Genomic DNA, 41,311 nt, shown 5'->3' on the forward strand with positions numbered 1-41,311 from the left:
ACACGTTCCAAAGAACGGTCAGAGATCCGGCGAGTCACACCCCACCGTGCGCATGAGAACCAACCTGCCAGCTGATAGCCAGACCAGCTAGTGACCATTACAGAGATCCGGTGACCCGGTCTCGAGATCGGCTCGCGAGGTCACTTCGACAGGCTCAGTACATCGCTCGACAAGCTCGACCAACGAACGTCTACTGCAACGCCGACGTCAGCCGCGCGAGACTGTCACCGATCTTCCCGGCGACCGAGCGCTGCTCCCAGGCAACGGGGTCAAGTTGCCTGCTGTTGGCCCGGTAGCTGTCCTCGACCACACGCATCCGGTCGACGAAGTCGCGACCGTGCACGAGCACCGAGACCTCCATGTTGAGGCTGAACGAGCGGATGTCCATATTGCTGGACCCGACGACCGCGACGTCATCGTCGACGGTGAAATGCTTCGAGTGCAGCACGGTCGGGGCTCGGTAGAGGTAGATCTTCACCCCGGCATCGAGCAAGGCCTGATAGTAGGAGCGCTGCGCGTGGTACACCAACGCCTGGTCGCCGATCTCCGAGACGAACAGTTCGACGTCCACCCCGCGGTTCGCCGCGGTCACGATCGCGAGAAGCGTCGATTCCTCGGGCACGAAGTAGGGGCTGGTGATGCTGACCCGGGTTTTCGCATTGTGGATCATCATCGCGTAGAGCTTGAGGTTGTTGTCGTTGTCGAAGCTGGGGCCGCTCGGCAACACCTGCGCGTCGAGCAGTGCGGGATTGTCGCCCAGCACGACCGGGCTGGTGTCGAGCGGCAGGAGCACGCCCGATTCGCTGTACCAGTCGGTGACGAAGACGGCGTCGAGCTCCCGCACGACCGGCCCTTCGACCCGCACCATCAGCTCATGCCAGTGCAGCCCGCGGGCGATGTTCTTCTTCTTCAGATAGGTCGAGTCGATGAGGTTCTGCGAGCCGGTGAACCCGGCTCGGCCGTCGACGACGACGAGCTTGCGGTGATTGCGCAGGTCGGGTCGTTGCCACTGCCCGCGGAGCGGTCGCAACGGAAGCATCGCGTACCACTCGATTCCGGCATCCGCCAGAAACTTCTGGGTCTCTTTTCGGTTGGGATACATCAAGCCGGACAGGTGGTCGGAGAGCACCCGCACGGTGACGCCGCGGGCTGCGGCCCGGGCGAGGGCGTCGAAGAAACCGGCGGTGGAAGCGTCGCGCACGAGCACATAGAACTCGACGTGCACGAAACGGGTCGCGCCGTCGATCTCGCGACTCATCGCGTCGAAGGAGCCCTGGTAGTCGTCGATGAGCTCTGCGGTGTTGCCGCCGAGCATCGGGAGCGCGCCGAGCTTCTGATTCAGGCGCACCGCGGAGCGCAGCCAGTCGGGCCAGTCGTCGCCGTGGCTGACCAGTTCGAGCCCGCGGGTGCGGGCCATCATCAGCTCGTTCACCTCACGCTGTTTATCGCGGCGGTGTTTGGGCAGCTTGTTCAGCCCGATCAGCAGGAAGACGGCTGCGCCGACGAAGGGAATGAAGACGATGGCGAGGATCCAGGCGATGGCGGTCGACGGCCGTCGGTTCGCTGAGATGAAGACTGCCGCGACGAAGATGATGACAACGTGCAGCGCGAGCAGGAGGTAAGTGACGAGATCGAAAGTGTCGTTCATGCGTTAGAACGGCCAGATGAATGGCACGAGAAACACGGCGACGAGCAGGAACAGGGCCATCAGCGGCAGTCCCAGTTTCCAGTAGTCGCCGAAACGATAGCCGCCCGGCCCCATCACCATGGTGTTCGCCGGGGTGGCCACCGGGGTGAGGAAGGATGCGGCGCCTGCCACAGCAACGGCCATCAGCAGCGGCATCAGCGAGATCCCGGTCTCCACCGAGATGGCGACCGCGATCGGCGCCACGATGAGGGCGGTGGCCATGTTGCTGATCAGCTGGCCGAGCACCAGGGTCACTCCGGCGATGCCGAGAATGAGGAGATACGGGCTCGACTCACCGACCAGGTCGACCAACCCGTTGGCGAGGAGGTCGGCCAAACCGCTCGACTGGATGGCCGTAGAGAGCGGGATCATGCCGCCGACGAGCAGCAGGGTGGTCCAGGAGATCGAACGGTGCGCCTGCTGCACGCTCAGCACCCGCAGCAGCACCATCGCGCAGGCGGCGAGCAGCGCGGCAACGGCGGGCGGCACGAGCCCGGTTGCGAGAAGAATGACCATTCCGGCGAGCACGACGAGGGCCGACTTGGCGCGAGGGCCCATCGGAACCGCCTGTCGACGCACGGTCTGAGGCGCGTCGATCACCACGACGTTGGGGTCTGTCGTGTTCACGTCGAGGGCATCCCAGGGGCCGCGGAGAAGCAGAACATCACCCTCGGCGAGCTCTGTTTCGCCGAGGTCTTCGCCTGAACGCTGGATGGCGACGATCACCAGGTCACCGCTCGCGGTGACCATGCCGGGAAACGCCCGGTCGCCGACGAACTCGGAACGCGGAGGGATGACGACCTCGGTCAGACCGTAGCGCTTGCTGATGAGGTCCTCGGGCGGAAGCGAGTACTGGTGGGCGAGCACGCGAGCGTGATCGCTCAGGTCGCGGGGCATGAAGTCGGCGCTGCGCTTCGGAAGCAGTTTCGGGCCGAGGAACACAACGATGAGCATCGTGCCGAGAACGAGCGGAATGCCGACCAGCCCGAACTCGAAGAAGCCGATCGGCCGCGCACCGGCGTTGACGGCGAGTTCTGAGACGAGCACGTTGACCGGGGTGCCCGTCATCACCAACAGGGATCCGGCATGGGCTCCGAACGCAAGGGGCATCAGCAGTTGTGACGGCGACTGCGAGGTGCGGATCGCCATCACGACGACCATCGGCAGCAGTGCGGCGACGGCGCCGTTGACGCTGATCAAGGCGGCGACGATCGCGACGAGGATCATGATGAAGGTGATGATGCGGCGTCGGCTGGTGCCGGCCTTATCGATGAGTTGGGAGCCGGCCCAGGTCGTCACGCCCGTGGCGTCCAGGCCCTCACTGACGACGAAGAGTGCGGCGATGAAGACGACGACCGGGTCGCCGAATCCGGCAAGCGCCTGTTCGAAGGACAAGACGCCGGTGGCGTAGAGCACCAGTGCGACGCCGATGGCGACCACGCCGACGGGGAGCTTGTTCCACACGAAAACGACCACCGCCACCAGAAGCACAGTCAGGGTAATCACGATGTCGTTCACAGCCCCTGAGGCTACACGCTCCCAGAGTCTTGCCCGGCGCCTGGGCCCGTGTCGAGCGGATCAGGAGATACTGCCTTCGTTGGTCGAGCTTGTCGAGACCCGGTGAGCCGACCTCGCGACCGGATCACGTGATCTCGACAGGCTCGATCACCGGTCGCTCGATCACCGGTTCGTTTCGACGCCGATCAACTGCGCGACTCGGTACTCGACGAGTTCGCCCATCACCAGACCGGTCGAGGTGCGTTTGACGCCGTCGATGGCCAGGATGCGTCCGGCAATGCGATAGAGGTCGTCGGCGTCGCGCGCGACCACGTGAACGAGCAGGTCGGCCACCCCGGAGAGGCCGTGCACCTGCAGCACCTCTGGCACGTCGGCGAGGGTGGATGCGACGGTGCCGAGCTTCCGTTGCTTCACCGTGGTGACGATGAAGGCGCGCAACGGATAGCCGAGGAAGGCCGGGTCGATCCGCCGCTCGAAGGAGCGCAGCGCCTTCTCGGCGGAGTACCGGGCCAGGCGGGCACGCACGGTGTTGCGGGCGAGCCCGGTCGACTCGGAGATCGCGAGGTTCGTGGCATCGGGATTCGCGACGAGCGCTTTGAGCAGGGCCGCATCGATCGAGTCGGCGGTACGCGAAGTCTCCATTGTGCTCACCATTCTCGGGTCCCTCATGGCCCCATCTGACCATTATGCGCAGTTTGGTGCGCGTGTATTGCGCAACCCGGCCGCTGCTGTTCAGATATCTGCAAGCACTGCATAAATTGCCGACCGATTTAGAAACCCTGTCGCGGCAGCGTGCCGAGCGTCCTTCTTCACAAGAGAGGCATCGCAGAGCTGCGGAACACGACCAGTCGTTCCCGCGCTGCGGCACGCATCCCCTCTCGCGCGAAGGACACTCATGTTTGATTCACTCTCGGTAACCCCGTCCGCCGCGGACGCCCTGGCCTCCCACGTCGCGCAGTCGACCGCCACCCCGGCATCCGCCGACCTCGTCGTGACGCTTCGCGAGATCGAACAGCGCGTGCTCTGGCTCGCCACCTCGATCGTGCACCACGCCAACCGGGTGCGCCCGAACAGCTCGGGAGTGAAGGTCGGCGGCCACCAGGCGTCGAGCGCGTCGCTGGCGACGATCATGACCTCGCTCTGGTTCGAGCAGTTGCGTGCCGATGATCGCGTCTCGGTCAAGCCGCACGCCTCCCCCGTGCTGCATGCGATCAACTACCTGCTCGGCACGCTCGACGAGAAATACCTCACGACCCTGCGCGAGTTCGGCGGGCTGCAGAGCTACCCGAGCCGATCGAAGGATCCCGACCCGGCCGACTACTCGACGGGTTCCGTCGGCATCGGGGCCACCGCTCCGCTCTGGGGCGCGATGTCGCGTCGCTACACCGAGACGCTGACCGGGGTGCCGAGCCGGGGGCGTCAGTATTCGCTGCTCGGCGATGCGGAGCTCGACGAGGGCGCCATCTGGGAGGCCGTGCTCGACTCGGCCGTGCAGGACCTCGGCGAGGTCGTCTGGATTGTCGACCTCAACCGCCAGTCGCTCGACCGCGTCGTGCCGAATATCGCCGCCGGCAAGATCGAGAAGCTTTTCGACGCGGCGGGCTGGCAGGTCATCACCGTGCGGTTCGGTCGATTGCTCGAAAGCTTGATGAACCGGGCGGGCGGCGACGCCCTGCGCCGCCGGATCGTCGACATGCAGAACCCCGAATACCAGCGCCTGCTGCGCTGTAACGCCGACGAGCTGCGCTTGCGCCTCCCCGGGGTCGGCGACGACGGCCAGTTGATCGCAGCCCTTATTGCCGAGGTCGACGACGCCACGCTGCTCGCCGCCATCCGCAACCTCGGCGGCCACGATCTCGACGCCCTCCGCGCCGCGTACGCCGAGATCGACGACACCCGGCCGACGGTCATCTTGGCCTACACGGTGAAGGGCCACGGCCTGCCCATCGAAGGCCACCCGCAGAACCACTCGTCGCTCCTGACAATCGAGCAGTACGAGCAGCTCGCCGCGTCGATGGGCGAGCGGGCAGATGCCCCCTGGTCGCGGTTCGACATCGGCACGAACGCCGGCCAGGTGTGCAGTGCTGCCGCGGCTCGTCTCACCCGCGCGGCCGTTCCGGTGGCGACCCCGCCCGCTGTTCCGAGCGACCTCGGCCACACCCCGACCGGCACCGGAACCACACAGGCTGCGCTCGGCCGCGCACTGCTCGACCTCACCCGGGTGGCACCGGATGCCGCGCGTCGCGTCGTCACGGTCAGCCCCGATGTCAGCTCGAGCACCAACCTCGCCGGCTGGATCAACAAGGTCGGCGTCTGGTCGACCGAGGAGCGCCACGACTGGTTCGACGACGACGCCGAGACGATCATGCACTGGCGGCAGCGGCCATCCGGTCAGCACATCGAGCTCGGCATCGCCGAGGTCAACCTCGTCGGCCTGATCAGTGAACTCGGTTCGACCTGGAGTCGCTGGGGCGAAACCCTGTTCCCGATCGGCACGATCTACGACCCCTTCGTCGAACGCGCGCTGGAACCCTGGTCGTTCGGCATGTACGCGGGCGGGCAGTCGATCCTGGTCGGCACGCCGTCGGGCGTCACCCTCGCCTCAGAGGGCGGAGCGCACCAGTCGATCAAGACCCCGTCAATCGGTCTCGAGCAGCCGGAGTGCATCAGCTACGAGCCGGCGTTCGTCGTTGACACGGAATGGGCCCTGCTCGCTTCGATGGGTCAGCTCGGCCGCCCGGGCGGCAAGTCGGCCTACCTCCGCTTGTCCACCCGTCCGGTGGACCAGAAACTGGCGCAGATTCCCGCCGATCCGGCCGCGCGCGAACGACGCCGTCGGCAGGTCGTCGCCGGGGCCTACGTGCTGCGTGCCATCGAATCGCCGGAACTGTCGATCGTGACGATGGGTGCGATGGTGCCGGAGGCGCTGGCTGCGGCCGAACGTCTGACCGGCCAGGGAGTGCGCGTCGAGGTGATCTGTGTCACGAGCCCCGGCCTGCTGTTCGAGGCCGTGCAGGCTCGGCAGGGTCAAGGGGATGCGCCGTCATGGATTCTCGACCAGGTCTTCCCCAGTGAGCGCGCCGTGCCCATGGTGACGGTGCTCGACGGGCATCCGCACACACTGTCGTTCCTCAGCGGCATCAACCGGGTGGCCAGCCGCAACCTCGGCGTCTCCCGTTTCGGCCAGGCGGGCGATCTGGAGTCGGTCTACCGCTACCACGGCATCGACGCCGACGCCATCGTGCGGGCGGCGCTCGACGTGCGGTCTTAGCCACACAGGTCCTTCATCGTCGAACTGTGAGTTTGACCCACCTCAACTCACAGTTCGGCGAGGTACGACGGGGCATGATCACCGCGTGCGCGAGCTGACGCTCTGCGAATGCGTGATGAAGTGGTGCCCCCGCTGGGGTTCGAACCCAGACTGTGACGATTTTAAGTCGTCTGCCTCTGCCAATTGGGCTACGGGGGCGCGCCCAAGAGTCTCGGACGCTTCAAGCGTAGATGCGGATGCTGCAGCGGGCTGCAGCATCCGCGGGGTGTTACTTCGCGGCGACGGCCTCTGCAGTCTTCGCCGAGTCGGCAGCAGCCTTCGACGCAGGAGCCTTCGACGCGGCAGCCTTCGGAGCAGCCTTCGGAGCAGCCTTCTTCGCGGCAGCCTTCGGCTCAGCGGCAGTGGTCTCCGTGCCCGTGACGGCCGTCTTGCGCGGCGCACGCGGTGCACGCGGCGCCTTCGCCGGAGCAGCAATCTCAGCGGCCGGAGCCGGCGCCGGAGCCGGAGCGGCTACAGCCGGCGGCTTCGGGCGTGAGGCGAACTCTTCGAAGACAGCGCGCGGGGTCTCCAGCGCGGCGATCGACACGATGTCGCGACCGAGGAACAGGTCGCCAATCCAGTCGCCGACAACGCGGAACTTGCGCTCCCAGCTCGGCATGGCGAGGCCGTGGTAGCCACGGTGTGCAACCCAGGCGAAGAAGCCCTTGATGGCGAAGTTTCCCGACTGGAACACACCGGTGCCCACGCCGAGGCCGGCGACGGCGCCCATGTTCTTGTGGAAGTAATCCTTCGGACCCTCGCCACGCAGCACGGCGACGATGTTCTTCGCGAGCAGCTTGCCCTGGCGCACAGCGTGCTGAGCGTTCGGTACGCAGTTGCCGCCCACTCCGCCACCGCTGAGGTCGGGAACAGCCGTGATGTCGCCGGCGCCCCAGGCGTCGACGACGATGTCGTCTTCGGTGCCCACGCGCAGGTCGGCGCGAACACGGAGACGTCCGCGCTCTTCGATCGGAAGGTCGGTGTTGCGCACGATCGTCGGGTTCGCCATGACGCCGGCGGTCCAGACGATCAGGTCGGTGTCGAAGGTCTCACCGGTCGACAGCTCGATCTTGCCGTCGACAGCGCTCGTGAGCTGCGTGTCGAGGTGGATCGTCGCGCCGCGCTGGTCGAGGTTCTTGATGACCCACTTACTGGTCTCGAGCGACACCTCGGGCATAATGCGACCCATGGCCTCGATGAGGTGGAAGTGAGTCTCTTCGAAGGTGATCTGCGGGTAGTTCTTCAGCAGGCTGCTGGCGAACGAACGCAGCTCGGCGAAGACCTCGATGCCGGCGAAGCCGCCGCCGACGACCACGAAGGTGAGCAGACGGGTGCGCTCGGGGCCGGCCGGAAGCTGGGAGGCCTTGTCGAAGTTGGTCAGAACGCGGTCGCGGATGGCGACGGCTTCTTCAATCGTCTTGAGGCCGATGGCCTGGTCGGCGACACCCGGGATCGGGAACGTGCGCGACACGGCACCGGCGGTGACAACGACGATGTCGTATTTGAACTCGTACGGCTCACCGGTCGGCGGCGTGATCGTTGCCGTCTTCTCGGCGTGGTTCACATTCGTGACCTTGGCCGTGATGATGTTGGTCTTCTTGAGGTGGCGACGGTGTGCGACGACAGCGTGGCGAGCCTCGATCGAGGCTGCAGCAACCTCGGGAAGGAACGGCTGGTAGGTCATGTACGGAAGTGGGTCAACAACGGTGACCTCTGCTTCTCCGGACCGCAACCACTTCTCAAGCTTCCAGGCGGTGTAGAAACCGGCGTAGCCACCACCGACGATGAGAATTTTGGGCACGATGAAAAGGCCTCCTACATGATTACGGATACGCGAGATTCTACGACTTGCGCCGAATTCGCTTGAAATACCGTGCGACCCCAATGGCGAACAGCATCACTAGGATACCAAACCCTGCAAGCACGGCGAGCGGCACCGTCACATAGGTCAGTGTGAGTGGATTCGGCAGCCAGGCAGCCGACAGATCGGGGCCGGGCGGCACCGGGTCGGCGATGGCCGGAATCGGCGTTTCGAGGCTCGGGTCCGGCTCCGGCTCGGCCACCGAATTGACTCTGCGGTGCAGATGAATCCAGGCCTTGAGCAGTTCGGTCGGCGTTTCCGACGTGGAATCCGGCACCTTCGCGGTCACCGCCGCGGCAGCGTTGATCAGGCCGTTTCCGTAGATCGGGCTCGGCACTTCGTGCCCGTTCGCGTTGGCGGTCGCGATCACCCGGTCCATCACGCCGGCCGCATCCAGCTTCGGATAGGCCGCCCGCACAAGGGCGACGAGTCCGGTGACGATGGGCGCAGCCGCACTCGTGCCGTCCCACTGAACATGGCCGCCACCCGGCACCACTCCGACCAGCTTCTCACTCGGAGCGGCGACGGAGATCGTGATGCCCTGCGACGAGGCGTCAAAACTTGCCTTCTTGGTGCGGTCGACACCGGCCACCGTGAGTACGCCCGGAATTGTCGCGGGGGCGCCGACTTCCGTCGTGCCACTCCCCCGGTTTCCGGCCGCGGCGACGACGACCACATCGTGTTCAAAGGCGTAGAGAAATGCGTCGTCCCAGCTTTCCGGCCAGTCGAGCGTGTTGCGGGTGAGCGACATGTTGATCACGCTGGCGCCGTTGTCGACAGCCCAGCGGATGGCCTCGGCGATTTGGTCGTCGTTGCTCACGGGTGAGGAGGTGGCCCCGAACGCGACGGACACGGCCAAAATCGAGGCCTCAGGGGCCACACCGATCACGCCGGCACCGGGCCCGGTGCCGCGTCCGGCGAGGAGCGACGACACCAGGGTGCCGTGCTCACTTCCTTCACCGACGGGAGTCTGACCATTGGACGAGCCGATGCCGGAGACATCCGTGCCACCGACGACCACCCCGGCGAGCTCGGGCACGCTGGCATCGACACCGGTGTCGATGACGGCGATGGTGACGCCCTTGCCCTTGGTGGTCTTCCACGCCTGGGTGAAGCCGTAGTCGTTCAGCCAGTACTGCAGGTCGCGCACCTGGTCGGCGTGGGCGGGGTGCGCGTCGACGACGACGCTGCCCATGGCCAGCACAGAAGCCAGTCCCAGGGTCAGCGCCGCGCCGAGTCGGCGCCCCGGCCGTCTCATGCGGTCGTGGTGTCCGTGGCGGAGGCGTTCGATGCGTCGTCGCCGGCGCTGTAGTCAATGCAGACACAGACGGCGGGGCTCCAGGCGGCCCGGGCGAGCGCGAGGTCGCCGATCGGGTTGACACCGGGGCCGGCGGCCAAGGCGTGCCCGGCCAGCGCGTGCAGGCACTTCACCCGCTCCGGCATGCCACCCGAGGAGATTCCGGCGATTTCCGGCACGTCACCGAGCAGGGCGCGGTCGGCGAGAAAGCTCTCGTGGGCGCGAGCGTACGCCGCACGCACCTCTTCGTCGTCGGCGAGAAGCTGGTTGTACTCGTTCATCACCTGGTTCGCTTCGAGAAACGAGATCGCTGCGGTGGCACCGGGGTGGCAGAGGTAGTAGGTGGTCGGGAACGGCGTGCCGTCGGCGAGACGGGGCGCGGTGGCGACGACGGTCGGAGCTCCGCAGACGCAACGCGCGGCAATGCCGACGACGTCGCGGGCCTGGCGGCCGAGCTGCGCGGAAACGGTGTCGATGTCCTGCGCGGTGAAGGGCTCGAAGGGGGGACGGCTCATTTGGGTGAAGGTTCCTCTGGGGCGAGACCGGCGGTCATGACTGAGGCGAAAACCGACGCCAGCCAGTCGACATCCGTGTCTTGTATTTCGGCGCTGACCGGAGCGATACCGGGGGTACCGGCTGCGGGCAGCGGAAGGTCGTTGATCACCAGAAAATTGATATCTCCTGGCAGCACATAGGACAACCGGTCGCGTGCCTGGGTGGTGACGAAGGTGCGGTCATTCCAGCGCTCGCGCTCGGTCTTCAGCTGGTCGACCGCCGCCTTCTGTTCGGCGACGGCGGCGCTCAGCCGGTCAATTTCTTGACGCTGCTCAGCGTAGATGCGCAGACTGGGTGCCAGCACAACGACGGCCAGGATCAGGATGGCCATCATGACCAGCGAGAATCCCGACGAACGGATGCCGCGGAGCCAACCGCCCGCCGGCGTCACCGGGTCATCGAGCGCGACGGATTTCTTGTCAGTGCCTCTGCGGGCCATGACACTTCCTTCCGTTGGTTCGCGTGGTGTGCGCACTGTCAGATTCGCTGAGCCGAGCTGACGCTGGTACCGATAAAAAAACGGGGCTTTCGAAGCGCGGATGCGATCCGCGCTTCGAAAGCCCCGACAGAACTAGGCCTTGAAACGCGGGAAAGCGGAGCGGCCTGCGTAGACCGCTGCCTCACCCAGCTCTTCTTCGATCCTCAGCAACTGATTGTACTTAGCGACACGCTCGCTGCGGGCAGGCGCACCGGTCTTGATCTGACCGGCGTCCGTGGCGACGGCGAGGTCGGCGATGGTGGTGTCTTCGGTCTCACCGGAGCGGTGCGACAGGATGGCCGTGTAGCCGGCGCGCTGCGCGAGAGCGACAGCATCCAGCGTCTCGGTCAGGGTGCCGATCTGGTTGACCTTGATCAGGATGGAGTTGCCGGCCTTGAGCTCGAGGCCCTTGGCCAGGCGCACGGGGTTGGTCACGAACAGGTCGTCGCCGACGATCTGCACCTTGTCGCCGATTTCGGCGGTGAGGTGAACGTAGCCGTCCCAGTCCTCTTCTTCCAGCGGGTCTTCGATCGAGACCAGCGGGTATGCGTCGACCAGTTCGCCGTAGTACGCGACGAGCTCCTGCGCGGTGAGCGCCTTGCCTTCGAAGTGGTACGCGCCATCCTTGTAGAACTCGGTGGCGGCACAGTCCAGGGCCAGAGCGATGTCCTTGCCGGGTACGTAGCCGGCGATCTGAATGGCTTCGACGATGAGGTCGAGTGCCGCACGGTTGCTCGGCAGGTTCGGAGCGAATCCGCCCTCGTCGCCGAGGCCGGTGGAGAGGCCCTTCGACTGCAGCAGGCCCTTGAGGGCGTGGTAGGTCTCGACGCCCCAACGGAGCGCTTCGCTGTAGGTCTCTGCACCGAGCGGAACGATCATGAACTCCTGGATGTCCACATCGTTGTCGGCGTGCGAGCCACCGTTGATGATGTTCATCAGCGGAACCGGCAGGGTGTGTGCGTTCGGGCCACCGAGGTAGCGGAACAGCGGCAGGCCGCTGGACTTGGCCGAGGCCTTGGCGACGGCCAGGCTGACGCCGAGGATGGCGTTGGCGCCGACGCGCTCCTTGTTGGTCGTGCCGTCGGTTTCCATCAGAACGGCGTCGACGATGCGCTGGTCGGTCGAGTCGAGGTCTTCGACGGCCGGGCCGAGCTCGTCGAGAACGGCGTCGACGGCCTTGAGCACGCCCTTGCCGAGGTAACGCGACTTGTCGCCATCGCGCAGTTCGTACGCTTCGAAGGCACCGGTTGACGCACCGGAGGGAACGGCGGCGCGGCTGACCGTGCCATCTTCAAGCAAAACCTCGACCTCAACAGTCGGATTGCCTCGGGAGTCAAGAATTTCGCGAGCTACTACAGCCTCAATGAGAGCCACAACTATCTCCTGTGTTTGGTGCGGATAATTTGGAGAAAACGACGGTGTATTCCGCGTTCAGTCTAGAAGACCCGGGCGGGCCTCACGAAAGCTAACTGCCGAGCGGCTTGAATTCCAGCGACCGAGCGATGCCGGCCGCGTCGAACCCGTCGCCGGCTGCTTCAACGGATGCGTCGCTCGCGGCAGCCGCGGCGGGCAGGAACGCGAAGCTTCCGAACCCGTCGGTCTCCGCGCGGGCCAGCAGCGCCTTGATGTTCTTGGTGCGCTGCGTCAGCCGCACCCTCTTGCCCTGGCCCACGAGCGCGAGCTTGACGGCCACGAGCTGTGCCGGATCGGCGTCGGCGTCGTGCAGCAGAACGACCGAGTTTTCGGCCGCAGCGGCATCCGCTTCAAGCAGGTCGACGATGCGCTCGAATCCGATCGAAAAGCCGCAGGCGGGAACGTCGGTGCCGAGGAATCGACCGATCATGCCGTCGTAGCGTCCGCCGCCGCCGAGCGAGTAGCTCAGGTCGGGGTGTGAGATTTCGAAAATGGTGCCGGTGTAGTACCCCATGCCGCGCACCAGGGTGGGGTCGAAGACCAGCTCGACCTCGGGCAGTGCGGCGCGGAGCGCCAGCAGATCGGCGTAAGCGGACGCGTCGAGCCAGGTCGGCGCCTGCTCCGGGCTCGTGGTGAGATCCCAGCCGGCCGAAGCGATGGAGCCAAGCACGTCGGCGATGCCGTCGGTTTCGATGCCGAGGCCGCCGAGCTCGGTGACGACGCCGTCGACACCGATCTTGTCGAGCTTGTCGATGGTGATCAGGGCGCGTTCGGTCAGGTCGGCGCCGATCCCCCAGGTGCCGAGCAGGGTGCTCAGGATGCGGCGGTCGTTGATGCGGATCGAGCAGCCGGTGAGTCCGAGCGCGTCGAGCGCTGCCGAGGTGGCGCTGATCAGCTCGATCTCGGCGAGCGCACTGGCCTCGCCGATCACGTCGATGTCGCACTGCATGAACTGGCGGTAGCGCCCCTTCTGCGGGCGTTCCGCGCGCCAGACCGGCGCGATCTGGATCGAACGGAACACGGTGGGCAGGTTCGCCCGGTGCGTGGCGTAAAACCTCGCCAACGGAACCGTCAGGTCGAAGCGGAGGCCCAGGTCGGCCAGAGACAGCAGGTCACCGCTTTCGGCGGCGGCTGCGACATCCGCTTCACTCAGGCCACGCTTCATCACGGCGAAGGCGAGCTTCTCGTTGTCGCCGCCGAGGCCGGAGTGCAGGCGAGCCGAGTCCTCCATCACCGGGGTCTCGATCTCGTCGAACCCATGTGCGGCGAAGCTCGAGCGGATCACGCCGAGGGCGTGCTCCCGAGTTGACTTTTCGTGGGGAAGAAAATCGCGCATGCCGCGGGGCGGGGTCACAGAAGCTGCCATGCCTCAATTCTGTCAGGTCGGCCGCGCCCTCTCGGCCAGGCTCTGTCAGGTCGGCCGCGCCCTCTCGGCCAGGCGCCGCACACAGAGTCGGCCCCGATGCGCGCCGGGTGACCGGGCGCATCGGGGCCGCTGTGAGCACGAAGGGGCTAGATCGCCCCGCCGGCAGCCGACGGCGCGTCGGAGTCGACACCGGAGTCGCCGACGGTTTCGCGGGCCACGAAGTTCTCAATGTCGAAGAGGTTCTCCCCGGCACGCTGGGCGATGGTCAGCAGGGTCGACATCGAGGCGACCTCCTCGACCTGCTCCTTGAGGAACCAGAGCATGGCCTGCTCGCCGAGCGCGTCGCCATCCGCACGGGCTGCGCGAAACAGCGCCTCGATCTGGGAAGTGACCTGCTTCTCCTGAGCCAGCGCCAGGGCGATCGGCTCGACGATGTTGGCGAAGTCGTTGACCACGGCGGGGATGCCCGGAATCTCGACGCCCAGGTCGCGGTCGATGCGGTACTGCACGAGCATCATCGCGTGGTTGCGCTCTTCGATCGACTGGCGATAGAAATGCGCGGCAAGCTGCGGCATGTCGTGGTTATCGAACCAGACGGCGATGGCGATGTACTGCTGCGACGCAGCAAACTCGTTGCCGATTTGACTGGACAGAAGCGCGTTGAAAGAAGTCTCACTCATGCTCTGACGCTATCGTTCCCCGGGCGACGGCGCGAGGGTGGACAGGCTATCCAAACTCAGTCGAGCGTGCCGAACAGCCCCTGGCCGTGATCTTCCAACGCGTCAAACGCCTCGCCGTAGGTCTCGGGAACCTTGGCTCCCGGTGTGCCGTAGCGGGCGACCAGCATCCCGAGCAGCCCGGTGGCCGGCGAGCTGAGCGGGCGGTCGCGGTCTTCGTCTTTCGGGTGCGGCACCGCCTCGGGGTTCGGCGGCGTGTACTGCGGGTGCGTGTCAGGCCAGTCGGATGCCGGGCGCGGCTTCGTCAGGTTCACCACGCTGAAGAGGTCGTTGGCTCCGGCATCGCGAGCGGTCAGCGGCGCCAGGCCGTGCAGGCGACTGAGCGTGCGGGTGACCGAGGCATGATGCATCTCGTCGTTGATCACCGTGCCCGCCTTGGTGTACGCCGAAATAGCGATGGCCGGGACGCGCAGCCCCAGCCGGTCGAAGGTGAAGCCCATCTCCCCCGGCTCGGCCGCATCGGTCGGCGGCACCGCACGCGGAGGGCGCACGTGGTCGAAGGTGCCGCCGTGTTCGTCGAACGTGACGAGAAAGAGGGTGTTGTTGGCATTCGACCCCGTCGCGGAGGCGCTGGTGCGAATCGACGAGTAAATGTCGTGCAGCAACGCCTCACCGGCGCGCACGTCCGACAACGCCCCGTTGAAGATGTCGACCCCGTCGACATCCGATCCCTCGAGCCGGCCGATCGGCGGATGCATGTCGTTGTGATTGAAGGTCATGCGCGGCTCGATGAAGGCGTAGGCCGGGAGGTTTCCGTTCTTCGCGTCGAGGTAGTACTGCTCCATAGTGCGAAAGTTCGTCTTCCAGTACTTCTCCAGCACCGGCGCGTGCAGAAAACCAGTGAACGAGATCAGCTGAGCTTCGTCGTAGTAGACCCGCCAGCTGAGCCCGGCCTCTTCCAGCCGGTTGAAGATTGTCGGGGCCGGGTCGGCGTCGAACCATTTCTGGTAGCCGCCGTCACCCAGGTTCGTGACAAACCCATGCGAGGTGCTCGCATGAAAGAACGAGCGATTGCAGAATGTCTGCGACGGAACCGCACAGAACCAGGAGTCGAAGACCGTGAAATTGCGGGCCAGCGTCGAGGTGACCGGGAGCATCTGCGGCGAGAATCCGCCCATCGCCACCGCGAGCTGCTCCGGTGTCGGCGACGCGCTCTTGTTCAGCCGACGGAAGTTGATGTCATAGTCACGCACAAACCCCGAGTTCTTCGCCGTCTGGGTGGCCGCCGGGGCGTTGTACGGCGCCTTCCAACCTCTGGCCGCCAGATCGGCATTCGAGGCGGGGTCGACGACGTCGAAGAGCTGGGTGTTGACGTGCGGGTATTCTTCGCCCGGGTCGGGGTTCGGCTGGCTCATGATCGAGTCGGTGCTGCCGGTGTAGACATGGGCGTCGATGACGGTGCCGTCCGGCGCAACGTTTCGATAGTTGCCCATCGCCAGGCCGTCGAACTTCTGCCCGGCCGGAACCGTGTCGGCGGTGTACAGCCAGCCCAACAGGTTGTCGAATGAGCGGTTCTCGAACATCAACACGACGACGTGGTCGAAGCCGGGTTCATGCCGCGGATCAAGGGGCGCCGAGCGCTCGTCGGCCTCGACGCTGGCCGCGCCAATCGACGCCCCGACGACTCCCCCGGTCGCGCCGCCGACCGCAAACCCGGCAGCGGCGATGCCGGCGCCCTTCAGAAATGAGCGGCGGGAGGGCTTTTCGGCGGGGGTGTCACTCGGAGACATAGGTCATCTTTGCATCGGTGTACCGATTACCCCGGCATCGAACGGGTCGCCGCCAGCCGAAGACTCCGCCTCGGCGCCGCGAATCTCGTCCTGCAGGTCGCGTACCGCCGTGCGCAACGCACGTTCGGCATCCAGCCCCTGCGACCTGGCCGCTGCGACGATCGCCAGCAGCAGCGGGCCCAGCTCGTCTTCGCTGCCGAGAGCCATCGAGGGCTCGGCCTCCACCTCGATCAGGCCGATCTTCTCCGCCCGGCCCAGCACCTTGTCGGCGAGCGCGAGTGCCGGCATCCCCTGCGGAATCCCGTCGAGCACACTCGTGCGGTGCGGCTTCTCCTGCGCCTTGAAGTCGTCCCAGGCCGCGACGACGTCGTCGGCGGTGTCGAGCGTGAGATCGCCGAAGACGTGGGGGTGCCGGCCGACCATCTTCTGGTTCATCGCCGCGGCGACATCCTGAATGTCGAAGTCTTCACCGCTCGTGTGGGCGGCGATGTCGGCGTGGAAGAGCACCTGGTAGAGCACGTCGCCGAGTTCTTCGAGCACCTCGTCGCGGTTGCCTGACTCGATCGCCTCGATGAGTTCGTGGCTCTCCTCGGTCAGATACTGCACGAGCGAGGCGTGGGTCTGGTCGGCGTCCCAGGGGCAGCCACCGGGGGCGCGCAGCTTCGCCACCGTCTTGATCAGGGTGTCGAGTTCGCTCGGCGTCGATGCCGTCGGCTCTTCGTTCGGCACGGATGCGGCGGAAGCGGCGGCGGTCGGCGCGGATGGCGCGGATGGCACGGCCGGCGCGGCCGAACCGGCGGCTGAGAACAAGGGGTTGGTCACGAGAGCTCCTCTGGGTTGGTTCTATCGTAGGCATGTCGACCGGCTTCGAATCGGGGTTTTGCTAGGCTGGGCGTGGTGAGCCGGGAAGTCTGGTCGGCGGACGAAGCAATTCGTTCATTACTCTTCGACCACCCCCGACGGGGCAGGCAGGATTCCCATGAAAATCATCCGCTCTGAGCGCTACGCCGCCGGACTTCTTCTCGCCGCGGCCGCTATCGGCCTCATTCTGGCGAACACCCCGATCGGGCCGGCCCTGATCAACGCGCTCGGCGCCCACATTGACATGCCACTTCTTGGCCTCGATCTCTCGACCAAGCACTGGATCAGCGACGGCCTGCTCGCGATCTTCTTCTTCCTCGTCGCCGTCGAGCTGAAACGTGAACTCGTCATCGGCGATCTGAACAGCTTCAGCAAGGCCGCTCTGCCCGCATTGGCTGCCATGGGCGGAGTGATCATTCCGGCCGGCGTCTACCTGCTCATCACGAGCGGCAGCGGGCTCAGCGCCGGCTGGCCGGTGCCGACCGCCACGGACATCGCCTTCGCTCTCGGCGTGCTCGCCGTCTTCGGCCGCGGCATCCCGACCCGTGTGCGCGTTTTCTTGCTGGCCCTCGCCGTGCTCGACGACCTGGTCGCGATTCTGATCATCGCCTTCTTCTTCACCCAGGACCCCCAGTTGCAGTTCATCGGGTACGCCGCCATCGCCGCCACCGCGTTCGGGCTGGTCAGCCGGATGTTGAAGCCCCGGTCAGCGTGGGTGCTCTCGCGTCGCCCGGCCTGGCCGCTCGTCATCGTGCTCGTCATCCTCGGCGTGCTCACCTGGTACTTCACGCTGCGCTCCGGTGTGCACGCCACCATCGCCGGCGTCATCCTCGGGCTCGTGATGGCCCGGGTTCCGGCCGGGCGAGCACATCACATCCTCGAGCCTTTCTCGAACGGCTTCGTTCTCCCGTTGTTCGCACTCACCGCCGCGATGGTGGCAATTCCGCAGGTGTCGATCAGTGAACTGAGCCCGGCATTTTGGGGCATCCTGGTCGCGCTGCCGGTGGGCAAGCTGCTGGGCATCACCCTGGCCGGCGGGCTCGGCATCCTGATCGCCCGGGACCGGTCGGTGCTGAAACTCCCCGACATCATGATGGTGGCCTGCCTCGGCGGGATCGGATTCACTGTGTCGCTGCTGATGAGTGAATTGGCCTTCGCCAGACTGCACGAGGTCGCGGATGAGGGAACCCTCGCCGTGTTGCTCGGCTCCGGAATCTCGATCGTCGCCGCGGCCGTCTTCGTGACTCTGCGTGCGAAGCATTACCGCAAGATCTCGCATCACCACGAGGCGGCGACTGCGGAGTAATCATTCTCGGTGGTTGAGGAGCGCCCGACGGAGTCGGCCGCGTCTCGAAACCGCGTGAGCCGATCCTTGAACCGTGGTTGGGTTTGAAGATCGACTCACCGGGTTTCGAGACGGCCCTGGCGGGCCTCCTCAACCACCGAAACGTTCTAGCGCGGGCTCGAGCCGATGGCGACGATGACAACGCCGATGACGATCAGCACGGGAATCGTCATGATCGCGATTCCCCCCGGGTGACCGAGGTTGACCGTCCAGCCGACCCCGAACCGCTTCGGCACCCAGAGGGCCGGATCGTTGCGGTTCAGGTAGATCATGCCGCCCTTCCAATAGCGGTCGTCGTCGGGGGTATCGGCGCGCTGGGTGGAACCTGCTGCTTCGGATGCCGAGGCACCCACGCCTGAGGCGGCTGACGCTCCTGTTCCCACCGTGACCGCGACCCGGCGCACGATTCTGCGCTGACGCACCAGGAAGACGCCGATCAGCAGGAAGATCAGCACCGGGGCCAGAATCGCGATTGCGAGATTCACCGCCTCGTTGCGCGGCGTAAACCAGCTCTGCAGACTGATCGCCCCAAAGATCGCGGCGAGCACGAGGGTGAGCTGGCCGACGAGCTGCTGCATGAGATCCTGCATCGCGAGCTGCTGCTCTGCGCTGTAGTCGGCGACCCGTCGCAGCGGGATCCGGCTCGTCAGCCGGGCGATGCTGAATAGAAACACAATCATTACCAGCCCGATCAGCAACGGACCGAAGACCGACCAGACCGACTTCGGGGCGAAACCGTCGGCCTCACCGGCGGCGTTCCAGTGGGTCGTCAGAGTCGTCGGCAGCGAGTCGTAGAGTGACACGCCGACCGCGGCGACCACGGCAAGCAGCAGGGTGGCCGCGATGTACCAGCCGATCGGGGTGGACGCGCGCATCGGGGTGCCCGTGATCGTTCCGCTCAGGCGCACCGGGACATCCTGGTACCAGTGCTCAGCGGTCTTGGCCCGCTGGATGCTTCGGCGGCACACGACGTAGGCGCCGATCGAGAGCACGAGCTGCAGCAGCACCGGCACGATGACCGCGGCGACCACGGACACACCGGCCAACAGAAGAGTCGCGACGGCGCTCACAGCGAAGGCGAGGCCGACGCCCCACCGATAGCGCTTCACCGCGTCGAGCACGACCGGCTCACCGATGCGCTGCTGCGGGATGCTGACCCCGAGCGGCAGGGTCGCTCGCGTGATCGACGGCATGAGGAGCATCATCACTGCGACGAACGCCATGATGACAAGCGAAAGGATGACAGCGAACCAACTCATGCGATTTCAGGACTTTCCGTGTGTGGTGAGTGAGGCGAGGTGTTGCGCCGCGCGGCGAACGCGTGAACAATTTGCTCGGTGCGCGCCAGAATCTCGGTGTCGGTGACGCCTTGTACGACCGCTTCGGCGAGGAGCGTCGACAGCCGGGCCGACCAGTCGTCGACGAAGTTCGGTGTGGCCACCGCGTCGCCAGGGCCGCGTGCGATCACCGAACCCGACTTGTGGTTGGTGCGGATCAGGCCTTCCTGACGCAGCGCGTCGTAGGCCTTGCTCACCGTTTGCACGTTGATTCCGAATTCGAGAGCGAGCTGGCGCACCGAGGCGAGCTGCTCCCCCGGCACGAGCACGCCGGAGGCGATCGCCTCGACCGCCCGGTCTCTGATCTGCTGATAAATCGGGACTTGTGACTGCGGATCGATTTCAATCTGCATGATTGCCCCTCCAATCTGTTCCGTCTGTACCACTATAGACAACACAGATGGATGGGGCAAGCCCCGGCGCCTACGCGGGCGTCGAGACCGATGCCTGCACGGGCGCTGGCGGGAAGATCGCCGTCAGCAACGTGCCGGCCCAGTTGATCAGCTCGGAGTCCGCGAGCGGCTCGCCGTTCACCCGCGGCATCGGCACCGTGAGCGAGCCGTTCTGGGTGAAGTAACGCGAGCCGGGGTACATCCGCTGCAGGCGCACCTGCAGAGAATCGGCCAGGTCGGCCGGCCCGACGCGCAGGTTCGAGCCCATCGCGACAACCTCGCCGAGACCGGCCTGCTGGGCTTGGCGGCGCAGTCGGGACACGGCGATCAGGTTCTGCACCGGGGCCGGCGGCTCGCCGTAGCGGTCGGTGAGCTCCTCGAGCACGAGATCGATCTGACCGTCGACAGCGCTGGCCGAGCTCGCGCCCGACAGCTTCTGGTAGGCCTCGAGCCGCAACCGCTCGCTGTCGACATAGTCGTCGGGAATGTGCGCGTCGACCGGAAGTTCCAGTCGCAGCTCAGTTTGACCTTCGGCCACATCGCCGCGGAACGTGCTCACGGCCTCGCCGATCATCCGCAGGTAGAGGTCGAAGCCGACACCCGCGATGTGCCCAGCCTGCTCGCCGCCGAGCAGGTTTCCGGCACCACGAATCTCGAGGTCCTTCAACGCCACCTGCATGCCGGCGCCGAGCTCGTTGTTGGCCGCGATCGTCGCCAGCCGGTCGTGCGCGGTCTCTGACAGCGGCTTGTTCTCGTCGTACAAGAAGTAGGCGTAGGCGCGTTCCCGGCCACGACCGACCCGACCGCGCAGCTGGTGCAGCTGGCTCAGGCCGAATTTGTCGGCCCGGTCGATGATGATGGTGTTCGCGTTGGCGATGTCGAGGCCGGTCTCGATGATCGTGGTCGACACGAGCACGTCGAACTTGCGCTCCCAGAAGTCGACGACGATCTGTTCGAGCTGCGCCTCCGGAAGTTGGCCGTGCGCGACGGCGATGCGGGCTTCCGGCACGAGCTCGGCAAGCTGCGCGGCCACCCGGTTGATGCTCGACACCCGGTTGTGCACGAAGAAGATCTGGCCCTCGCGCAGCAGCTCGCGGCGGATCGCCGCGGCAACCTGCCGTTCGGAATACGGACCGACGAAGGTGAGAATCGGGTGCCGGTCCTCCGGCGGGGTGGCCAGGGTCGACATCTCACGGATGCCGGTGACCGCCATCTCAAGCGTGCGCGGGATCGGTGTCGCGCTCATCGCGAGGATGTCGACGTTGGTCTTCAGCTTCTTCAGCTGGTCTTTGTGCTCGACGCCGAACCGCTGTTCCTCGTCGATGATGACCAGGCCGAGGTCTTTGAAGATGATCGATTCGGAGAGCAGGCGGTGGGTGCCGATCACGATGTCGACGGTGCCGTCGAGCAGGCCGGCGATCGTCTCGCGCGACTCCTTCTCGGTCTGGAAGCGCGAAAGGGCGCGCAGGTGGATCGGGAAACCGGCGAACCGCTCCTGAAAGGTCTCGAGGTGCTGGTTCACCAGCAGCGTCGTCGGCACCAGCATGGCGACCTGCTTGCCATCCTGAATTGCCTTGAACGCGGCACGCACGGCGACCTCGGTCTTGCCGAAGCCGACATCGCCGGAGATCAGGCGATCCATCGGGATCGGCCGCTCCATGTCGGCCTTGACCTCCTCGATCGTGGTCAGCTGGTCGGGCGTCTCGGCGAACGGGAACGCCTCTTCGAGCTCGCGCTGCCACGGGGTGTCCGGCCCGAAGGCGTGACCCTTGCTGGCCATCCGTGCCGAGTAGAGCTTGACCAGTTCGACGGCGATGTCGCGCACGGCCTTGCGGGCCTTGGTCTTGGCGGCCGACCAGTCGCTGCCGCCCATCTTGCTCAGCGTCGGCGCCTCGCCGCCCACGTAGCGGCTGACCAGGTCGAGCTGATCGGTGGGCACGAAGAGCTTGTCGCCCGGCTGGCCGCGCTTCGACGGCGCGTATTCCAGCACGAGATATTCGCGCTTGGTCTTGACCGGGTTGCGCCCGCCGCTCGAAACTTCGCGTTGGGTCAGTTCGATGAACCGGCCGATGCCGTGCGTCTGGTGCACGACGTGATCGCCGGTCTTCAGCTGGAGCGGGTCGACGACGTTCTTGCGGCGGCTCGCGAGCTTCTTGATCTGACGCGCGTCGTAGCCGACGGTGCGGCCGTAGAACTCGGACTCGCTGACCAGCGTGAGCTTGGTTTCCGGAATCTCGAAACCGTGGTCGATGGATGCTTTGAGCAGGTAGGCGATGCCGGGTTCCGGCTCCGCCGGAAACTCGGTGACGATCCGGGCCGGCAGTTCGAACTCGGCCAGAACGTCGGCGGCGCGTTCGACGAGACCGGCGCCCTGCGCGACGATGCCGACGGTCCAGCCGTCTTTCAGGCGGGTGGCGAGATGACCGACGGCTCCCTCGACGCTGCCCTGGAAACTGGGCACGGCATCCGCTTCGATGCGCACGGTGAGCAGGTCGTCGATCTCGCGATGCTCGGGCAGCACGACCTCGTCGGTCGGGGCGGCCTGGAACGAGCTCAGCGTCCACCAGGGATGGTCGGGCGTCGGCTGGCCCGGAGCCGAGAACTGGACCGAGTCTTTGAGGCGGCCCAGCGTGAGGAAGTCCCCGGACTCGAGGTCGATCGGCGCCTCGGCGCCGGCGGTCGCGGCGTTCCAGGCCGCCGAGAGAAACTCGCGGTTCGTGTCGGCCAGGCTGATTGCCCGGGAGGCGACGCGTTCCGGCGAGATCACCGCGATGGCGGCGCCCTCTGGCAGGTAATGGGTGATCGGAACGAGTCGGTCGACGAGCGCGGGGGCAAGACTCTCCATGCCGTCGACGGGGATGCCCTCGGCGATCTTGGCGAGCATCCCGGCCAGGCTCGGAAACTCGTGCTGCATCTCGCGGGCGCGCTGACGCACGGCCGGGCTGAGCAGGAGTTCACGGCTCGGCGGCAGGCTGACCGATTCGATCGGTTCGGGCAGCGAGCGCTGGTCCGCGACTGAGAATGCACGAATCTGCTCGACCTCGTCGCCGAAGAACTCGATCCGGTACGGGTGCGCCGCGACCGGCGGGAACACGTCGAGGATGCCGCCGCGCACGGCAAACTCACCGCGGCGGGTGACCATGTCAACGCGTGAATAAGCCACATCGACCAGGTGCAGGCTGATCGCGGAGAGGTCGTTGCCGCGCCCTCCCGCGGTCAACTCGATGGGCTCGAAGTCGGTGAGATTGTCGGCGACGGGCTGCAGTGCGGCGCGCACCGAGGCGACGATGACGAGCGGATGGCGCGTCTCGGCTGGCAGCTCCTGCCACTCGCGCATCCGTCGCAGAGCGTGTAGGCGCTTGCCGACGATCTCGGCGCTCGGGCTCAGGCGTTCGTGCGGCAGCGTCTCCCAGGCGGGAAAGTCGATGATCTCGGCGGAATCCGCGCCGGCACCCACCGTGAAGCAGCCGAGGTTCTCACGCAATGACTCCGACTCGCGCCCGGTCGCGGTGATGATGAGCAGCGCTTCGGCCTTGCCGAGTTCGCGGCGGCGTCCGAGCAGTGCGGCGAGAAGAGGGGCTCGTAACCCTTCGGTGAGCGAAAAGTCGGCGTCTCTGGCAGCGAAGCCGAGGGACTTTTCGAACGTGGAGGCGCGAGAAAGCGCTGCGATTAAGCCCTGGAGGATCACCGGTCAAGTCTAATCGGGAGCGCACCTGGTCGCCGAGCGATGCCTGCCCCATGGTCGGGACGGCCGAACACCGCTAGAGCACCTTTGACAAGAATGCCTGGGTGCGCTCCTGTTGAGGATTCGAGATCATTTCGCTCGGCTTACCCGACTCGACGATCTGCCCGCCGTCCATGAAATAGAGCGAGTCTCCGACTTCACGGGCGAATCCGATCTCGTGGGTGACAACGACCATCGTCATCCCACTTCGGCCGAGCTCCTTCATCACGTCGAGCACCTCGCCGACCAGCTCCGGGTCGAGTGCGGAGGTTGGTTCGTCGAAGAGCATCAACTTCGGTTCCATCGCCAGAGCGCGTGCGATCGCCACCCGCTGCTGCTGTCCTCCTGAGAGCTGACTCGGGTAGGAACTTGCCTTGTCGGCCAGGCCGACGCGGTCAAGCAGCTCCTTGGCTCGTCTGGAAGCGGAAGCTCCGCCCTCCCCGTGAACAAGCCGAGGCGCACAGGTGATGTTCTCCAACGCTGAGAGATGGGGAAACAGATTGAACCGCTGGAACACCATCCCAATGTCCTGCCGCTGCGCGGCCGCTTCGCTCGGCTTCAGCTCGTAGATCTTGTCTCCGCGCTCTCGGTAGCCGATCAGAGAACCGTCGACAATGATTCGCCCCTGGTCGATTTGTTCGAGGTGGTTCAGGCACCGCAGGAACGTCGATTTTCCCGAGCCGGACGGCCCAATCACGCAGGCCACCTCGCCGGCAGCGATCTGCATCGACACGCCTGTGAGCACCTGATTGCTGCCAAACGACTTGTGCACATCCTCGGCGCTGACCATCGGTCTCACGTTCACGACACTTCCTTCTCACGTCGAATGCCTGCCGCCACAGGGTTAGAGGCGCTGTCTTTCGGCTCCGGTCGCGCGCTGTCGACCTCCTGAGGCGCACTGCGCTGGTCATACCCCCGAGCGAATCGACGCTCGAGAAAGTACTGCCCGACCATCAGCAACGAGGTGAACAGCAGATACCACACCGAGGCGACGAGCAGCAGCGGAATCGGGTTCAGCGTCTCAGCTGAAATGTCGCGGGAGCGGGTGTAGAGGTCGAGGCTGAAGGGCACCGCGGTCACCAGGGACGTGGTCTTGAGCATCGAGATCACCTCGTTGCCGGTCGGCGGGATAATGACGCGCATGGCCTGCGGGATCACGATCTTGCGCATCGTCTTGCCCCAGGTCAGACCGAGCGCCGTCGCGGCCTCGGTCTGACCCTTGTCAACGGAGAGAAGACCCGCACGAACGATTTCCGCCATGTATGCGGCTTCGTTCAGCGCAAGCCCGAACACGGCAATCCAGAACACGCTCACGACATCGATTGTCTCGATCTGCACCCACGGGGTCGCGAACGGCATGCCCACGTCAATGGAGCGGTAGATCGTCGACAACAAGCCCCAGAACACCAGCTGCACATACACCGGAGTTCCGCGAAACAACCAGATGAAAGCTAGTGAGACGGAGCGGAAGATCGGGTTCGGACTCTGCCGCATGATCGCGAGCAGAATTCCCAGTGCCACTGCGAGAACCATCGAGTAGACGGTCAATTGCAGTGTGACTCCCGCGGCCTGCACGATGCGCGGATCGAGGAGGTATGTCGCGAATGCTCCCCAGTCGTACGCGGGCCGCTGACTCGCGTCGATGACGAAGAGCACCAGCCCGAGGATGAGGAACACTGCAACAGTGTTTCGCCACGGATGCTTCAAACGAATCGCCTGGGTGGGACGTGTCCCGCCGAGACCGTTCTCAGTCTGTGCTTCTTCCACAGTTCTCGTTACCGATTTCTCTCGTCACCGATTTCTCGGTCGTGCTGACTATTCCTGGGCTCCGTTGACAATGATCTTGTCGATTGCGCCACCCTCGACACCCCAGTACTCGAAGATCGACTGGTAGGTGCCCTCATCCATGAGCTCCTGCAGAGCGACACGCAGGGATTCGGCGAAGGTGCCACGGTCCTTCGCGATCGGAGCGCCCGAGAGGGTCGAGTCGTACACCTCGGAGGTGACGAGCTTGCCGTCGCTGAGACGCGCCGCGTAGCCGACGACCGGTGAGTCGGCAACCATCGCGTCGACGCGACCGAGCGTCAGTGCCGCTGTCGCATCATCCTGTGTGTCGTAGCCGAGCACCTCGATGGGCTCCTTGCCCGCCGCTGCGCACTTGGTATCGAGTTCCGGCAGGTAGATCAGGGGCGCAGAACCACCGTTCTGCGCGGCGACCTTCAACCCGCACACGTCGAGCTCCGACGTGATCGGGTTGTCTTTCGCCGAAGCGAACTGGTTTCCGGCAATGGCGAAGTCGACGAGGTCGAGTGTTTCCTGACGCTTCTTCGTGTCGTAGTAGCCGCCGAGGCCGAGGTCATACTTTCCGCCGAGGATGCTGGGCACGATGTTGTCGAATTTCGCCACCCGGTAGTCGGTGGTCACCCCCAGTTTCGCGGCGACCGCATCCATCAGGTCGATCTCCCAGCCAATCGGGTTGCCGTCTTTGTCCTTGAACTCGTTGGGCGCGTACGTCGGGTCGACACCGATGACAAGCTTGTCGGTTTTCGTGATCTCCGAGGGAAGCAGTTTGATCGCTGCGCTGCTCTCGGCGATCGTGCTGATGTCGACGCCCGTTTTCCGGTTGGGATCGACCGTGCTGCTCGTCGACACTCCAATCGGCGCGCAGCCGGCCAACAGACCGACGAGGGCTCCCGCAGCGAGGCTGCTCAGGGTGATTCGTTTCATAGCGACAATGCTCCTTTGCTGTATGTGACTCAGGTGGTGCGGAAAGTACGAGGGGTGATCAGGCGATGTAGACGGATTCACCGGCGAAGAACGTTTCAAGCGTCGTGGTGGCGCCGATCTGGCTCGTGGGGTGGTCGAACGGATTGCGGTCGACCACGACGAGGTCGGCGACGTAACCCTCTTTGATCGCCCCCGAGTAGCTCCCTCGGTTGTTGATGCGGGCACTGTCACTCGTGTACGCACGGAGGGCCGCATCGAGTGAAATGCGTTCCTGGGGAACGAAAACCTCGGAGTTGAAGTCGGGATGCCCGGACGGGTGCTGGCGGTTGACCGCGACATGGATCCCGAGCCAGGGATCGGGGCTGGTCACTGGCCAGTCCGAACCCGCGCACAGTCGGGCGCCCGCCGCCTGCAGACTTGCGAACGGATACTGCCACGGCGTGCGCTCCTCGCCGAGAATCGGCAGGTTGAGCATGACCATCTGCGGGTCGTTGGCGGCCCAGAGCGCCTGAATGTTCGCCGCAACGTCGAGTTCGGCGAATCGAGACAGATCATCGGGGTGGATGACTTGCACGTGGGCGATGTGGTGGGTGGGTCCGGTGTCGCCGTTCTTCTCCCGCGACGCCGCAACCGCGTCCAGGGATTCACGCACCGCGCGGTCGCCGATGGCGTGGAAGTGCACCTGCAGACCGTGGGAGTCGAGCAGAGTGACGAAGTGGTCGAGCTTTGCGGGTTCCAAGAATGACAGTCCGGTCTCGGCGTGGGAACAGGAGTGACCGGCGACGACATACGGCGCGGTCATGGCGGCCGTCATGTTTTCAGTGACGCCGTCTTGCATGATCTTGACCGTCGTCACCCGAAAGAACTCATGCTGAAAGCGTTCCCGCAGCGCCAACACGGTCTCGATCTGCGACTCGTCTTGCTCGCGCTCCCACCAGATCGCGCCGTTCACTCGTGCGCGCAGGCGGTCGGTGTCGATCGCTTCCTGGTAGGCGTCAACGATGTCAGCGCTGTGGTTGCCGTAGTCACCGATCAAGGCATCCTGCCAGCCCGTGATCCCAAAGGAGTGGAGATAGCGCTGGGCCTCCAGCAGGCCTTCGAGGGATCCCCGTTTCGTGGGAGCCGGGGCAAGGCGAAGCGCCAACATCCGCGCACCCTCGTGGAGCGTTCCGGTCGGATTGCCGAGTTCGTCGCGTTCGATGCGGCCGTCGACAGGATCTGGGTAGTCCTTGTCGATGCCGGCCATGCGCAGCACCACCGAATTGACCCAGGCGCTGTGGTGATCACGGTTGGAGATGATCATCGGCTTCACCGTCGAGATCGCGTCGAGGTCGCGAAGATGCGGGTTGCCGCCGGGGAATGCGGCCTGTTTCCAGCCTCCGCCGATGATCCAGTCCTGGTCGGGATGCGTGCGCACATAGTCGCCGATCAGCTCCAGGTACTCCTCCCGGTTCGATCCCGACGAGAGATCGCAGCCGAGCCGTTCGATGCCCCCTTCGACCGGATGCACATGAGCGTCGATGAATCCGGGGAGCAGCAGACGTCCGGCCAAGTCGACAACACGCGTGGCCGGAGTGATACCTGCGTCAACCTGCGCAGCGTCAAGCGTCACGATGATGCCGTCGCGCACGCCGACGCTCATCGCGACCGGGGCGTCTGACAGGCCGTCGAAGACGCTTCCGTTGACGAAAGCCAAATCCAATTGCTGCACGCTGCACAACCTCATTCGTTGAAATTTCCGACCCGACGCAACGCCGCAGAAGGGCGCGTATGCACGCTCCGACTGCCACTTCGCACTAGTTGCCCTCACGGCACTAAATCGATTAACCTGGACCCTACAACCAATTCACTTAATCGATCAAGTAAAACTACTTAATCGATAAAGTTAAAGTTGTTCGGCGATGCGCGAAGGAGCGGGTGGGGGCGATGATCGGCGTCAGCGAAGGGTGGGCTTCGGGCCAAGACCTCCTCACCGGAGGCAGAGTGGTTTCCTCCGACGAGGAGAAGGCAGCGTTTCAATCGGAGGCAATCAGATGGCCATAACACTCACTGAAGTCGCAGACATTGCGGGGGTGTCGACGACCGCGGTCTCCTTGGTCGTCAACGGCAAGAAGGGCGTTTCTGAAGAGACCCGGCAGAGAATCCTTGCGATTCTCGATGACACGGGGTATCGGGTCAACCGTCTGGGTCGGGCCCTTCGCCAATCCAGGACGGGCAGCGTGGGGCTCTATATGCCCAATTCCGCCGTGCACTTCGGCTACTACAACGAGGTCACCGTGGGCGTCGCGAACACCTTGCAGCAACACGACACGTCGTTGCTCATCGTTCCCAGCATCTCGAATCAACCACGTATTGAGGTGCCGTCCGTCGACGGATTCATCCTGGTCGAGCCGCACTCTGACGATCCCGGGGTCGAGGTGATTCTGCGGCAGGACCTTCCCGTCGTATCGGGAGATGCGCCAGACGTCACCCTCCCCGATCCGTGGGGAATCGTCGAGTCACCCAACTTTCAGAGCACTGTCGAGGTGTTCGACCGGTTTCTGCATCAGGGGGCTGAGCGGCCAGGGTTGCTGCTCATCGACCAGGTCTCGTCCTGGGCGGCTGAGCTCGAAAAGGCCTATCGCTGGTGGTGCGCGAAGCATCGGAAAGAGCCGCGAGTGCTCGTCCTCGACACCCACGCATCGAATGACACTCTCGCCGGCGTTCTTCGGCCGTGGGTCGAACCGACGATCGGTTGCGATGCGATCCTCGCGGGCGGAGACGGCATCGCCGTTCGTGTTGCGGGAATCCTGCGCACACTCGATCACCGAGTGGGCGAAACAATCAAGCTCATCTCGGGAGTGGACAGCCCGCTCATGGAATTTCATACGCCGCGCATTACCGCAGTCGACCTTCAGCCGCGTGAATTCGGTGCGGCGTGCGCTGAGCTTCTGATCTCGCTTCTCGATCAACCTCGGCCGACCGTTCCGGTGCGGGTGCCGGTGGGCGCGCCTCTGCGAATCCGCGAGTCCGGCTAGAGCGCGAGGGCGCTTCCTGCCCGCTTCCTACCGCACACGCGGCACGTCGAGAGGCCAGTATCCCCTCCCGACGGGGAGAGTTACGGGCTGTGCACCTTTTGCTGCGCGGAGGCGAGACCTTCGACGGCAACGAGCTCGACGGCATCCGCTGCTTCGTCGATGATCGACGGCAGTACTGCGCGCTCGGCCGCGGTGAAGTCACGCAACACGAAGTCTGCGGGGTCTTGACGACCGGGCGGGCGTCCAACACCGACGCGCAGGCGAATGAAATCGCCGGTTCCGGTGGATGCGATGATGTCGCGCAGCCCGTTGTGGCCGCCGTGACCGCCGCCGATTTTCAGCTTGAGGCTGTCGAACGGGAGGTCGAGCTCGTCGTGAATGACGATCAGCCGGCTGGGCGGAATCGAGTAGAAGCGCAGCAACGCCGACACGGACTTGCCCGACACGTTCATGAACGAGTTCGGCTTGGCCAGCACGAGCTTGGGCCCGCCGGGGGCGGTGCGCCCCTCAGCGACCTGCGCGCTGGCTTTATGGCTCTTGAAATTCGCGTGCACCCGATGGGCAAGCTCGGCCAGAACCATCTGACCGACATTGTGTCTGTGGCCGGCGTAGCCGGGCCCGGGATTACCGAGCCCGACTACGAGCCAGAGATTCGTATCCAGGGGATTCCTCCGCTTAGAACGAAACCAGTTGAAAATGATTACTCAGCAGCGGGTGCTGCTGCGACTGCTTCTTCTTCGCCACGCGGTGCGTAGACGTTGATGATGAGCTGGTCGGCGTCGGTGATGAGCGAAGCGCCGGCCGGCAGCGGGATGTCCTTGGCGTGGATCTGAGCGCCGTCTTCGAGGCCCGAGATGTCGATGGTGACGAACTCGGGGATGTGGGTGGCCTCAACCTCGAGCAGGAGGGTCTTGGTCTCCAGGTCAACGTTGTTGCCCGGGAAGACCTCGCCCGAAGTGTGAACAGCAACTTCAACCTGAACCTTTTCGCCCTTGACGACGACGATGAGGTCGAGGTGCTCGATGATCTGGCGAACCGGGTCGCGCTGAACATCCTTGACGAGGGCGAGGTGTGTGGTGCCGGCGAGGTCGATCTCGAGAACCTGGTTGGCCTTGCGCAGCAGGAGAGTCATCTCGTGTGCGGGAAGAGCAACGTGAACCGGGTCGGTGCCGTGGCCGTAGATCACTGCGGGGATCTTGCCGTCAACGCGCAGGCGACGAGCGAAGCCCTTGCCGAACTTTTCGCGCAGTTCTGCGGAAACCTTGTTGTCGTTAGCCATGATGGTTCTCCTTGCGGGCTTCTTCAGCCCAGTTCGTTGTCGCGAGAGTTCGCGCTGCGAGATTCGCTGTGCGAGATTCGCGGTGGATACTGGTTCAACTCGAACGCATGTCAGCGTGAGGAAAAGCCGAAGGCCTTTTCGCCGCGTCGATAACGGATGCTGCACCCTGTTTCCAGGAAGCGGCGTCCCTCGCCGAAGTTCAAGGGTCAAGTTTAGCTGATTGCGGCCACCGCCGCCGACACGCCCCCTCTAGCCCATCTGGCCCATCCACGTTGCCGGTACCCAATTCAGGAACGGAGCTGTGTCGCATCCGTTTCGGTGCCGAATTCGCGGCCTGCGCCCGCGACTCGCCGCTCGGCTCCTGAATTCGGTACCGCCGCGGGCGAGGCACCCAGACCGAACCGCCCGTACGCGGTACATTTGCACCCATGCCGTCCAGCCTTCACAACCGTGTCACCGACGCCTTGGGACGCGCAGTCATCGACGGCCGCTCCCCCGCCGGAACCGTGCTCCACTCCGATGACATCGCTCAGACCCAGGGTGTGAGCCGCTCGGTCGTCCGTGAGGCAATCCGGGTGCTCGCCGCGATGGGCCTGGTCGAGTCGGTGCGCCGCATCGGCATCCGGGTGCTGCCGCCGGAGCGCTGGAATGCCTACGATCCGACGGTCATCCGCTGGCGCCTCGAAGGCGACGCCAAGGGCGCTCAGCTGCGCTCATTGAGCGAGCTGCGTTCCGCGGTCGAGCCGATGGCCGCCGAGCTGGCCGCGAAGCACTGCCCCGAAGACGTTTCAGCGCAGCTGATGGCGGTGGCGGCACAGATGCGCACCGTGGGGCGCGCGGGCGACCTCAACCGCTTTCTTGAGTTGGACATCCTGTTTCACCGTTTGGTATTGCACGGCTCGGGTAACGAGATGTTCGCCAGTCTCGATGAGCCGATCGGCGCCGTGCTCTCCGGCCGCACCGACCTCGGCCTGATGCCGACGCGGCCGCACGAGACGGCGCTGCAGTGGCACGTCGATGTCGCCGACGCCATTCAGGGCGGGCACCCCGACAAGGCGCGGGCGGCAATGGAACTGATCATGCGGCGCACGATCGCCGAGGTCGAGCCGACCTGGGCTGACACGCCCCGGCCGTATTTCGCCTGAGCCGGTTCCGGCGGTCGACCCCACCAAGCCGCCGAGGGCCAATCCTTTTCACTGCACCGGTGGCTAATTCAGGAAATCCCTCGTCGCCAGATTCGAAATTGGCATGATCCTGCGGATGTCCCGGCCGCGATCTCGGAGATTTCCTGAGTTAGCCCCCACCACGACTAGAAGCGCAACAGCACCTTGCCCGAACGCGACGAGTCCCGGGCCAGCTCGAACGCCTCGAGGGCGTCGGCGGCGGCGAATTCGTGCGTGACGACGGGGTCGACGACGAGGGATCCGTCGGCGAGTGCCGTGAGCACCTCATCGATCTCGTCGTTGAACCGGAACGACCCGACCAGCTCGAGCTCACGGGTGATCGCCAGCGAGATCAGCGCAGGCTGCTCACCGGAGGGCAGCAAGCCCACCATTACGACGCGCCCGCCGCGCACGGCACCGCGCACGGCCGAAGCCAGACCGCGCGGGCTGCCGGAGGATTCGAAGACCACATCGGCCGCGACGGCGGCGATCGCGTCGGCATCCGTGGCCCTGAGGGTGCCGGTGGCGCCGACCCGCACCGCGTTCTCGAGCGGCAGATCGTGCATGTCGGTGGCGATGATCTCGGATGCGCCGGCGCGCTTGGCGACGGCGACGATGAGGGAGCCGATGGGTCCGGCGCCGATCACGAGCACGCGCTTGCCGGTCAGGTCACCGGCCCGCGTGACGGCGTGCCAGGCGACGCTCGCCGGCTCGGTGAGCGCGGCATCGCGGAGCGTGAGTCCGGCCGGAAGCGCACGCAACATGTGCGTCGGCAGCGCAGCGTACTTCGCAAAAGCGCCCTCGGTGTGCGGGAACCGCGCGGCGCTGCCGAGGTAGGTGCAGCCCGGGGACAGGTTCGGGCGGTCGGCGGGGAAGGCCGAGCCGTCGCCGGCACCGGGTGTGGCGGGATGGACGGCAACGAGTGTGCCGACGGCGGGTCCGCTGCCATCGGCGGCCTGCTGCACGACGGTGCCGACGATCTCGTGGCCGAGCACCATCGGCGCCTTGAGGATCGACTCCCCCGCCGCACCGTGTTGCCAGTAGTGCAGGTCGGAGCCGCAGATACCGCCGTAGGCGATCTCGACGAGCGCTTCGCCGGCCGACGGCTGCGGCACAGCGATGGTGTCGACGCGCAGGTCTCCGGCAGCGTGGGCGACGACGGCGAGCGTTTCAGTGGGAATTGACATGGCGACTCCTAAATGACGTGGGTGTTGCACCGCGAGACTGCAGTTGTGGTCGCTTTCATGCGATCTAAGCGGCCACTACTGCAGTCTCGCCGGATGGGAAAACTGGGGAGGACGGGTCAGGACGGGTCAGGACGGATCAGACGACGACGGTCATGCCACCGTCGATGAAGACGACCTGCCCGTTGACGAACTTCGAACCGTCGCCGGCGAGCCAGAGGGCCGGGCCGACGAGGTCTTCGATGGTGCCCCAGCGGTGCGCGGGGGTGCGGCCGAGAATCCAGGAGTTGAACTTCTCGTCGTCGACGAGGTTCTGAGTCATCTCGGTGTGGATGTAGCCGGGGGCGATGGCGTTGATCTGCAGACCGTGCTCGGCCCATTCGGCCGTCATGGCGCGGGTCAGATTGCGGATGCCACCCTTCGACACCGTGTACGGCGCAATCGTCGGGCGCGCCAGGTCGGTCTGTACCGACGCGATGTTGATGATCTTGCCCTCGCCGCGCGGAATCATGTGGCGTGCGGCTTCGCGTCCGACGAGGAACGCGCTGGTGAGGTTGGTCTTCAGCACGCGCTCCCAGTCGGCGACGTCGAGGTCGAGCATCGGCACACGGTGCTGCACGCCGGCGTTGTTGACGAGGATGCGCAGCGGACCGATGGTCTCTTCAACCCAGGCGATCCCGGCGGCGACGGCGTCGGCATCCGTCACGTCGAAGGCGCGCGCGAACACGCGCTCGGCGCCAAAACGGGATACGAAGTCGGCGTGGGTCTCGGCGAGGCGCTCGGGGTTGACGCCGTTCAGCACGACGATCGCACCGGCTTCGGCCAGGCCGTCGGCGATGGCCCGCCCAATTCCACGGCTGGATCCGGTGACGAGCGCGACGCGCCCCGTGATGTCGAAGAGTGTGGATGCCATCGGGCACCGCCTTTCAGCAAGAGGCAACGGGTGAAGCAGGTACAGAAGGTGAAACAGGTAAAGAAGGTCAAGCAGGTACAGAAAAGGGAGGGGAAGCACGCTTCCCCTCCCCGATCAAACTAGAACAATCCGGCGACGAGGAAGATCGTCAGCGCGATGACGAATCCGATGACACCGACGAGGGCCTGACCAACGGTCCAGGTCTTCAGCGTCGTCTTGGTGTCCATTTCGAAGAACCGGCTCACCAGCCAGAAGCCGGAGTCGTTGACGTGGCCGGCGAACACCGAACCGGCAGCGAGGCTCAACACGATCGCGGCGAGCTGCACCGGGCTGAAGTCGGGGTTGCCGAACACGACGGGCTGCACGAGAGCGGCAGCAGTTGTGAGTGCGACGGTGGCCGAACCCTGGGCGATACGCACGACGGCGGCGATCACGAAGCCGGCAACGATGACCGGCAGACCGATCTGATCGAGTGATTCGGCGATCGCATTGCCGATTCCGCTGGCGCGCAGCACGCCACCGAACATTCCACCGGCGCCGGTGATCAGGATGACGGCACACACCGGGCCGAGGGCGCTGTCGACGACAGCCTCGATCAGGGTGGACGACTTGCCCTTCCTCCACCCGAGCAAGATCATGCCGAGGAGCACGGTGATCAGCAGGGCGACGGGGGTCTCACCGAGCATGCGCAGCACCTGCACCCAGGTGTCGTCGAGCGAGACGACGCCGGCCGTGGCGAGCATGTTGAGGCCGGTGTTCATGAAGATCAGGACGAGCGGCAGCAGCAGCAAGGTCAAGATGGTGCCGAGCTTGGGAGCGGAAGCGAAGTCAACGAAGTCGTTGGTCGTGCCCCGCAGGATCGACGGAACCGGAATGTTGTACTTGTTGCCGACGTAGCGTCCGAACAGGTGCCCCACGAAGTACCAGGTGGGCAGCGCGACGAGCAGACCGAAGATCAGCACGAGTCCGACATCGGCGCCGAGCAGGCCGGTTGCCGCGACAGGGCCCGGGTGCGGCGGCACGAAGATGTGCATGACCGAGAAGGCCACGGCCGACGGGAAGGCGTACAGCAGGAACGATCCGCCCAGGCGGCGAGCCACCGAGTAGATGATCGGCAGCATGACGACCAGGCCGGCATCGAAGAAGATCGGGAAACCGAACATCAGCGAAGCAACGGCGAGGGCGAGCGGGGCACGCTTCTCACCGAATTTGCGGATGAGGGCATCCGTCAGCACCTGTGCGCCGCCACTGGTTTCCAGCATCCGGCCGAGCATCGCGCCGAGACCCACAAGCAGCGCCACTGTTGCCAGCGTTCCGCCGAATCCGTCGGTCAAAACCTTGACCAAGGCCGCGTTCGGGATGCCCGTGGCGATGGCGGTCAGCAGGCTGACCAGGATGAGGGCTAGAAATGCGTGAACCTTGAACTTCATGATCAGCACCAGCAGCAGTGCGATCGCTCCGGCGGCAACGCCGAGAAGCGCGGGTGTCGACAACACCCAGTTCATCTCTAGATCGGTCATCAGTGTCCTATCTCTTTCATGATTTCCGCGACGATCTCGTCGGGGGTGAGCGTGAGCGAAACGCGCGTTCCTGCCTCGTCGGAGGCCAAAGGCTCCAGCGCGGCGAACTGCGAATCGAGAAGTGTGGGGGGCATGTACTCGTGGTTGCGGTGCGAGAGGCGCTCCGCGATCAAGGCCTGGCTGCCTTCGAGTTGAGCGAAGTACAAGGAGGGAACCGTCTCACGCATGAGGTCGCGGTAGCTGCGCTTGAGCGCTGAACAGGCGACGACGATGGGCTCGCAGTGGGAGGCGGCATCCGCGATGACCTCGGCGATGCGCGCGAGCCAGGGCAGACGGTCGTCGTCGGTAAGCGGATGCCCAGAGGCCATCTTGGCTTTGGCTTCGACGCTGTGCAGGTCGTCACCATCGAAAAAGCGCAGACCCAGGGCGGCGGCGAGAGACCGGCCGATAGTGGATTTCCCGCTTCCCTGAACGCCCATCACGCAGATGGGGTACTGGATTTCATCACTCATTGACGCTCCGCTACTTAGATCAGATGCTGCTTTGGATCTGTTCATTTCGCGTTCAGCGTTGAATAAATCAGATTTCAATGTCAAACGCTAACATTTACATCTGCTCTGTCAAAATCACTCGCCAGGCGCCGTCGGCGGCATCCGCACCGGTGACGCAGTAGCCTTGACGTGGTCTGAAAACCAGCAACCTGAAGGAGCGAACGTGGCCGAAACCGGCGCAGCACAGGCAAACATTGGCGTAGTAGGACTGGCGGTGATGGGCTCGAACCTCGCCCGCAACCTGGCCAGCCGCGAGGGCAACACCGTCGCCGTGTACAACCGTTCCCCCGAACGCACCCGACTGCTCACCACTGAGCACCCCGAGGCCGGCTTCGTCGCCTCCGAGACCATCGAAGGCTTTGTCGCCTCGCTCGCCCGCCCCCGCACCGCCATCATCATGGTGCAGGCCGGCAAGGGTACCGACGCGGTCATCGACCAGCTCACCGCGCTCTTCGAGCCCGGCGACATCATCGTCGACGGTGGCAACGCCGACTTCCACGACACCATCCGTCGTGAGCAGACGGTGCGCGCCACGGGCGTGAACTTCGTCGGCGCCGGCATTTCCGGTGGCGAAGAGGGCGCTCTCAAGGGCCCGAGCATCATGCCCGGCGGCTCCGTTGAGGCGTACAAGACCCTCGGCCCGATCCTTGAGTCGATCGCCGCCGTCGTCGACGGTGTCCCCTGCGTCACGCACGTGGGCACGGATGGCGCCGGTCACTTCGTCAAGATGATCCACAACGGCATCGAATACGCCGACATGCAGCTCATTGCCGAGGCCTACGACCTGCTCCGCCAGGTCGGCGGGCACTCCCCCGCCGCCATCGCCGACATTTTCGCCGAGTGGAACACGGGCGAGCTCGAGAGCTACCTGATCGAGATCACGGCCGAAGTGCTGCGCCAGGTTGACGCGAAGACCGGCAAGCCGTTCGTCGACATCGTGCTCGACGAAGCAGGATCCAAGGGAACCGGCGTCTGGACCGTGCAGAACGCCCTCGACCTCGGCGTTCCCGTCGGCGGAATTGCCGAAGCAGTCTTCGCCCGCGCTGTGTCGAGCCACCCCGAGCAGCGTGGACCGGTTCGCGCCACCATCACGGCCCGCCCGGAGATCGCCATTGTCGGCCACACCTTCCAGGACGACGTGCGCGCCGCGCTCTACGCCTCGAAGATCGTCGCCTACGCGCAGGGCTTCGACGCCATCATCGCCGGTGCCGAGAAGTACGACTGGAACATCGACAAGGGCGCCATCGCCACGATCTGGCGCGGCGGCTGCATCATCCGTGCCCAGTTCTTGAACCGCATCAAGGATGCCTACGCGAACGACTCCTCGATCACGAGCCTGCTCGTTGACCCGTACTTCGCCCAGGCTGTCGCCGACGGCGAAGCGGCCTGGCGCCGGATCGTCTCGACGGCCGCACTGTCGGGTATCCCGGTTCCCGGCTTCGCGTCGGCCCTGAGCTACTTCGACTCGCTGGCCAGCCCGCGCCTGCCCGCCGCACTCGTGCAGGGACAGCGTGACTTCTTCGGCGCACACACCTACAAGCGCGTCGACATGCCGGGCACGTTCCACACGCTGTGGTCGGGCGACCGCACCGAGATCGAGTCGGCGGGTTCCTCGCACTAGTTCGCAGTACTCGTACCACCACTCTCGCCGAGTGTGACCGTCACGGTCACCCTCGGCGTTTGTGACCCGGATGCGCCCGCTCGCGTACGCCGCGACATCCGCCGCAGACCCGTGCGCCGATCTTGCCTGTTGCGGTCGAGTTTGCCTGGCACACCAGGCAAACTGCGCTCACAGAAAAACGCCCGCGCCCCGGGCTTGCTCCGGGGCGCGGGCGTTCTGTGTCAGTGCGGTGACGGGCTACGCAGCACCGTCAAACATCGAGGTGACCGAACCGTCTTCGAAGACCTCGCGGATGGCGCGAGCCAAGAGCGGTGCGATCGGAAGCACGGTCAGGGTCGGGAAGCGCTTCTCCTCCGGCACCGGGAGGGTGTCGGTGACGACGACAGACGAGATCGCATCGCTCTGCAGGAGTTCGATGGCCGGGTCACTGAAAACGGCGTGAGTGGCTGCGACGACGACCCCGATCGCACCGGCAGCGCGCAGGGCTTCGGCAGCCTTGACGATGGTGCGGCCGGTGTCGATGAGGTCATCGACGAGCAGGCAGACGCGGCCTTCGACCTGGCCGACGATCTCGTGCACGGAGACCTGGTTCGGAACCAGCGGGTCGCGACGCTTGTGGATGATGGCCAAGGGGGCGCCGAGCTTGTCGCTCCAGATGTCGGCGACGCGCACGCGGCCCATGTCGGGAGAGACGACGGTCAGCGTCGACGGATCGAGCTGCTCGCGCATGTGCTTGAGCAGCACCGGCATCGCGAAGAGGTGGTCCACGGGGCCGTCGAAGAAGCCCTGGATCTGAGCGGCGTGCAGATCGATCGACATGATGCGGTCTGCGCCGGCGACCTTGAACAGGTCGGCGACAAGGCGTGCCGAGATCGGCTCGCGGCCACGGCCCTTCTTGTCCTGACGGGCATAGGGGTAGAACGGGGCGACAACCGTGATGCGCTTGGCGGAGGCGCGCTTCAAAGCGTCAACCATGATCAGCTGTTCCATCAGCCACTCGTTGATCGGCGCGGTGTGCGACTGAATGACGAAGGCATCGCTGCCGCGCACACTCTCATCGAATCGAGCGTAGATCTCACCGTTCGCGAAGGTGCGTGCGTCGGTGGGAACCAGATCACAACCAAGCTCTTCTGCGATCTCGGTGGCCAGCTGCGGGTGCGCTCGCCCCGATACCAGTACTAGTCGCTTCTCGCCCTTGGTCTTGATCTCCGACACTAGTCTCCGCTTTCTGATGCAGCCTTCGCCGCGTCTGTTCCTGGGCGGTTGGCCTGAACCCAGCCAGCCATGTTGCGCTGCGGAGCCACGTTGATCGCGAGCGATCCAGCGGGAACGTCTTTGCGCACGACAGTTCCCGCTCCGGTGTAGGCTCCGTCACCAATTCTAACCGGGGCGACGAACACGTTGTGCGATCCGGTGCGAACATGGGAGCCGACGACCGTCTTGTGCTTGTTCACACCGTCGTAATTCGCCGTGATGGTGCCCGCTCCGACGTTGGAGCCGACGCCAACCACGGTGTCACCGATGTAGCTGAGGTGCGGAACCTTGCTGCCCTCGCCGATCGTCGCGTTCTTCGTCTCGACGAAGGTTCCGATCTTGCCGTTCTCGCCCAGAATCGTTCCCGGTCGAAGAAAAGCGAATGGTCCGACGGATGCCCCGGCACCGACGACCGCGAGGGTTGCGTCGGTGCGCTTCACGACGGCGTTCTCGCCGATCTCGCAGTCGAGCAGGGTGGTGTCTGGTCCGACGATCGCGCCGGTGGCGACCACGGTCGCCCCCTGGATCTGTGTTCCCGGCAGCAGCGTCACATCCGGAGCCAGCTGCGATTTGAGGTCGATCCAGGTGGTCGCCGGGTCGACGATTGTCACGCCGGCCAGCTGCCAGCCACGCACAATCAACGCGTTCAGGCGGAGGGCGGCTTCGCTGAGCTGGGCGCGGTCATTGATCCCGGCCACGAGCCACGAGTGGGCGACGGGCACCGCGGTGACGTCGGAGCCGGCCGCACGGAGCAAACCGACGACATCTGTCAGGTACTTCTCGCCCTGCGCGTTGTCGGTGTCGAGGTGCGCCAGCTGGTCGCGCAATTCGGCGGCCGCGAAAATGTAGACGCCGGCGTTGATCTCGTCGACGGCCTTCTCAGACTCTGTCGCGTCTTTCTGCTCGACGATGCGGTCGAAGCTTCCGGACTCCGAGCGGATGATGCGTCCGTAGCCGGTCGCATCGTCGAAGATCGCGGAGAGCACGGTGGCCGATGCCCGGCCGGCGCGGTGCGCGGCGATGAACTCGGCGAGCGTGTCGGCGTCGAGCAGCGGAACATCGCCGTTGACGACGAGGATGTCACCGTCGAAGTCGGCCGGGAGCGCGGCGACAGCCTGCTCGACGGCACGGCCGGTTCCGGGGATCTCGTCTTGGTCGACGATCACGCTCTCGGGCAGCTGCGCAGTGATCACTGCGGCGACGCTGTCACGTTCGTGTCGAACGACCGAGACGATGTGTGCGGCGTCGAGGGTCTGCACCGTGGCGAGCACGTGGCCCACGATCGGCATGCCGGCGAGGGGGTGCAGGAGCTTCGGAAGCGCCGACTTCATTCGGGTGCCCTGCCCAGCGGCGAGAACAACGATGGCGAGTTTCTGGTCTGTCATATCGTTTCCTTGAGTTCTGCAGGTACTGTTCCGGGTGATCGGGGCCGTAAATGCTGCAGGTGCTGAAGCGGGTGATGCTGGTCGCTGAGATCGTCACTGGCAATAAAAGTGCTCCGCCGCCAGGACTCGAACCTAGACCTAACAGCTCCAAAGGCTGTCGTGCTGCCATTACACCACGGCGGATGACGCCGGCCGGGGCCGGTATCGCATTCAAGTCTGCCAGATCAGAGAGGCTTGCCGCGCCGCGCACGCGGGTGTGGGCACAACTTTGCGGGCAACTCACCGCCGCACACGCTCCGATTTGCCGACAAACACTGGGGCGCACGCTGCATCTTCCCCGGGGTTTCGCTCGAGAGCCGCGATAATAGAGGGATGCCCGCCAGTGATGAAGTCGACCGAATCGTTGACGCCTGGCTGCGCGAACGGCCGGATCTGAACTTTGCGCCGTTGCAGGTGCTGTCGCGGGTCGGCCGCCTGTCGAAGCATCTGGACCGCGCCCGGCGCACCGCCTTCTCGCGCTCCGAACTGGAGTCGTGGGAGTTCGACGTGCTGTCCGCGCTCCGCCGGGCCGGGCATCCGTATGAGCTCAGCCCTAAGTTGCTGCTGCAGCAGACTCTCGTTTCGAGCGGAACCATGACGAACCGGATCGACCGGCTCGTCGAACGTGGTCTCGTCACGCGGCGAACCGACCCGAACGACGGGCGCGGCATCCTGGTCGGCATGACGTCGGGCGGGCTCACGCGTGTGGATGCCGCGATCACCCGGCTCGTCGACGCCGAGGCCGAACTGCTCGCCACCCTGTCTGCGGCGGATCAGGAACGCCTCGCCGGGCTGTTGCGCAAGCTCTCGCTCGATTTCGACTGACTCGGTAGCCGACGATCCCGTTGGTCGAGCTTGTCGAGACCTCGCAGGCCGATCTCGAGATCCGGTCACCGGACCTCGTCAGGGAACACGACCCAGCACCGGCTCCACCGCGGTGGCGACCGGCAGCTCAACCGCGCTCTCCGGACCACCGCATTCAACCGCTACTACAGCGATCCCGAAACCATCTCCTACGTCGCCAAACGCACCCAAGAAGGCAAGACC

General features: G+C 65.2%; 33 protein-coding genes and 2 tRNA genes. 6 read left to right on the top strand and 29 right to left on the bottom strand.

Annotation, left to right across the window (positions count from 1 at the left end; all coding sequences use genetic code 11):
- Positions 1 to 190 precede the first annotated feature (190 nt).
- From cls to AB4Y63_RS18940, 3 genes are all read right to left on the bottom strand, one after another.
- On the bottom strand, positions 191 to 1,648 hold the full coding sequence (gene cls, locus AB4Y63_RS18930; RefSeq protein WP_441792618.1) for a cardiolipin synthase: 1,458 nt from the start codon (positions 1,646 to 1,648) through the stop codon (positions 191 to 193).
- A gap of 3 nt (positions 1,649 to 1,651) precedes the next feature.
- Positions 1,652 to 3,205 (bottom strand): SLC13 family permease, encoded by a 1,554-nt coding sequence (locus AB4Y63_RS18935; RefSeq protein WP_441792619.1) that lies wholly within the window; start codon positions 3,203 to 3,205, stop codon positions 1,652 to 1,654.
- Between the two features lie 162 nt (positions 3,206 to 3,367).
- Positions 3,368 to 3,847 (bottom strand): Lrp/AsnC family transcriptional regulator, encoded by a 480-nt coding sequence (locus tag AB4Y63_RS18940; RefSeq protein ID WP_441792620.1) that lies wholly within the window; start codon positions 3,845 to 3,847, stop codon positions 3,368 to 3,370.
- A 253-nt stretch (positions 3,848 to 4,100) separates the two neighbouring features.
- On the opposite strand from AB4Y63_RS18940, the gene AB4Y63_RS18945 reads away from it, so the two are divergent.
- Entirely contained in the window at positions 4,101 to 6,476 is a 2,376-nt protein-coding gene (locus AB4Y63_RS18945; protein WP_441792621.1) for a transketolase-like TK C-terminal-containing protein, read from the top strand.
- 121 nt (positions 6,477 to 6,597) lie between these two features.
- Here AB4Y63_RS18945 and AB4Y63_RS18950 read toward each other — a convergent pair.
- From AB4Y63_RS18950 to AB4Y63_RS18995, 10 genes are all read right to left on the bottom strand, one after another.
- Positions 6,598 to 6,674: transfer RNA gene (locus AB4Y63_RS18950), tRNA-Leu, on the bottom strand.
- A gap of 70 nt (positions 6,675 to 6,744) precedes the next feature.
- A complete protein-coding gene (locus AB4Y63_RS18955; RefSeq protein WP_441792622.1) occupies positions 6,745 to 8,316 on the bottom strand; it encodes an NAD(P)/FAD-dependent oxidoreductase in 1,572 nt (523 codons plus the stop codon).
- Positions 8,317 to 8,356: 40 nt separating this feature from the next.
- Positions 8,357 to 9,634 (bottom strand): S8 family peptidase, encoded by a 1,278-nt coding sequence (locus tag AB4Y63_RS18960; protein WP_441792623.1) that lies wholly within the window; start codon positions 9,632 to 9,634, stop codon positions 8,357 to 8,359.
- On the bottom strand, positions 9,631 to 10,188 hold the full coding sequence (locus AB4Y63_RS18965; protein WP_441792624.1) for a DUF501 domain-containing protein: 558 nt from the start codon (positions 10,186 to 10,188) through the stop codon (positions 9,631 to 9,633). The genes AB4Y63_RS18960 and AB4Y63_RS18965 overlap by 4 nt, the downstream gene beginning before the upstream one ends.
- Positions 10,185 to 10,667 (bottom strand): FtsB family cell division protein, encoded by a 483-nt coding sequence (locus AB4Y63_RS18970; protein ID WP_441792625.1) that lies wholly within the window; start codon positions 10,665 to 10,667, stop codon positions 10,185 to 10,187. Before AB4Y63_RS18970 ends, AB4Y63_RS18965 begins: the two co-directional genes overlap by 4 nt.
- 132 nt (positions 10,668 to 10,799) lie before the next feature.
- Positions 10,800 to 12,080, bottom strand: a complete 1,281-nt coding sequence (gene eno, locus AB4Y63_RS18975) for a phosphopyruvate hydratase (protein WP_441792626.1) — start codon at positions 12,078 to 12,080, stop codon at positions 10,800 to 10,802.
- Positions 12,081 to 12,171: 91 nt separating this feature from the next.
- Positions 12,172 to 13,485 (bottom strand): histidine--tRNA ligase, encoded by a 1,314-nt coding sequence (hisS, locus tag AB4Y63_RS18980; RefSeq protein ID WP_441792627.1) that lies wholly within the window; start codon positions 13,483 to 13,485, stop codon positions 12,172 to 12,174.
- Between the two features lie 146 nt (positions 13,486 to 13,631).
- Positions 13,632 to 14,165 (bottom strand): ferritin, encoded by a 534-nt coding sequence (locus AB4Y63_RS18985; protein WP_441792628.1) that lies wholly within the window; start codon positions 14,163 to 14,165, stop codon positions 13,632 to 13,634.
- Positions 14,166 to 14,221: 56 nt separating this feature from the next.
- Positions 14,222 to 15,952 carry an alkaline phosphatase family protein gene (locus tag AB4Y63_RS18990; RefSeq protein ID WP_441792629.1) on the bottom strand — a complete coding sequence of 577 codons (1,731 nt, stop codon included), beginning with the start codon at positions 15,950 to 15,952 and terminating at the stop codon, positions 14,222 to 14,224.
- A 3-nt stretch (positions 15,953 to 15,955) separates the two neighbouring features.
- Complete coding sequence (locus AB4Y63_RS18995) at positions 15,956 to 16,774, bottom strand: MazG family protein (RefSeq protein ID WP_441792630.1); 819 nt, start codon at positions 16,772 to 16,774, stop codon at positions 15,956 to 15,958.
- A gap of 157 nt (positions 16,775 to 16,931) precedes the next feature.
- On the opposite strand from AB4Y63_RS18995, the gene AB4Y63_RS19000 reads away from it, so the two are divergent.
- Positions 16,932 to 18,119, top strand: a complete 1,188-nt coding sequence (locus AB4Y63_RS19000; RefSeq protein ID WP_441792631.1) for a Na+/H+ antiporter NhaA — start codon at positions 16,932 to 16,934, stop codon at positions 18,117 to 18,119.
- A gap of 146 nt (positions 18,120 to 18,265) precedes the next feature.
- Here the strand turns inward: AB4Y63_RS19000 and AB4Y63_RS19005 are convergent, their stop codons facing one another.
- The 7 genes from AB4Y63_RS19005 to AB4Y63_RS19035 all read right to left on the bottom strand — a co-directional run bounded on the left by AB4Y63_RS19005 (position 18,266) and on the right by AB4Y63_RS19035 (position 28,049).
- On the bottom strand, positions 18,266 to 19,417 hold the full coding sequence (locus tag AB4Y63_RS19005) for a DUF1648 domain-containing protein (protein ID WP_441792632.1): 1,152 nt from the start codon (positions 19,415 to 19,417) through the stop codon (positions 18,266 to 18,268).
- Positions 19,414 to 19,848 carry a GntR family transcriptional regulator gene (locus tag AB4Y63_RS19010; protein WP_441792633.1) on the bottom strand — a complete coding sequence of 145 codons (435 nt, stop codon included), beginning with the start codon at positions 19,846 to 19,848 and terminating at the stop codon, positions 19,414 to 19,416. The genes AB4Y63_RS19005 and AB4Y63_RS19010 overlap by 4 nt, the downstream gene beginning before the upstream one ends.
- 70 nt (positions 19,849 to 19,918) lie before the next feature.
- Positions 19,919 to 23,575, bottom strand: a complete 3,657-nt coding sequence (mfd, locus tag AB4Y63_RS19015; RefSeq protein ID WP_441792634.1) for a transcription-repair coupling factor — start codon at positions 23,573 to 23,575, stop codon at positions 19,919 to 19,921.
- A gap of 73 nt (positions 23,576 to 23,648) precedes the next feature.
- Complete coding sequence (locus AB4Y63_RS19020) at positions 23,649 to 24,401, bottom strand: amino acid ABC transporter ATP-binding protein (protein WP_441792648.1); 753 nt, start codon at positions 24,399 to 24,401, stop codon at positions 23,649 to 23,651.
- Positions 24,402 to 24,412: 11 nt separating this feature from the next.
- Positions 24,413 to 25,288, bottom strand: a complete 876-nt coding sequence (locus AB4Y63_RS19025; RefSeq protein ID WP_441792635.1) for an amino acid ABC transporter permease — start codon at positions 25,286 to 25,288, stop codon at positions 24,413 to 24,415.
- Between the two features lie 138 nt (positions 25,289 to 25,426).
- Complete coding sequence (locus AB4Y63_RS19030; RefSeq protein WP_441792636.1) at positions 25,427 to 26,338, bottom strand: ABC transporter substrate-binding protein; 912 nt, start codon at positions 26,336 to 26,338, stop codon at positions 25,427 to 25,429.
- 58 nt (positions 26,339 to 26,396) lie between these two features.
- A complete protein-coding gene (locus tag AB4Y63_RS19035; protein ID WP_441792637.1) occupies positions 26,397 to 28,049 on the bottom strand; it encodes an amidohydrolase in 1,653 nt (550 codons plus the stop codon).
- Positions 28,050 to 28,371: 322 nt separating this feature from the next.
- On the opposite strand from AB4Y63_RS19035, the gene AB4Y63_RS19040 reads away from it, so the two are divergent.
- Positions 28,372 to 29,355 carry a LacI family DNA-binding transcriptional regulator gene (locus tag AB4Y63_RS19040; protein WP_441792638.1) on the top strand — a complete coding sequence of 328 codons (984 nt, stop codon included), beginning with the start codon at positions 28,372 to 28,374 and terminating at the stop codon, positions 29,353 to 29,355.
- A gap of 80 nt (positions 29,356 to 29,435) precedes the next feature.
- Here the strand turns inward: AB4Y63_RS19040 and pth are convergent, their stop codons facing one another.
- Both pth and AB4Y63_RS19050 read right to left on the bottom strand, forming a co-directional pair.
- Entirely contained in the window at positions 29,436 to 30,017 is a 582-nt protein-coding gene (gene pth / locus AB4Y63_RS19045; RefSeq protein ID WP_441792649.1) for an aminoacyl-tRNA hydrolase, read from the bottom strand.
- Positions 30,018 to 30,055: 38 nt separating this feature from the next.
- The gene (locus tag AB4Y63_RS19050; protein WP_441792639.1) at positions 30,056 to 30,634 is read right to left on the bottom strand and encodes a 50S ribosomal protein L25/general stress protein Ctc; all 579 of its coding nucleotides are present in this window, start codon (positions 30,632 to 30,634) and stop codon (positions 30,056 to 30,058) included.
- A 428-nt stretch (positions 30,635 to 31,062) separates the two neighbouring features.
- Between AB4Y63_RS19050 and AB4Y63_RS19055 the strand changes: the two genes are divergently transcribed.
- The gene (locus AB4Y63_RS19055) at positions 31,063 to 31,779 is read left to right on the top strand and encodes a FadR/GntR family transcriptional regulator (protein ID WP_441792640.1); all 717 of its coding nucleotides are present in this window, start codon (positions 31,063 to 31,065) and stop codon (positions 31,777 to 31,779) included.
- A 164-nt stretch (positions 31,780 to 31,943) separates the two neighbouring features.
- On the opposite strand, the gene AB4Y63_RS19060 is transcribed toward AB4Y63_RS19055, so the two are convergent.
- The 4 genes from AB4Y63_RS19060 to AB4Y63_RS19075 all read right to left on the bottom strand — a co-directional run bounded on the left by AB4Y63_RS19060 (position 31,944) and on the right by AB4Y63_RS19075 (position 35,926).
- Positions 31,944 to 32,984 (bottom strand): L-idonate 5-dehydrogenase, encoded by a 1,041-nt coding sequence (locus AB4Y63_RS19060; RefSeq protein WP_441792641.1) that lies wholly within the window; start codon positions 32,982 to 32,984, stop codon positions 31,944 to 31,946.
- A gap of 136 nt (positions 32,985 to 33,120) precedes the next feature.
- Positions 33,121 to 33,894: an SDR family oxidoreductase gene (locus AB4Y63_RS19065; protein WP_441792642.1), complete on the bottom strand. Its 774-nt coding sequence runs from the start codon at positions 33,892 to 33,894 to the stop codon at positions 33,121 to 33,123.
- Between the two features lie 119 nt (positions 33,895 to 34,013).
- Positions 34,014 to 35,414, bottom strand: coding sequence for a GntP family permease (locus AB4Y63_RS19070; RefSeq protein WP_441792643.1), 1,401 nt, complete (start codon positions 35,412 to 35,414; stop codon positions 34,014 to 34,016).
- Positions 35,414 to 35,926, bottom strand: a complete 513-nt coding sequence (locus AB4Y63_RS19075; protein ID WP_441792644.1) for a gluconokinase — start codon at positions 35,924 to 35,926, stop codon at positions 35,414 to 35,416. The genes AB4Y63_RS19070 and AB4Y63_RS19075 overlap by 1 nt, the downstream gene beginning before the upstream one ends.
- Positions 35,927 to 36,182: 256 nt before the next feature.
- Between AB4Y63_RS19075 and gndA the strand changes: the two genes are divergently transcribed.
- Positions 36,183 to 37,586, top strand: coding sequence for an NADP-dependent phosphogluconate dehydrogenase (gndA, locus tag AB4Y63_RS19080; protein WP_441792650.1), 1,404 nt, complete (start codon positions 36,183 to 36,185; stop codon positions 37,584 to 37,586).
- A gap of 237 nt (positions 37,587 to 37,823) precedes the next feature.
- On the opposite strand, the gene AB4Y63_RS19085 is transcribed toward gndA, so the two are convergent.
- The 3 genes from AB4Y63_RS19085 to AB4Y63_RS19095 form a co-directional block, all read right to left on the bottom strand.
- Positions 37,824 to 38,801, bottom strand: a complete 978-nt coding sequence (locus AB4Y63_RS19085) for a ribose-phosphate diphosphokinase (RefSeq protein WP_441792645.1) — start codon at positions 38,799 to 38,801, stop codon at positions 37,824 to 37,826.
- Positions 38,801 to 40,225: a bifunctional UDP-N-acetylglucosamine diphosphorylase/glucosamine-1-phosphate N-acetyltransferase GlmU gene (gene glmU / locus AB4Y63_RS19090; RefSeq protein WP_441792646.1), complete on the bottom strand. Its 1,425-nt coding sequence runs from the start codon at positions 40,223 to 40,225 to the stop codon at positions 38,801 to 38,803. The genes AB4Y63_RS19085 and glmU overlap by 1 nt, the downstream gene beginning before the upstream one ends.
- A 111-nt stretch (positions 40,226 to 40,336) precedes the next feature.
- Positions 40,337 to 40,408 (bottom strand) — tRNA-Gln (locus tag AB4Y63_RS19095).
- A 189-nt stretch (positions 40,409 to 40,597) separates the two neighbouring features.
- Here AB4Y63_RS19095 and AB4Y63_RS19100 point away from each other — a divergent pair.
- Positions 40,598 to 41,089 carry a MarR family winged helix-turn-helix transcriptional regulator gene (locus AB4Y63_RS19100; RefSeq protein WP_441792647.1) on the top strand — a complete coding sequence of 164 codons (492 nt, stop codon included), beginning with the start codon at positions 40,598 to 40,600 and terminating at the stop codon, positions 41,087 to 41,089.
- Positions 41,090 to 41,311 lie beyond the last annotated feature (222 nt).

Source organism: Leifsonia sp. YAF41 (assembly GCF_052113185.1).
Lineage (GTDB): Bacteria > Actinomycetota > Actinomycetes > Actinomycetales > Microbacteriaceae > Cryobacterium.

Coding starts and splice junctions, on each gene's coding strand:
- AB4Y63_RS19055 (WP_441792640.1), top strand. CDS start 31,063: ATGCCGTCCAGCCTTCACAACCGTGTCACCGACGCCTTGGGACGCGCA.
- cls (WP_441792618.1), bottom strand. CDS start 1,648: ATGAACGACACTTTCGATCTCGTCACTTACCTCCTGCTCGCGCTGCAC.
- AB4Y63_RS19040 (WP_441792638.1), top strand. CDS start 28,372: ATGGCCATAACACTCACTGAAGTCGCAGACATTGCGGGGGTGTCGACG.
- hisS (WP_441792627.1), bottom strand. CDS start 13,485: ATGGCAGCTTCTGTGACCCCGCCCCGCGGCATGCGCGATTTTCTTCCC.
- AB4Y63_RS18945 (WP_441792621.1), top strand. CDS start 4,101: ATGTTTGATTCACTCTCGGTAACCCCGTCCGCCGCGGACGCCCTGGCC.
- AB4Y63_RS18940 (WP_441792620.1), bottom strand. CDS start 3,847: ATGGAGACTTCGCGTACCGCCGACTCGATCGATGCGGCCCTGCTCAAA.
- AB4Y63_RS19065 (WP_441792642.1), bottom strand. CDS start 33,894: ATGGCATCCACACTCTTCGACATCACGGGGCGCGTCGCGCTCGTCACC.
- AB4Y63_RS18960 (WP_441792623.1), bottom strand. CDS start 9,634: ATGAGACGGCCGGGGCGCCGACTCGGCGCGGCGCTGACCCTGGGACTG.
- AB4Y63_RS18990 (WP_441792629.1), bottom strand. CDS start 15,952: ATGTCTCCGAGTGACACCCCCGCCGAAAAGCCCTCCCGCCGCTCATTT.
- AB4Y63_RS18965 (WP_441792624.1), bottom strand. CDS start 10,188: ATGAGCCGTCCCCCCTTCGAGCCCTTCACCGCGCAGGACATCGACACC.
- AB4Y63_RS19100 (WP_441792647.1), top strand. CDS start 40,598: ATGCCCGCCAGTGATGAAGTCGACCGAATCGTTGACGCCTGGCTGCGC.
- AB4Y63_RS19060 (WP_441792641.1), bottom strand. CDS start 32,984: ATGTCAATTCCCACTGAAACGCTCGCCGTCGTCGCCCACGCTGCCGGA.
- AB4Y63_RS19050 (WP_441792639.1), bottom strand. CDS start 30,634: ATGGCTAACGACAACAAGGTTTCCGCAGAACTGCGCGAAAAGTTCGGC.
- gndA (WP_441792650.1), top strand. CDS start 36,183: ATGGGCTCGAACCTCGCCCGCAACCTGGCCAGCCGCGAGGGCAACACC.
- AB4Y63_RS19075 (WP_441792644.1), bottom strand. CDS start 35,926: ATGAGTGATGAAATCCAGTACCCCATCTGCGTGATGGGCGTTCAGGGA.
- AB4Y63_RS19005 (WP_441792632.1), bottom strand. CDS start 19,417: ATGAGTTGGTTCGCTGTCATCCTTTCGCTTGTCATCATGGCGTTCGTC.
- AB4Y63_RS19020 (WP_441792648.1), bottom strand. CDS start 24,401: ATGGTCAGCGCCGAGGATGTGCACAAGTCGTTTGGCAGCAATCAGGTG.
- AB4Y63_RS19070 (WP_441792643.1), bottom strand. CDS start 35,414: ATGACCGATCTAGAGATGAACTGGGTGTTGTCGACACCCGCGCTTCTC.
- AB4Y63_RS19030 (WP_441792636.1), bottom strand. CDS start 26,338: ATGAAACGAATCACCCTGAGCAGCCTCGCTGCGGGAGCCCTCGTCGGT.
- AB4Y63_RS18985 (WP_441792628.1), bottom strand. CDS start 14,165: ATGAGTGAGACTTCTTTCAACGCGCTTCTGTCCAGTCAAATCGGCAAC.
- AB4Y63_RS19000 (WP_441792631.1), top strand. CDS start 16,932: ATGAAAATCATCCGCTCTGAGCGCTACGCCGCCGGACTTCTTCTCGCC.
- glmU (WP_441792646.1), bottom strand. CDS start 40,225: ATGACAGACCAGAAACTCGCCATCGTTGTTCTCGCCGCTGGGCAGGGC.
- AB4Y63_RS18970 (WP_441792625.1), bottom strand. CDS start 10,667: ATGGCCCGCAGAGGCACTGACAAGAAATCCGTCGCGCTCGATGACCCG.
- AB4Y63_RS19010 (WP_441792633.1), bottom strand. CDS start 19,848: ATGCAGATTGAAATCGATCCGCAGTCACAAGTCCCGATTTATCAGCAG.